Source organism: Pseudonocardia sp. DSM 110487, from assembly GCF_019468565.1.
Classification (GTDB): domain Bacteria; phylum Actinomycetota; class Actinomycetes; order Mycobacteriales; family Pseudonocardiaceae; genus Pseudonocardia.
In genome coordinates, this window is record NZ_CP080521.1 from 9,996,952 (window position 1) to 10,053,715 (window position 56,764).

Sequence of the window (56,764 nt, forward strand, 5' to 3'; positions counted from 1 at the left end):
GCAGTGGACCGATCCCGATGACGTCCGACTCGGTGGTTTCGGCGCAGGCGACGACGCCGGGTACGGCGCAGGCTCGGATCTCCCCGTCGACGACAGCGCATGGGCCACCCCCGAGCCACAGCCGGACCATCGGCCCGACGACCAGATCGGTGTCGACCTCGAGGACTTCGGTCACCTCGTCGACTTCGACGAGTTCACCGGCTTCACCGGCTTCACCGACGTGCCCGACGACATCCCGGACGGCCACGACGGCGGCCCGACGCTGCCCGAAGGGGCCTGAACCCCACCTGAGTACGCCGTACCCCCAATGCCCCTACGGGGCCGGCGCCCGAATCCCCGTACGGGCGCACATCTCGGACTCTGGATGATCCCCGATGGCCCGGATGGCTGATCGCCATACCGTTCGGACCAATGCCGGAAACCCCCGAACCGGCACCTCCCACCCATGGAGTTGAGCCACGATGTCGACGCCGAACCTGCTCGAGTTGCTCCAGAATCTGCTCCGGGACCCGACCGCGTACCGCGAGGACCCGGAGGGCTTTCTCTCCTCGGCCGGCGATGTCTCGCCCGAGGACATCCGCGAGGCGCTGATCCTGCTCCAGGACCGGCAGGACTCCGACCTGGGCCGCGTCAACAACACCGGCGGCAACCACGTCGTCCACGTGCCCCCGCCCGCGGCTGCGCCGGAGCCCGGCGAGAGCAACCAGGAGGCGGCGGTCCGCTACCTGGACACCTACGTCACCAGCAACCACGTCGACGACAGCGACGACAACTCGGTCAGCCAACAGACCGAGCCGGACGAGGGCGACTTCGACCAGGACATCGACGCCGACTCCGACCTGACCTCCGACGACGAACTCGAGGACTCCGACGACGAGGACGATGAGGACGACGACGAGGACGACGACGAGGACGCCACCGGCGACGAGGACGACGAGGACAGCTCGACCGACGACGACAAGGACGACGACGAGGGCGAGGGCGACGAGGGCGACGACGAGCTCGTGGCCGCCGACGACGACAACGTGGGCTTCGGCGACGGGGACACCTCCGCCACCGAGATCGACGGTGGCACATCCGCCGACGACGGCGAGACCAGCACCATCGACAGCTCACCGCATGACTCCGGTGACCCCACGACCGACTTCACCGACAGCTCGGACACCTCGGTGGACGGGACGTACGACGACAACAGCACGTACACCGACGACGACACGGCCGCCACGGACAGCCATCCCAGCACCCAGGAGGCGTACAGCACCGAGGTCGTCTGATCACTGGTCGCAGCTCCGTGTGACCGGCGCTGTAGCCTGCCGGGTGATGCGCCGCCGGCCCCGCCACTCAACGGGAGTACCCGAGGGTGGCGGGGCCGGTGTCGTAGCGGCCGATCCGGTGAGTCAGGATCGGGCGGACGGCCAGCAGGTGTCGACGAGGAGGGAAGGACCGGCGTGGCGGTTCCCGCAGCGGTCGAGTTGGTCGACCTCGCGCTGAAAGCAACCACCGCCTACGAGCGTCCCGACCTCGGTGGGCGACTGCTCCAGACCCGCAAACGGCTCGCCGACCCCGACGTGCGGGTGCTCATCGTCGGTGAGTTCAAGCAGGGCAAGAGCCAGCTCGTCAACGCGCTGGTCAACGCTCCGGTGTGCCCGGTCGACGACGACATCGCCACCGCGGTGCCCACGGTGGTCAAGTACGCCGAGACCACGGGGGCCGCACTGGTGCGCGAGGGGGAGTCGGAGGACTCCACGGAGCGCACCGCGGTGCCGGCCACCCAGCTGGTGCAGCACGTCTCGGAGGCCGGCAACCCGGGCAACAAGGCATTGATCAGCTACGCCGAGGTCGGGCTGCCGCGCAAGCTGTTGTCCGGTGGGCTGGTGCTGGTGGACACCCCTGGTGTCGGCGGGCTCGGGTCGGCCCACGGCGCGGCCACCATGTCGGCGCTGCCCAGCGCCGACGCCGTGCTGCTGGTCTCCGACGCTGCCCAGGAGTACACCGCACCCGAGCTGGAGTTCCTGGACGCGGCGATGAAGCTGTGCCCCAACGTGGCGTGCGTGCTCACCAAGACCGACCTGTACCCGCACTGGCGGCGCATCGAGGAGCTCGACCGCGGCCACCTGCGCAAGGCCGGCGTGAAAGCCGAGATCTTCCCGGTCTCGTCGGTACTGCGGCTGCACGCGGCGAAGGAGCAGGACGCCGAGCTGATGGACGAGTCCGGCTTCAAGCCGCTCGTCGACTACCTGCTGCACAAGGTCGTGGCCCAGTCCGACGATCTCGACCGGCGCTCCACCAGCCACGACGTGCTCTCGGTGGCCGACCAGCTGGCGTCCGGGATGAAGGCAGAGCTCTCGATCCTCGAGGACCCGGAGAAGGTCAACGCCCTCGTCGAGGACCTCACCAAGGCCAAGTCACGGGCCGACGAGCTCAAGCAACGCTCCTCGCGCTGGCAGATCACCCTCAACGACGGGGTGGCCGACCTGCAGTCCGACATCGGCTACGACCTGCGCGACCGGCTGCGCACCATCGGGCGCGAGGCCGACCGGCTCATCGACGAGTCCGACCCGGCCGAGGTGTGGGAGCAGTTCTCCGACTGGTTCCACCAGCAGATCTCCTCCGCGGCGTCGGCCAACTTCGTCTGGGCCGCCGAGCGGGCCCGGTACCTCGCGGTGCAGGTGGCCGAACACTTCGCCGAGGGCGCCGAGATCGCCATGCCCGAACTGCGGTTCGACGACGAGGGCATCGCCGGCAAGGTCGACCAGCTCGAGCAGCCGGAGGCGGAGCGCCTCGGGCGCGGCATGCAGCTCCTGACCGGCATGAAGGGCGGTTACGGCGGCATGCTGATGTTCGGGATGATCGGCACGCTGGCGGGGTTCTCGGTCTTCGCGGGCGCACCGGCCGGCCTGCTGCTGGGCATCAAGGCGGTGCGCGACGAGAAGAAGCGGCTGCTGACGAAGCGCCGGGCCGACGCCAAACAGGGCGTGCGCAAGCACATCGACGAGGTCACATTCCAGGTGGGCAAGGACTCGGGCGACATGCTGCGACGCACCCAGCGCCAGCTGCGCGACCACTTCAGCGCGCTCGCCGAGGAGATGAGCACCTCGATCTCCGCGTCCGTCCAGGCCGCGCAGAACGCCTTGAAGACCAACACGTCGGGTCGCGAGAAGCGGATCCGCGACCTCAAGGCGGAGCTCGCCCGCATCGACGGCATGGCGCAGCGCGCCAAGGCGCTGGTGAACGACAAACGAGCGACCGCGATCTCCGGAGGTGCCGCATGAGTGCGCCCGCGCCCCCGCTCGGCGCCGCAGTACGGATCCTGCTGCGCCAGGCGATCGAGGCCTACCAGGACAGCCCGCAAGCACACGGCTGGCTGACGCACAACCTGCAGCGGTTCGACGAGCCGCTGCGGGTCGCCATCGCCGGAAAGGTGAAGGCGGGCAAGTCGACGCTGCTGAACGCGCTGGTCGGGGAGCAGATCGCCCCCACCGACGCCGGCGAGTGCACCCGCGTCGTCACCTGGTACGTCGACGCCCAGTCCCCACGCGTCCGGATGTACCCGCGCGGCTCGGACCCACAGCAGCTCACGATCAACCGCTCCGGCGGAGGGCTCTCGTTCGACCTGAACGGCTTCCCGGTGGAGAAGGTCGACAAGCTCGAGGTGGAGTGGCCGTCGCAGAGCCTGCGCACGCAGACGCTGATCGACACCCCTGGCATCGCGTCGCTGTCGGCCGACACCTCGTCGCGGGCGGGGGCGTTCCTCGCGCCGGAGGACGCGCCGACCCAGGCCGACGCCGTCATCTACCTGATGCGTCACCTGCACAACACGGACGTCCGGTTCCTCGAGTCGTTCTTCGACCAGGGCGTGGCCCGGGCTACCCCGGTCAACACCATCGGGGTGCTCTCGCGCGCCGACGAGATCGGCGCCGGCCGGCTCAACGCGCTCACCTCGGCGCGGAAGATCGCCCGGCGCTACCGGGCCGACGACAAGATCCGCGGGCTGTGCCAGACCGTGGTCGCCGTGGCGGGGCTACTGGCCCAGACCGGCCGCACGATGCGCCAAGGCGAGTTCACGGCGCTCACCGCGCTCGCCGCGATGCCCCGCGCGGACATCGAGGCGATGCTGCTGTCGGCCGACCGCTTCTCCCGCACCGAGCTCGACTCGCCCGATGCCCCGGACTCGCAGACCCGAGCCCGCTTGATGGAGCGGTTCGGGATGTTCGGAGTGCGGCTGGCCACCACGCTGATCCGCCAGGGCATGACCGACCCGACCGCCATCTCGAACGAGCTCGTCAAGCGCAGCGGTCTCGACGAGCTGCGCAGCGTGCTCTCCACGCAGTTCAGCGAGCGGCGGGATCTGCTCAAGGCGCGGTCGGCGCTGCTGTCCGTCGACCTGGTGCTCACCCGCGAGGAGCCGCGGGCCGCCACCGCCCACCTGGCCGGTGAGGTGGAACGCATCCTCGCGGGAGCGCACGAGTTCGCCGAGCTGCGTCTGCTCTCCGCGCTGCGTGCCGGGGCCATCAAGCTGCCCAAGGAAGTGCTGCAGGAGGCCGAGCGGCTGCTGGGCGGCGACGGCGGGGCGGCCCCCGCCCGGCTCGGGCTGGAGCCGGACGCAAGCCAGCAGGAGATCTGGGATGCCGCCATCGACTCGGCGGGCCGCTGGCGGCGACGGGGCGAAAGCCCGCTGTCGAGCCGAGCTGTTGCCGACGTCGCGCGCCAGGTGGTCCGCAGCTGCGAGGGCATCCTGGCCACCATGCGGAACTGAGGTCAGCGCCGATGCCCAGTGTCCCCCGGCGGGGGACGCTGGGACACGCTAGGCGTCGGTGCCTGGCCCGACGATCTGCCGCAAGTGGGCGAACAGCTCACCGCGGCTGCCCGAACCGAGGCGTTGGCGCATCCGCGCGACGTGGTGCTCCACGGTCTTCGCCGAGATGAACAGGCGCTCGCCGATCTGCCGGTAGGTCAGGCCCTCCAGCACGAGCTCGGCCACTTCCCGCTCGCGGTCGCTCAGCGGGCCGTCTGCACCGTCGGAGGCCAGGTCCGGCACCGCCTCGGTCTCCGTGGCGGTGACCGGGAGCCCGCGTGGGTCGCTGTCGGTGTCGGCCTCCACCGCGACGGGGCGCACGGCCGGGCCCGTGCTCTGCAACGCGCGGGCGCACCCGAGCAGCGCCGTCATCGCCTTGCGGTCGCGGGTGCGGATCGCCGCCTGCCCAGCGAGCTTGCCGCCCTCCCACGCCATCCCGACGGCGTGCAGTCCGCGGGCGGCCGCCTCCACGCCAGCGGCGTCGACCTCGGAGTCCAGCAGCCGTACCCAGTGCTGGGCGGCCGCGGCCATCGCGGCGGCGTACCGGCTGCCGTCCGCGGCGGCCTCCAGGGCGGCCGCGTGCAGCTTCGCGGCATCGCGGCTCTCGGACAGGATCGCGGCCTGCAGGCCCGACCAGTGCAGCGGCGCCGCCCAGAGCGCGGGGTCGCCGAGCCGGGAGAGCAGGTGGGTGGCCTCGTCGAGGTGCGGACGCACCCAACTCGACTCCCGCAGCCGGGTGGCGGCGACCCACAGCTCGCCGAGCTGCTGCAGCACGAACAGGTCCACGGGGTGCCGCACGATCGCCTCCCGGGCCCGGCCCCACGCCGTCATGAGCACGGCGAGGTCGCCCGCCCGCCGGGCGAGCGCGACGTCCAGCGCCGCGGCCAGCAGCTCGTCGCGCGGTTCGAGGACGGCGCCCGGCGGTGACGCCACGGCTAGCGCGGAGCGGGCCGCGCCCGTTGCCCCGCGGAACAGCGCGATCCAGCCGAGCAGGAGGCGGTGGCGGGTGACCGACCCGCGTCCACCCAGCCCGACCCGCAGAGCGCGCTCCAGCACCGACTGCGCGACGTCGAGCTCGCCGCAGTGCACGGCGACGAGCGCCGCGAGCGCGGCCGGGGTGTCGGGCAGCAACGCCGAGCGCTGCGAGGCCTCCAGCAGCGACGCGGCGCGCGTCAGCTGCGACAGCGCCGCGGTGGGCGACCCGGCTACCGAGTCGTACACCCCCTGGGCCATCAGCTCCTCGGCGCCGGCCAGCAGCGTGGGCGGGCGCACCGGGGCGCCGTGCCCCGCCGCGGGCGCGTGCAACATCTTGCCGGCCTCGTCGAGGGCGCCGGTGCCGATGAGCGCGGGCACGGCGAGCACCGCGGTGGCGCCCATCGCGGGCTCCAGTGCCGTGCTCATCCACCGGTACAGCTCCGCGCTGCGACCGAGCAGCCCACGGTGGGCCAGCACCGCGGCCGCAACAGTGCCGGCTCGCACGGCATCCGCGGGCGGCACCAGATCGGGGTCGGACAGCACCTGGTCGGCCTGGGTGAGCGCGAGGTCGAGATCCCCGGTGAGGACCGCGGCCTCGGCCCGGCCGGCGGCGAGGGCGAGCGCGGAGCTCCCCGCACGCACAGCCGCGTCGAACAGCTCACCGGCTTCCGGTGAACCGGTACGCAGCGCCTCCTCGGCCGCCGTGGTGAACACCGCCGCAACCCTCGACCCGCTGGCGCCGGTGCCGAGCAGGCCGCGGGCGGCCGCGAGCACGTTGCCGCCTCGGTCGAGCTCGATCTCGGCGAGGGTGCGCCGCAGCTCGATGCGCGACGCTCGCGGCGTGCGCGCCAGCACGGCCGCCGATACGAGCGGGACCGCCTTCCCGTCGCCCGTGAGCATCCCCGCGGCCCGCGCGGCCTCCAGCAGTTCGTCGAGCTGTACCGCGCCGTCGTCGGGGGAGAGGCCGAGCAGCGGAATGAGCACCTCGGACTCCAGCGGCGCGCCGAGCGCGCGAGCCAGCAGCAGGCCGCCCACCTCGTCGCCGAGCCCGTGCACCAGGTAGCCGAGCTGCACCAGCAGGCCGGCAGGCGGCTCCGCCGGCAGCGGCATGCCTCGGACGCAGTCCGACCCGACCCGTTCCACGAGCGCGCCGAGCAGCCGATCGACCAGCCCCGGCAGGCCCGCGGTCTGCTCGAACACGTGGTCCACCAGCTCCGCTGGCGGACCGTCGCCACCCAGCAGCAACGCGGCCCGTGCGGCGACCCCGGTGCGGTCGAGCGCTTCCAGCACCACCGGCGGGCGGGTGGCCGCGAGGACGCTTCCGAGCGCCGCGGTGCCGGGAGGCCGTGGCCACGGGCGGTGCGCAACCACCAGGTGGCCGCCGGGCGCGGCGGCGAGCAGCGCGAGCCGATCCAGCTCGTCGGGAGGGAGCAGGTGGGCGTCGTCGAGCAGGAGTGCGTCGTCGATGCCCAGCTCCGTCATCCCGGCGATCTCCCGGTGGACGGTGACACCTGCGGCCGTGAACGCCGCGGCGAGCGCGTCGAGCAACACGGTCTTGCCGTGCCCGCCCGGTCCGATCACGTCTACGCGGCGGGTGACCGTGGATCGGGCGGCTGCCTCGTGCACGAGTCGACGCGCCGCGGGCGAGCCCGCGAGCAGCCTTTCCGGGGCCCGCGGCGCCGGCTGGGTTCGCGTCGACACTGATCGGAGATTACCGAGGGCCCTGCAACGATCGACGTCGGGCGGTTGCGGTGTGTGCCCAGCGGTCCCCCTCGATCAGGTGAGTGGCACGATCTCCCGCATGCAGGGGGCCTTGTGGGCGATCGTGCTTGCGGGCGGCGCCTCGCGGCGGTTCGGCGAGCGGGCCAAGCAGTTCGAGCACGTCGGCGGTGTGCCGATGGTGGCCCGCACTGTGGCGGCCGCACGCCGTACGTGCGACGGTGTCGTCGTCGTGCTGCCCCCGGGACGGTCGTGGGCCGGGGAGCCGGTCGACGCCGTCGCCGAAGGCGGCGACCACCAATCGGAGTCGCTGCGCGCGGGGCTCGCGGCGGTACCCGCGGACGCGGCGATCGTCGCGGTGGCCGACCCGGCCCACCCCCTCGCGTCCGACGCGCTGTTCGAGGCCGTGGTCGAGGCCGTGCGCGGTGGCGCGGACGGCGCCGTGCCGGTGATCCCGATACTCGAGGTCGTGCAGCGGGTCCGCGACGGCCAGGTGGTCGAGACCCTGCCGAAGGACGACCTCGTGTTGACCCAGACTCCCCAGGCGTTCCGCGCGGACGTGCTCCGCGCCGTGCACGCGGACCGGCCCCGCCCGGTGGAGAACTCGGGACTACTGGTCGAGCGCGGCCACCGGGTCGTCACCGTTTCGGGTGACGTGGGCAACGTCCATGTCACAACTCAGCAGGAGCATGCGATAGCAGAGCGTCTAGCCTTTCGCGAGATTTGCTCCCCGAGCCCGGGTTGCACTACGACAGAAGATCGAGCGACCGGCCTCCCCGACTACAACGAGTAGCTCCCCACACATCGGAGGGACACGCTTCCTGATGGACTACGACACTCCCGTTGTCATCCTGTGCGGCGGACAGGGCACCCGGATCCGCGAGGTGAGCGAACGGCTGCCGAAGGCCATGGTGGACATCGGCGGACGGCCGATCCTCTGGCACATCATGAAGCTGTACAGCCACTACGGGTACCGGCGCTTCATCCTCTGCCTCGGGTACAAGGGCTGGGAGATCAAGCAGTTCTTCCTCGACTACCGGTCGCACATGTCCGACTTCACGCTCACGCTGTCCGAGGGCGACCACCAGCCGTGGTTCCGCAACGGCGTGGCCGACGAGAACTGGGAGATCACCTTCGCCGAGACCGGCCTCGAAGCCGGCACCGGCGCGCGGCTGCGCCGCATCCGCGACTACATCGACACCCCGCAGTTCATGATGACCTACGGTGACGGCGTCAGCGCGGTGGACATCGCGAACCTCGCGAAGGTCCACGCCGAGGGCGGCCGCATCGGCACCGTCACTGGCGTGCACCCCACCTCGAAGTTCGGCGAGATGAACGTCGACGGCAACGTCGTCGAGGAGTTCAACGAGAAGCCGACCCAGGTCACCGGGTGGGTGAGCGGCGGGTACTTCGTGTTCGAGAAGTCGTTCCTCGACGACTACCTCGACGACGAGGAGGACCTGTTCCTCGAAGCCCAGCCGCTCCAGCGACTGGCCCGCGACAAGCAGCTCACGGTGAACAAGCACGAGGGCTTCTGGGCCGCCATGGACACCTACAAGGACTACCAGGCGCTCAACAGCCTGTGGGCCAACGGCGACGCGCCGTGGAAGGTCTGGGAGGACAAGTCCAGGGTCTGGTGAGCCTGGACGTCACGGGCGGTGGTCGGCGGCGCTCAGCAGGCGCTTCCACTCCTCGACGCCCGGGATGGCAGACGCGCGCACGGCGCCGTCGGGCGTCAGCGCCCGCACCGCGAGCGCGACCTCATCCTGATCGCCGCCCTGCGCGGTCACGAGCAACGGCCACGTCTCGCCACCGATCAGCCCGTTGACCTCCTCGGCGCGATGGGCCTGCTGGTACTGCCGCACGGCCACGGCCGTCCTCTCGTCGAAGCGGCTGTTCGGCTGCACGTCGACGAGGCCTGCCGCGCGCAGGAGGTGCTGGGCCGCCTCCACGGCGGGCCCGGAGCTTTCGGGACGCAGCAGCGGCCACGACGCCCGCCGGGCGGCGCGGTCGTCCAATGGCTCCCCGAGTGAGTCCGCCACCTCGGTGCGCAGCCGCGGCAGCATCGCGTAGAACCTGTCACCGGGGCAGAGCGTGTCTTTGAAGTCGCGGTGCCCGCCGATCTCCGTCGGCGCGATCCCGTACTGCTGGCAGATGTAGGCGCACATGGCCCGCAGTCGCGCCCACACCTTGTCCGGCGGGGTGAGCGTCGAGTAGGTGCCCTCGTTCTCGATCCCGACGGCCTCGACGTTCTGCCCGGTGCAGTGCGCGCCCTCGACGTGCCGGTCGCCCGAGCGCAGCACCTCGAGACTGCCGTGCCTGCCCTCGAGGACGTAACCGCCGCGGCTGATCGTGAAGTTCTGCCCGGTGTCGATCCAGCCCCGCCGGTCCATGTGGAAGTCCTGGATCTTGCGGGCCACGAACTCGCCCGCACCGCGGCTGTAGTCCTCGACGTTCGGGGTCGCGGTGTGGTGCACGATGATCCGCACCGGCCGCTGCTCCCACACGGGGACGACGTCCGACGGCTCCCGCGCCCGCCACGCGTCGCACCCGATGATCGGCGGAGCCTTCACACCCGGTCCCGCCGCCCACGCCTCCTGCGGCCGGATCAGGCCACCGATCGCCCCGGTCAGGACGAGCCCGCCGAGGAGGACTCCGCGGCGGGACACGTTCGGACCCCACACGTCGCCCTCCCATCGCCGGTCCATGCGTTCGATCGCGCTGTTCTTGATCGCGTTGTGTTGATCGCCGAACGATGAGCGATGCAAACGCTCCGTACAACGCTGCGGCTCGAAGGTGTGATCGCCCGGTCGGGCCGCTCTTGCTGGGGTTACCGATGAGTAATACCCTTGTGGTTACTGACGAGTAGGCCGTCCCACCCTGCTGAGGAGCGATGCACGATGGGCCACTTCAGGAGCAACCTGCGGGACCTCGAGTTCAACCTGTTCGAGGTCTTCCGGGTGCAGGACCGGCTCGGCACCGCACCCTTCGACAGCGTCGACACCGACACGGTGCGCGGCGTGCTCACCGAGCTGAACGCCTTGGCCACCGGGCCGCTGGCGGAGTCGTTCGCCGACGGCGACCGCAACCCACCGGTCTTCGACCCGGCCACCCACTCCGTCACGCTGCCGCAGTCGCTGAAGGACAGCTACCGCGCGCTGTGGGACGGCGAGTGGTGGCGCCTGTCCCTGCCGACCGACTTGGGCGGCTACGGCATCCCGGCCACCGTGCAGTGGGCCGCGTCCGAGCTGATCCTCGGATCCAACCCGGCCGCCTTCATGTACATGGCGGGCCCGAACTTCGCGGCCGTGGTGCACCGCAACGGCACCGAGCAGCAGAAGCGCTGGGCCGAGATGATGATCGACCGCGGCTGGGGCGCCACCATGGTGCTCACCGAGCCCGACGCCGGTTCCGACGTCGGCGCGGGCCGCACGAAGGCGGTGCGGCAGGCCGACGGCACCTGGCACCTCGAGGGCGTCAAGCGCTTCATCACCTCCGGCGAGCACGACCTCACCGAGAACATCATGCATCTCGTGCTGGCCCGCCCGGAGGGCGTCGGCATCACCCCGCGGCCGGGCACGAAGGGGCTCTCGCTCTTCCTCGTGCCCAAGTTCCACTTCGACCCCGAGACCGGCGAGCCGGGCGAGCGCAACGGCGCGTTCGTGACGGGCGTCGAGCACAAGATGGGCCTCAAGGCATCCACCACGTGCGAGCTGACGTTCGGCCAGCACGGCGTGCCCGCGGTCGGTTGGCTCCTCGGCGAGGTGCACGACGGGATCGCGCAGATGTTCCAGGTGATCGAGTACGCCCGGATGATGGTGGGTACGAAGGCCATCGGCACGCTCTCGGCGGGCTACCTCGCGGCGCTGGACTACGCCAAGGAGCGCGTACAGGGCGCCGACCTCACGCGGCAGATGGACAAGACCGCCCCGCGCGTGACCATCACCCACCACCCCGACGTGCGCCGCATCCTCATGCTGCAGAAGGCGTACGCCGAGGGTCTGCGCGCGCTCTACACGTACACCGCGACCTTCCAGGACGAGGTCAAGGCCGGCGAGTTCACCGGTGCCGACACCGCACTCGCCGTGCGCGTGAACGACCTGCTGCTGCCGATCGTGAAGGGTGTGGGTTCCGAGCGCGCCAGCGAGCAGCTGCTGCTCTCGCTGCAGACCCTCGGCGGGTCCGGCTACCTGCAGGACTACCCGATCGAGCAGTACATCCGCGACGCGAAGATCGACTCTCTCTACGAGGGCACCACGGCGATCCAGTCCCTCGACTTCCTGTTCCGCAAGATCGTCCGGGACAACGGGCAGGCGATCGGGTACGTGGCGCGCGAGATCCAGTCGTTCCTCGACGCGGAGTCCGGCAACGGGCGGCTCAAGGAGGAGCGGGCGCTGCTCGCCACCGCGCTCGTCGACGTCCAGGGCATGCTGGGCACCCTCACCGGCTTCCTGATGGCATCGACCGAGGACCCGAAGAGCCTCTACAAGGTCGGGCAGAACAGCGTCCGGCTGCTCATGGCCGTGGGCGACCTGCTGATCGGCTGGCTCCTGCTGCGCCAGGCCGACGTGGCACTGACGGCGCTCGGCGGCGAGCACTCGGCTCGCGACGCCGCGTTCTACGAAGGCAAGGTGGGCGCCGCGCGGTTCTTCGCCAAGACGGTGCTACCCCAGCTGACCGCCCAACGCGCGGTGTTGGAGGCAACGGACAACAGCCTGATGGAGCTCCCGGAAGCCGCGTTCTGATCCAAACCCGGTGGTCGAGTAGGGCCGGCGCCCCAGCGCCGGCCCGTATCGAGACCACCACACCGAGAGGAACCCGCGGCTCCGGTCGGTCTCGATACGCTCCGGCGCGGGGCGCCTCCGCTACTCGACCAGCGGGTACGAACGGCCCGCTCGTCGGCACCTATCCGACGAGCGGGCCGTTCGTCGGCCGATCAGCTGCCCTGGACCTGGAAGCCCTGCTCCGTGGCGTAGCCACGCAGCCGCTCACCCCAGGCGTTCAGGCCCGCCTGGAGGTCGGTGCGGTTGACGAGGGCCTGCCCGACGGTGTCGGGGAACACCGACTCGGTGTAGTCCTGGAAGGGCGTGTACTGCCAACCCTCCGAGACCTGCTTCGAGGCCGCGACGTAGACCTGGTTCGCCTGCTGCCCACCGAGGAACGGCATCGGGGCGGCGAGCCACGCCGGGTCCTCGACGAGCGCGCTCGTGGCCGGGTACAGCAGGCTCTCGTCGTTCAGCAGCTTGGCCGCTGCCGGGTCGGCGTTCAGCCACTTCGCGAAGTCGGCCGCGGCGGCAGGGCACTCGCTCTGCGTGGTGACCGCGACGGACGACCCGCCGTTCTCGGGCACGACCGGCTCGCCGTAGTTCGGCATCGGCGCGACCCGCCACTGGCCCTCGGTCTGCGGGATCACGGTCTGCAGGAACGTCGGGGCCCATGCGCCCGCGACCCAGGTGGCGTAGCGGCCATCGGCCAGCCCGCGGTACCACTCGTCGGTGAACGCCGGCTCGGGATAGACGAGCTGCTCGGACACCAGGGTGTTGAACGTCTGCACCCAGCGGGCGGCGCCCTCGTCGGAGAAGTCGATGGTGAGCGACGACTCGCCCTCCAGCCGGAACGGGCGGGCGCCGGCCTGCCACAGCAGGCTCTGGATGCCGCCCGCGTCGTCAGGGCCGATGTTCGAGATGAAGCGGTTCGGGTCGCTCGCGTGGATCCGCCGTCCGGCCTCGATGTACTCGTCCCACGTGGTCGGGACCGGGATGCCGAGGCTGTCGAAGATGTCCGGCCGGTAGAGCATGATCATGGGGCCGGTGTCCTGCGGGATGCCGTAGATCCCGCCGCCGAACTGCACCTGCCGCCACGCCGACGGGAGGAACTGGTTCTCCAGCTCCGCCGCGCCGTACTGGCTCAGGTCGACGAGCGAGTCGGTGAGCGTGAAGCCGGGGATGTTCTTGAACTCCATCTGCACGGCGTCGGGGGCGCCGGTGCCCGCGGTGAGCACGGTGCGCAGCTGGGTGTAGTGCTCGTCACCCTGCCCGACGTTCGTCACCTCGATGTCGGTGCCGGGGTGGGTCTGTTCGTACAGGTCGACGGCCGACTGGATGTTCGGCACCCACGTCCAGAACGCGAGCGGGCCGTCGCAGGTCTCGCCGCCACCGGCCGCGCCGCCTCCACCACCGCCGCCGCTGCACGCGGACAGCGCCATCGCGAGCGCGACGGACGCCGCCGCGAACGTGCTCCGTGATCTGATCATGGGTTTCGGACCTCCCGAAGGTGTGATCACTGCTTGACGCCGCCCATCGCGAGGCCCGACTGCCAGTACCGCTGCAGCACGAGGAAAACGGCGATCAGCGGGATGATCGCCAACAGCGAGCCCGTGATGACGAGGTTCAGGACGGCCACGGAGCCCCCGCCACCGCCGTACGCCTGCTCGTTCCACTGCTTGAGCCCGACCGTGAGCGGGTACCAGGCCGGGTTGTTGAGGACGATCAGCGGAAGGAAGTAGTTGTTCCACACGTGGACGAGCTGGAAGAGCAGCACGGTGACGAACCCGGGGGCCAGCAGCCGCATGGCCACCGACCAGAAGATCCGCAACTCGCTGGCTCCGTCGATGCGGGCCGCCTCGAGCAGCTCGTCGGGGACGGCCGCCGCCGCGTAGATCCACATCAGGTACAGCCCGAACGGGCTCGCCAGCGACGGGATGATCACCGCGAACGGGGTGTCGACCAAGCCCACCGTGCTCAGCAGCAGGTACGTGGGGATCGCCAGCGCGGTGGCCGGCACCATCACGGCGCCCAGCACGCCCGCGAGCAGTAGCCGTCTGCCGGGGAAGTCGAACTTCGCGACCCCGTACCCGCCGAGCGCGGCGAGCAGCGCGGCACCGCCCGCGCCCGCCACCGCGTACAGGACGGTGTTCAGGAACCACCGGCCGTAGATGCCGCCCTGGTAGGTCAGCGTCTCGCGCACGTTCTCGAAGAGGTGGAAGTCGCTGGCGAACCACAGCCCGAAGCTCTGGAACAGCCCGGCTGTGCTCTTCGTCGAGTTGATCACGAGCCAGGCGAGCGGCAGGAGGAAGTAGGCGAGCAGGCCGAGCAGCATCACGGTCAGGACGACGCTGGGCCTTCGGTTGGGCCCCCGGCCGCCCGTGCCCGGTCGGGTCGCCGGTCGGGCCGCACGGGGCGCCGTCTCGACGGCGGTCACAGGATCCGCTCCCGCCGGGCGATGGTCAGCTGCACGACGTAGGCGACGACGATCGTCACCAGCCCGAGCAGCACGGAGAGCGCTGCCGCGTAGTCGACCAGCTGTCCGTTGAAGGCGAGCTCGTAGGCGTAGATGTTGGGCGTGTACGAGGTACCGATCACGGCGGGCGCGAGGTCCGTCATCACCTTCGGCTCGGTGAATAGCTGGAAGCTCCCGATCACCGAGAAGATCGCCGCGAGCAGCAGCGCCGGCCGCAGCGCCGGCAGCTTCACGCTCCACACCTTCCGGAGCTCGCCCGCACCGTCCACCTCCGCGGCGTCGTAGAGGTCCTGCGGTATGGCCCGCAGCGCCGCGTAGAGGATCAGCATGTTGTAGCCGACGAACTGCCAGGTGACGATGTTGGCGAGCGACGGGAGCATGAGCGTCGACCCGAGCAGGTCGGGCGGGTCCATTCCGAACGCCCTCGCCACCTGCCCGATCAGGCCGAACTGGGCGCCGTACATGAAGCCCCACATCAGCGTGCCCACCACCGCGGGCACCGCGTAGGGCACGAAGACTCCCAGCCGGAACAGCTTCGGCCACCACACGCGCTTGCTGTCGATGGCCAGCGCCACGAACAGCGCCAGCAGCAGCATCACCGGCACCTGGACGACCAGGAACAGCCCGACGCGCCCGAGCCCGGCGAGGAACTGCGGGTCGGTGGCGGCGCGCAGGTAGTTGTCCAGCCCGACGAACGTGGTGCCGCCGATCAGCCGCCGCCGGAAGAGGCTCAGGCCCATCGCGTACAGCAGCGGCGCGACGATCGCGGCGACGAAGACGAGCAGGAAGGGCGCGAAGAACAAGAACCCGGTGAGGGCCCGCCGCCGGGAAGGGTGCACCTGCTCCCGTACGGCCATGCCATGGCTCACAACCGCCATCGGCGATCCTCCTCGATCGTCGTCGCCACGCCGCGGCCGCAAGTGTGAGCGCTCACACACGGGCGGTCAAGAGGGTGCCCGGAAGACGTTGCTTGCCTGAGACCCGCGTACCGGCCTTATCGTGTGAGCGTTCACAGTCGATGCGAGGAGGCGGCGATGACCGACAGCGGTGCCCGCCGCGCCACCGGGCGGCACGGCACGCCGGTCATGATGGACGTCGCCGCGCTCGCGGGCGTCTCGTACCAGACCGTCTCGCGTGTGATCAACGACCAGCCGGGGGTCCGCGCCTCCACCCGCGAACGGGTGCTCGCCGCGATGCGCGAGCTCGGCTACCGGCCCAGCCCGGCCGCCCGCTCACTCGCATCGGGGCGGTCACGCACGATCGGGATCGTCACGATCGGCACCGACCTGTACGGGCCGACCACCACGCTGCGGGGCGTCGAAGCGGCGATCCGCGGCGCGGGGTACACGGTGAGCACCGAGAGCCTCTCGCGCTTCGACCGCGCCTCGGCGCTCGCCGCCGTCGAGCGCATGACCGCGCAGCGCGTCGAGGGCATCCTGGCGATCGACCCCGAGGTGGACGCAGCCGCCGCGCTTCGCGTGCTGCCGCCGACCGTCCCGCTGATGGTCCTGCGCGGCGGCCTCGACGCCGTCGCGGCCGGCGTCCAGTTCGACTCGACCGCCGGTGCCCACAACGCCGTCCGCCACCTCCTCGACCTCGGCCATCCCACCGTCCGGCACCTCGCGGGGCCGCTGCGGTTCGAGGCGGCGCGCTCACGGGTGCGGGGCTGGCGCGCGGCCCTCGAGGAGGCAGGAGCGCCGATCCACGAGCCGCTGCAGGGCGACTGGAGCGCGCGCTCCGGCTACGCCACCGGGCAGGTGCTCGCGGCCGATCCGGACGTGAGCGCCGTGTTCGCCGCCAACGACCAGATGGCGGTCGGGTTGATACGCGCGCTGTACGAGGCAGGCCGCACCGTGCCGGGAGACGTCAGCGTGATCGGCTTCGACGACATCCCCGAGGCGGCCTACCTCGTCCCCCCGCTCACGACCTTGCGCCAGGACTTCATCGACGAGGGACGTCGCGCCGTCGCGATGCTGCTCGCCCAGATCGAGCACCCCGGCGCCGCCGAACCCATTCCGGTGCGGATGGTCCCCGACCTGATCGTGCGCTCCAGCACCGGCCGCTACACCCCACGCCCCGCCCCAGGAGGAAGCCCGCAGTGACCCCGCCGTACCTCGAGGACCCGCGCCCGGACGCCCGGATGCTCCCGCCGCGCGCGGCGGTGCGATCGAACGCGCCCCGGCTCAGCCTCAACGGGCAGTGGCGGTTCGACATGGCCGGAACGGTCGCGGACGCACCTGCGGGATTCGCCGACCCCGGCTTCGACGACAGCGGATGGGCGGAGCTGCCGGTGCCCGCACACTGGCAGCTGCACGGGTACGGCGAGCCCGCGTACACCAACACGCGCTACCCCTTCCCGATCGACCCGCCCCGCGTGCCCACGGAGAATCCGACGGGGAGCTACCGCCGCACCGTCGCGGTACCTGCCGAGTGGGCAGGCGGCCGCGTCGTGCTGCGGTTCGAAGGCGTCGATTCCTGCTTCGCGCTGTGGGTGAACGGCCACGAGGTCGGCACGGCGCAGGGCAGCAGGCTCCCGTCCGAGTTCGACGTCACCGAGTTCGTGCGCCCGGGCGCCGACAACCTCGTGGCGGTGCGGGTGCACCAGTGGTCGGCGGGGAGCTACCTCGAGGACCAGGACATGTGGTGGATGTCCGGGATCTTCCGGGACGTCACGCTGCTCAACCGGCCGGCGAGCGGCGTCGACGACGTGTTCGTGCACGCAGGCTACGAGGACGGCGCAGGCACCCTCCGCGTCGACGTCGCGGGGGATCCGGCCGCCCGGATCCTCGTGCCGGAGCTCGGCGTCGACATCGCCCCCGGCGAGGAGGTGCGCCTTCCGGACGCGCAGCCGTGGAGCGCCGAGGTGCCGCGGCTGTACGGCCTCCACGTGGTGACCGACGCGGAGCGCGTCGACCTGCGGATCGGGTTCCGCACCGTACGGATCGCCGACGGTCTGCTCACCGTCAACGGGAGGCGGGTGCTGCTGCGCGGCGTGAACCGGCACGAGTTCCACCCCGACCGCGGCCGCGCCGTCACCGAGCAGGACATGCTCGACGACGTGCTGCTGATGAAGCGGCACAACATCAACGCGGTACGCGCGAGCCATTACCCGCCGCACCCCCGGTTCCTCGAGCTGTGCGACGAGTACGGCCTCTACGTCATGGACGAGTGCGACCTCGAGACCCACGGCTTCGTGCACGTCGGCTGGCGCGGCAACCCCACCGACGACCTGGCATGGGGGGACGCGTTCGAGGACCGGATGCGCCGGATGGTCGAGCGCGACAAGAACCACGCCAGCGTGATCATGTGGTCGCTCGGCAACGAGTCCTGGACCGGCCGCAACCTCGAGCGGATGTACCGCTACGCGAAGGACCGCGACCCCGGCCGCCCGGTGCACTACGAGCACTGCCCCGACGGGCGCTGGTCCGACGTCTACAGCCGGATGTACGCCTCGCAGGCCGAGACCGACCTCATCGGTCGCCGGGAGGAGCCAGCCCGTGGTGTCGACCCGGTGCAGGACGCGGCGCGGCGCGCCGCGCCGTTCGTGCTCTGCGAGTACGCCCACGCGATGGGCAACGGGCCGGGCGGGCTCACCGAGTACCAGGAGCTGTTCGAGGCGCACCCCCGCTGTCAGGGCGGGTTCGTGTGGGAGTGGATCGACCACGGCCTCCGCACCCGCGACGCGCACGGCCGCGAGTTCTTCGGCTACGGCGGCGATTTCGGCGAGGAGTTGCACGACGGCAACTTCGTGGCCGACGGGCTGCTCTTCCCGGACCGCACGCCGTCGCCCGGGTTGCACGAGTTCGCCAAGGTGATCGAGCCGGTGCGGATCACCGGTACCCCGGACGGGCGCCTGCGCGTCACCAACCTGCACGAGGTGCTCGATCTGGGCCACCTGCGGTTCCCGTGGACCGTCGAGGAGGACGGCGTCGAGGTCGAGGCGGGTGAGCTGGACGTGCCCCACGTCGCGCCCGGTGAGAGCGTCGAGCTCGACCTGCCGGCCAAGGCGGGCGGCGACGCCGAGACCTGGCTGACCGTGCGAGCCGTCCTCGCCCTCGATGCGCCGTGGGCCGCCGCGGGCCACGAGATCGCATGGGGCCAGACGCGGCTCGTGGGACGCCCGCGCACGGCGGCCGTTCCGGGCGGCGGCGCCGTGGCGCTGGACCGCGTGCGCGGGGTGCTGAGCGAGCTCGCCGGCATCGCGGTCGACGGGCCGCGCCTCGACGCGTGGCGCGCCCCCACCGACAACGACCGGATCCCGCGCGACTCGGCAGCCGATGCCTGGCGCGCGATCGGCCTGCACCGCCTGCGGCACCGGGTGCTCGACGTGCGCGACGAGGACGGTCCAGGAAACGGTGCGGTCGTCGTGCGCACCCGCACGGCCCCTGCCGCCCTCGACGCAGGGTTCCTCTCCACCATGCGCTGGGCCCCGCTGGCCGGAGGCGGGGTGCTCCTCGACGTCTCCGTGCAGCCGGAGGGTGAGTGGACAGGGCCGATCCCGCGGCTGGGCCTGGTCTGGTCCCTGCCTGCCGAGCTGGACGGAGTCACCTGGTTCGGCGGTGGACCCGGCGAGGCCTACCCCGACACCCGGCAGGCGGCCCGCGTCGGCCGGTTCACGAGCTCGGTGGACGCGCTGCAGACGCCCTACGTCATGCCGCAGGAGAACGGGAGGCGGACGGACGTGCGCTGGGCCGAGCTCACGGGCGGGGGTGCGGGCCTGCGGATCGAGGCGCTTCCCTCCGGCGACGGGGATGCCGACACCTTCGGGCTCACCGTGCGGCGCTGGACCAGCGCCGACCTCGACGCAGCCCAGCACCCCGTCGACCTCGTGCCGGGCGATCGGGTCCAGCTCACCGTCGACATGGCCCACCGGGGTGTCGGCACGGCGAGCTGCGGACCCGATGTGCTGCCGCAGCACGAACTGCAAGCGGCGCCGGTGTCCCTCCGCCTCGCGCTGACCCCGCTGCTGGGGTGAGGGATGAGCCCTGTTCCGACGAACGCCTACGAGCCTGCGATGTAGTTCTGGAGCTGGGCGCGCTCGGACTCCAACAGGTCGATGCGCGCCTTCACCAGGTCACCGATGCTGACGATGCCGGTCAGCGTGCCGTCCACGACTACGGGGAGGTGCCGGAAGCGCCGGGAGGTCATCACAGCGGCGAGGTCGCCGACGTCGTCACCGGGGCTGCATGTGGTGACCTCGGTGATCATGATGTCGGACACCTTGGCCTGGAGCAGCGCCGCACCGCCCACGTGCAGCCGCCGTACGACGTCACGCTCGGAGACGATGCCGATGAGCTTGCCGCCCGCGACGACGGGCAGGGCACCCACGTTGTGGGCGGCGAGCTCGCCGAGGAGCTCGGTGACACTGGCATCGGGCCCAACCGTCGCCACGGTAGAGCCCTTTCTGCGCAGTACGTCCGCTACCCGCATCACCCGTACCCCCGATCTCGTCGCCGCTGACGAACCGAGGGTACGAACTCGGGTCCCGCTTTCGGAACCCCCGGCGCAGGTGAGCTGCTAGTGGTTCCGACCGGAGGTCCGGTCGGAACCACCGGGATCAATCCTCGCAAACCACCCGGGGGGCCGGGTTGTAGCGCGTCGTGATGGTCTCCCTGGCGACCTCGCCCGTGTCGACGTTGCGGCGCGTGCGGGTGTCGGTGATCGTGAAACCGGGTGACCCGTTGCTGGCGTGGCAGTCCTCGCCTGCCGGGATCGTGACCTCGTTGGGCTGGGTCGGGTTGGTGCGCGGCCCGAACTCGCCCGTGACCTCGAACTGGCGCTGCCCGTAGATCTGCACGGTGACCGACGTCGGCGTCCACCGGGTCCGGATCAGGATCGGCGTCTTGTTGTCGTTGCGGAACTTGTTGTCGATGGCGCCGGTGGCGATCGTCGCCTCCCGGCCCGCGGGGTAGCGGCTGATGTAGAAGCTGTGCGCCTTGTGCTCCAGCAGCGTCATGCCCGCGAAGTAGGAGGCGTTGTAGAGCGTGGTGGACACCTGCGAAGCCCCGCCCGCGATACCCCGCGACGCCCGCCCGTTGTCGATCACACCGGCCTCGACGTACCCGTTCGCCGCGGTGCGTGGCCCGGTGACCGCGTCGAGGCTGAACACCTCTCCGGGCCCCACGACCGTGCCGTTGACGAGCTCGGCGGCCCGGCGGATGTTCAGGCCCGAATCGGGGGCGAAACCGCCCGTCGTGAACTCGCCGATGATCTCCGGGTTGCCGACCGCGCGCAGCTCCTCGGTGGTGACCTCGGCGGGCTTCTCGGCGTAGACCGCGGTGACCTCGCGCGGCTGCGGGCTGCTCAGCACGCCGACCAGCGCCTTGACGGTTGCCTCGTAGTCGACGCCGCGCCCGTCCTGGGACGGCACGAGGGTGGGGCGGCCGCCCGTGAACTCGAACGTGGCGTCCCGGCCCGGCTTCTCCGACGCCGCCATCTGGGACGCGAGCGCGTCCTGGATCGCCTGCTGGTTCAGCTCCGGCACCAGGCCGCCGTTCTCGGCCTCGAAGCTGAGCGACGCCGCGATGACCTCGGGGGTGACCGTGCCCTGCACCCCGTTCTCGCCGATGACCGTGATCGGTGCGGCCACCGCGGGCCGCGCCACCTCCTGGATCGCGGTGGCGACGTCCTCCGCCGTAGTGGTCGGCGGCAGCTCGGTGATGGGCAGCACGACCGCGCCCCCGTTCGCCCAGTCCCGCTGCACGACGTCGACGGCCGCGGCCACGTTCAGCTGCTGGCCGGGCTGCGGGTCCACCGGCTGGGGTTGGGTGCCCTCGAACCGCACGGAGCCCTCGACCGGCTCCCGGTCGACGACCGGCCCGAGCTGCTCCAGCGCCCCGTTGAGGGCGGTGGGATCGGCGCTCGTCACCACGCCCACCTCGCGGCCGGAGAAGAACGAGGTGATTCGGGTGATCGGGTTCAGCGGCTGGGAGCCGGCCCGGCCCAGGGTGCCTTCCCAGTCGATGGACAGCCCCGCCGCGGCCGGGTCGATCTCCCCGCGCGCGTCGCCGACGGTGACCGGGATCGGACCGCTGGTGCGGGCGCCGATCTCCGACCGCAGCTGCGTCTCGGCGTCGGCCAGCGACATGCCACCGACGCCGATGCCGGCCACGGTGACCCCGCGGGGCATCGATCCGGAGCTCAGCAGCAGGTCACCGCCGTAGAGCAGGCCGAGCGCGCCGACGACCGCCGAGAGCACCAGCACGCGCCTGCGGCCGCGGCCGGGCCGGGGTCCGCCATCGGTGCGATCGCCCCGTCCTCCGTCGTCGATGTCGCCGGGGCCGCCGAGACCGACCCTGGTCGGAGCGTCGGCGGGTGGCATCGGCGGGCGGGGACCCATGGCCGGGACCCTTTCGATGCGCTCGGTGACCGGGTCGTCCGCCGCGAACGGCGACCGCGGCAGCATCTGGGTGGCCTCGCCGTCGGCGGGCGACCGGGCTGCTCCTGGCACGGCCACCGGGACGACGACCGTGGCCGCCTCACCGGAGCGCTGCTCGGGTCGGCTCTCACCGGGCCGGTGCGGCGGCCCGGACGGTCGCGGATCGGCGAGCGGGTGCGGAGTCGCCGGGGGACGCTCGCTCTGGGGACGCGGCGCGGCCGGGCGGGCATCGGCGGGCGGGTGCGGCGCAGGGGACGGGCGCGGGTCGGCGGGCGGACGTGCCCCCGCGGGCGGCCGCGGGTCGGCGAGCGGGTGCGGTTCGGCGGGACGTGCCGCCGGGGAAGGGCGCTGGGCCGACGCGCGGATCGTCGGCGCCTCGCCGTTGACCGGCTGTCCGTTCGCCGACTGTCCGTTGGCCTGGCCGTTGCCGGCCTGCCCGTTCCCCGCGTGACCGTTCCCCGGGTGGCCGTTCGGGTGCTCGCCGTTCCCGGGCCGGGGTGTCGGCGCGCGCCCGGCAGGCGTGCGCACCGTGGGGCTCTCGTCGCCTTCAGGTTGCGGCGCGGCCGGGGCGGGGCGGGGCGTCGGACGCGGTGCGGGTGTGGGTGCGGGCGTGCTCTCGCTGCCCGCGCGCTCGGCCGTCCGGACCGGGGAAGGTGCCCGCGCCGCGTCCGGCGCGTCCCCCGACGCCGTCTGCTCGGTTCCCCCGGTGTCGCGCGCGTGTTCGGTGATCTCCGGCTCCGGAGAAGCCGTCGCCTCCCCAGGCGATGACTGCCGCTCGGGCATGAAGTCCGTTTCCCCTCAACCATCGAACCGGGCGGAAGCCCGGTCCGTCACAGGTACAGCCCAGTACCGTGCTCGGTGCGCTCCGTCGCGACGGCGTGCACTTCCCGTTCCCGCAGGACCAGGTAGGTGGCGCCCTGCACGTCCACCTCGTACTGGTCGTCACGGGCGAACAGCACCCGGTCACCCACCTTGACCGTGCGGCAGTGCGCTCCCGTGCCGAGCACCTCCCCCCATACAAGACGCCTGGCGACCTCAGCGGTTGCCGGGATGACGATTCCCGCGCCGCTACGCCGCTCCCCCGCCGAGTCCGGCTTCACGAGGACCCGGTCGTGCAGCATCTGGATCTCGAGCTTGGCGTCCTGCATCGGACCGATGCTACGAGGGGGCGCCGACAGGCCCCTGACCGGCCCGAAGATGCGGAGAACCCCGCGGTGCTGTCAGGTCGGGGGTCCGACAGCGCCGCGGGGCTGTACCTGGAATCGGACATCGGACCCCGACCGTTACCTCTGGTCGCGAGAACGCCAGGTTTCACTCGTTCGGAGTAGCAATGTCAGGGCTGCGTGAGCAGGTATCGGCCGAAGTGGGGCACGGTGAACGCGATCTGCCCCCGTTGAGCCGAGAAGACGAGGCCCTTCTTCAACAGGCTGTCACGGGCAGGGGAGAGGGAGGAGGCCTTTCGGGCCAGGTGGTCGGCGATCCCGGAGGTGCCGACGGGCTCGTCCCTCCCCTCGGAGAGCTCGGCCATCGCGCGCAGGTACTCCCGCTCCGCGGGCGTCGCCCGCTCGTACCGGGACCCGAAGAACCCGACGGCGAGCTCGCTCTCGGCCTCCGGCGCCGCCAGCTTGACGTCAGGCGCCGTGATCGGGCTGCGGGGCGCGGCGTCCCACGCCGCCTTCCCATAGGCCTGCACGAAGTACGGATAGCCGCCGGAGGCCTCGTACAGCGCGTCGAGTGCGTCGACGTCGAAGGTGGCGTCCTCCCGCTCGGCAGGCGCGAGCAGGGCGAAGTCGGCGTCGGACCGGTCGAGCTTGTCGATGCGCGCGTACTTGAACAGCCGTTCCGAGTAGGACTTGGACGCCGAGAGCACCGCGGGCAGGTGCGGCAGCCCGGCCCCGACCACCACGAGCGGGGCCCGCGACTGCGACAGCTCGTGGCACGCCGCGCAGAGCGCCGACACGTCGTCGGGGCGCAGGTCCTGCATCTCGTCGATGAGCACCGCCACCCCGGACTCGACCTCGTGGGCGAGCCCCGCCACCTCGGTGAACAGCTCGACGAGGTCGATCTCGATGTCGCCGGAGTCGGCCCTGCCGTGGGTGGCGGCCACGTCGATGCCCGGCTGCCAGCGATCGCGCAGCTTGGCGTTGTCGGGTGCCGAGCGCATCGCGAACGCCTTCAGCACGCCGAGCACCTCGTCGACGCGGTCCGGGTCGACCGGCTGGACGTCCGAACGCTCCGGGTCCCGGTGGCGCACCGCGAGGTCGCGGATCGCGCGGTGCAGGGCCGCGGCGAGCGGGCGGCGCAGGTCGGCGTCCGGCCGGGCCTCGACCTTGCCGGCACCCCACCCGGCCCGCATGGCCATCGACCGCAGCTCCCCGAGCAACACGGTCTTGCCGACCCCGCGCAGGCCGGTGAGCACGAGGCTGCGTTCCGGCCGGCCGCGGGCCACCCGCTCGAGCACGATCTCGAACGCGTCGAGCTCCTTGTCGCGGCCGGCGAGCTCGGGGGGCCGCTGGCCCGCACCGGGCGCGAACGGATTGCGCACGGGGTCCACGGATCGGACGGTATCGGCGAATCTTGCCCGGACCGTAGAAGCGGCTATCGGACACGATGGCGTGTCGCCGATCGCTCGCTCTACCGCTTTCTCGAATGACCGCTAGACACCGTGATACTCCGGAATCGAGGCGTCGACGAAGGAGGCACCGAGCTCCGTCAGCCGCTCCACCGCGTACGCCGGGTCGATCAACGACTCCGGGGTGTGGATACCGGGAGCCACGGGCTCGCCACGCAAGCCGATCAGCCGTTCGACGCCGAGTGCGACGCCGAGCGAGGTGAGCGGGACCTGCCCGCCCGGATGGACGAGGTACCGGCTGACGCTCTTCGCCACTCCCTCGACGTCGATCCGGATCTCGATCGACGGGGCTCCGCCGTGGCGCCGGCCCGTCGACTCGCCGAGGGCGTAGTCGAAGCGGACGTTCGGCGCGCCCGTCGCGTGGGCGAGGCTCGGCACGTCGAGGATGGGGATGCTCTGGCCCGGCACGACCGTGCCGTCCATCATGCGCACCTCCGCCTGCGCGTCGGAGGCGGCGAGCCAGGTGAAGACGCCGTCCCGGCGCCGCAGTCCCGCGGAAGAGGCCGTGAACAACCGCTCGAGGTCCGCCAACCCCGCGGGTCCACCGGCATCCAGCTCGTCGAGCACGGCGCCGATGCTGATGCTGTCGACCCGGTCGAACTCCCTGGCCACGTGCAGTGCCCCGAGCACGCCGATACCGGCGCAGAAGTGGCTGGCGAGCAGGATCGGTGCACTCGGCAGCTGGGCGCCCGCGACGACCTCGGGTGCGATGTCGACCAGGCCGCTGGAGATGCTGAGGTACGGCACTCCGCGTTGCTGCGCGTGGCGCAGGCCGTTCAGGTGGTTGTCCCAGATCGCGGCGACCACCATCGAGTGGGCACCGTCGGCCGGGAGCCCGAGATCGCCGCGCCCCAGGTCGACGGTGACGGCCGTAGCGGCGCCCAGCTCGTCGGCCACTCGCTGCGCACGCTCGATGTTCCGGCCCGCGATCATCAGCGGCAGCGTCGGGTACCACTGCCGCAGCAGGGCGGCGGTCCCCGTGCCCGCCTGCCCCGAACCGCCCAAGATCAGTACTGGATCCATGCCGACCACTCCTCACCGATAGCTACATTTTGTAACTTACACTTTGTAGCTAAACTGGCGGCGGACCGCAAGGAGGCTCATGGCCACACCACCGATGCGCCTGTCCAAGGAGGCCAGGCGGGAGCAGCTGCTCGACGCGGCCCTCCGGCTCGTGCGGGAGCAAGGCGCCGATGGCTTGACCCTCGTGACACTCGCAGAGGCCGCCGGCGTGAGCAGGCCGATCGCGTACGGCCACTTCGGCACCCGCACCGGCCTGCTGCTCGCGCTCTACCGGCGGCTCGAGGAACGCCACCGGGACGCGGTGACCGAGGCACTGCGCAGCGCCGAACCCCACGCCGGTGTGATCGCCCACGTCATGAGCGCCGCGTACTTCGCCTGCGCCACGGACATGCCGGAGTTCACCGCCGTCTCCGCCGCTCTGAAGGGCAACCCGGAGGCGGAGGCGCTCCAGCACGAACTGCTCGACGACTACACGGAGGTGATGGTCGCCGCGATGGCGCCGCACTCCGCCCTCCCCGCCGAGGCGCTCCGGCTGCGCTGCATCGGCGTGCTGGGTGCGGCCGAGGCGATCGCCGTCGAACTGAACCGGGGGCGCACCACCGCCCTGGACGCCGTCAACGCGCTGGCTGATCTGATCGTGGGCAGCCTCGCCGCCGGCCGGTAGCTTCAGGCCCGGCGGGTCGCGGCGTCGGCGAAGCAGAACAGGCCGAAGGCCGCGAAGCCCGCCGCCACAACGGCGAGCAGCCACGCACCCGCGACGGTGCTCCCCAGCGCACGCAGCGCCGTGTCGAGGCCACCGGCCCACGCCGGGTCGGCGAACAGCGCGGCCGCACCGGCGAGACCAGCCACCACACCGATCGCGAGCGCGCGGGCGAGGTGCCCGGCAGCCCCCGCCACCTCGATCGCGTTCCGGACACCGGGCGCAAGCCTGCGGACGTCGAGATCACCCATGAACGTACGGCGTACGCCGGTGTAGGTCATCGCACCCGCGATCCCGATCAGCGCGACGGCGCCGAGTCCCAGCAGCACCCGCCCGGCGGGGAGCTCCAATACGCGCGCCGCGAACTGCTGCACGGTGCCGTCGGCTGACCCCAGTCCCATGAGGTAGTCGATGACGATCCCCGCGAGCGCGCTCACCGCGATCGACTTCGCGACCGCGCCCACCCGTTTGCGCATCCGCTCGTTGCCGTGCGCCCACCTGAACCCCATCGCGGCGGCCGTGAGCTGCCACAGCGCGAACGCGAACAGGCCGATCACCGCCACGACGAGCGCGAACACGCCGCCCGGCGTGCGGGCGATGGTCCCGACCGCGCCCACGGCATCCGGCGGGGCGTCCGGCACGCCGAAGGCGACCTGGAGCGCGAGCCATGCGACGACGAGATGCACCACCCCGTATCCGACGAGCCCGATGCGGCCGAGCCCGTCGACCACGCGTCCGGGTGCGTCGGAACGCCCCTCACTCACGAGCCGCCGCAGGCGCGCGAGGGACCGAGGCATTCCATCACTCCGTATGTGGCTGTATCGGCAGCGTTCTAGAGAACTTGATACTGCGCGATCCGGAACACTTGGATTGTGACGGAGATCGTGACCGAGGGAAGTGGCTGGTACGAGCAGCTGGGCGACCGGGCCGAGCTCGACGTGAGCTTCACGGCGGTGGCCCGCACGCGCTCCGACGCCGTGCGCGACCTCGGCCGCCGGATGGCGGCCGCCGAGCCTGCGCTGACCCGGCCGGGCCTGCAGGTCCGGCACCGCCGGATGCGGGTGCACAACGAGTGGCGGGGCAACAAGGTGATCGGCTGCCGGGCCGCGGAGGACCTCGCGCTCCTCGTCACCGACGTCGGCGAGCTCGACGCGGTGCTGTCGACGCTGGTGGGGGCCGAGCCGACCGACCTGCACGGGCCGAGGTGGGTGCTCGATGATCCGGCCGCGGCGCTCCGCGAGGCGCAGAAGCGCGCGGTGGCCGACGCGAGGACCCGTGCCGAGGGGTACGCCGTCGCGCTCGACGCGACGCTCGGGCCGTTGCTGAGGCTGTCCGAGGCGGCCGAGCACGCCGCCCCGATGGCCTACCGGATGGCGGCGGCCGAGGCGGCAGGCCCCGACGTGCGCGCGCTCGGCCTGGAGCCGGAACCGGTCCGGGTGACCGCCCGGTGCACGACGACGTGGGTTCTGGAGCCCTGAACGAGGCACTTCACACACCCAGGCCCGGCTTCACACAGGGCGGGCCTTGTGTGAAGCCGGGGGACGGTGTGTGAAGTCGGTCGGTTCGGTCAGCGCGGGTCGCCCGGCACGACCGTGCCCTCGATCACCAGCCGCTCGGGGCGGGGCGCGTCGGGCTCGACCACCTCGCCGTCGACCACCGGCGCCTGGGCCCGGATCCGCGCGGAGCGCAGTTCGGGGGAGCGCTCCTCGGCGGCACGCACCAGCCTTCGGCGCACCAGCGCGCGGGTGGGCGGCAACACGAGCAGCAGGCCCGCGAGGTCGGTGACGAGGCCGGGCACGAACAGCAGCACGCCGCCCGCGGCCACGAGCATGCCGTCGGTGACCTCGTTGGTGGGCACCCGCCGGCTGTTCACCGCCTCGGCGAGGGCCTGCGCGGCCCGCACGCCCTCGCGACGGGCGAGCCACAGACCGAGCACCGATCCGGCGAGGAGCACGAGCAGCGTCCAGCCCAACCCGATCGCCGATCCGAGCGCGACCAGCGCGATGATCTCGATCACCAGGTACAGGAGCACGAACGCCATGCTCTTAGTAACGCACGAGATGCCGTCCGTGCTCCCGGCGCTCAGTCACGGATCGGTCACCACGTGAGCGCGAGCCCCGGATCCGTGAGCAGCGCGCCGACGTCGGCGAGGAAACGGGAGCCCTGCTCGCCGTCGACGAGCCGGTGGTCGAACGACAGCGCGAGCTGGCACACGGTGCGCACCGCCAGCTCGCCGTCCACCACCCATGGCATCGGCTTGATCGCACCGACCGCGAGGATCCCTGCCTCGCCCGGGTTGATGATCGGCGTGCCGCTGTCCACGCCGAACACACCGACGTTGGTGATGGTGAACGTGCCGCCGACGAGGTCGGCGGGCGGGGTCTTACCGGACCGGGCGGTGTCGGTGAGGTCGGCCAGCGCGCCGGCCAGCTCCCGCAGCGAGAGCGTGTCGGCGTCGCGGATCTTCGGCACGATCAGGCCGCGCGGGGTGGCCGCGGCGATCCCGAGCTGCACCCGGTCGTAGTAGACGATCTCGCCCGCCGGCTCGTCCCACGAGGCGTTGATGTCCGGTGTGCGCTTCGCGGCCATGCACACCGCCTTCGCCACGAACGCCAGCGGCGTGAGCTTCACGTCGGCGTACTGGCGGGTTGCCCGCAACCGATCCCGCAGCGCCATCGTCTCCGTGACGTCGACGGCGAGGAACTCGGTGACGTGCGGCGCGGTGAACGCGCTGCCCGACACGGCCGCAGCGGTGGCCTTGCGCACCCCGCGGATCGGTTCCCGACGCACCCCGCCCACGCTCCGGGCAGGCGCAGTCGGGGCGGGGGCGGCCGCGGCCTCGACATCGGAGCGGGTGATCACGCCACCGTCGCCGCTGCCGTCGAGGCTCCCCAGGTCGACCCCAAGATCCTTCGCGAGCTTGCGCACGGGCGGCTTTGCGAGTGGGACGGCCACGCCGCCGCGCGCGGGCGCCGGTTCCGACGCCGGTTCCGGTTCCGGTTCCGGCTGCGGTTCGACGGCCGGGACGGGAGCCGCCGTCGACCTGCGAGCGCGCCGGGTCGCCGAGGCCTGGCGCGGGCCGTAGCCCACCAGGTTGGGGACCGCCTCGTCGTCGCCGGCCTTCCCTGCAGGTGCCCCGCCGCCCGTGTCGATCGTGATGATCGGGGTGCCGACCTCGATCGACTCGCCGGGCTGCACGAGCAGCTCGCCAACGGTGCCCGCCCACGGGCACGGCAGCTCGACGGCGGCCTTCGCCGTCTCGATCTCGCAGATGACCTGGTTGACCGTGACGGTGTCCCCCGGCTTGACCTGCCAGGTGACGATCTCGGCCTCGGTGAGCCCTTCACCGACGTCGGGCATCGTGAACTCGCGGAGCGCCACCGACGTCACCAGGCCAGCGAGCGGTCGACGGCGTCGAGGACGCGGTCGAGGTCGGGGAGGTAGTCCTCCTCGCACTTCGACGGCGGGTAGGGCGCGTCGAACCCGGTGACCCGCAGCACCGGGGCCTCCAGCGAGTAGAAGGCCTCCTGCTGGACGCGCGCGGCGATCTCGGACGTGATCGACGATTCCGACGGGGCCTCGGACACCACGACGAGGTGGCCGGTGCGCCGCACCGACTCCACCACAGGGTCGAGGTCGAGCGGGGACAGCGTGCGCAGGTCGATCACCTCGAGGTCGTGGCCGTCGGCCTCGGCCGCGGTGGCGGCACCGAGACAGGTCTTCAGCATCGGCCCGTACGTGGCCACCGTCAGCGTGCTGCCCGGGCGCACCACGCGGGACGCGAAAAGCGGGGGCGGCTCGGCGTCCGGGTCGACCTCACCCTTCTCCCAGTACCGCCGCTTCGGCTCGAAGAAGATCACCGGGTCGTCGCACGCGATGGCCTGCTGGATCATCCAGTAGGCGTCGGCCGGGTTCGAGCACGCCACCACCTTCAGCCCGGCGGCGTGCGCGAAGTACGACTCGGGCGACTCACTGTGGTGCTCGACGGCGCCGATGCCCCCGCCGAACGGGATGCGCACGACCACCGGGACCGTGACCTTGCCCTGCGATCGGTAGTGCAGCTTGGCCAGCTGGGAGACGATCTGGTCGAAGCCGGGGAAGACGAACCCGTCGAACTGGATCTCGCAGACCGGCCGGAAGCCGCGGATCGCGAGGCCGATGGCGGTGCCGATGATGCCCGACTCGGACAGTGGTGTGTCGAGCACCCGCTGCTCGCCGAAGTCCTTCTGCAGCCCGTCGGTGACCCGGTAGACGCCGCCGAGCTTGCCGACGTCCTCGCCCATCACGAGGACCTTCTGGTCGCGCTCCATCGCCGCCCTGAGGCCGTTGTTGAGCGCCTTTGCCAGTGTCGTCTGTGCCATCTCGGTCAGACCCCCTCGAAGGAGGCGTGGTACTCCAGGTAGGCGGCGCGCTGCGCCTCGAGCACCGGCGAAGGTTCCGCGTAGACCTGCGAGAACATCCGGTCCGGGGCGGGCTGGGGCATGTTCTCGCAGAACTCGCGGAACCGGGCGGCCAGCTCGTCGGACTCGGCCTGCACCTCGTCGAAGAACTCCTGCGCGACGTGGTGCTCGCGCACGAGATTGACGCGCACCCGCTCGATCGGGTCCTTGAGCTTCCACAGCTCCAGCTCGTCGGCGAGGCGGTAGCGCGACGGGTCGTCGGACGTGGTGTGCGCGTCCATGCGGTACGTGAACGCCTCGATCAGGACGGGTCCGTTGCCGGAGCGGCACTCCTCGAGCGCCCATCGCGTGACGGCGAGGCAGGCCAGCACGTCGTTGCCGTCGACCCGGATACCGGGGAACCCGTACCCGGTGGCGCGCTTGTAGAGCGGTACCCGGCTCTGCCGCTCGGTGGGCTCCGAGATGGCCCACTGGTTGTTCTGGCAGTAGAAGACGACGGGCGCGTCGTACACCGCTGCCCACACGAAGCCCTCGTGCACGTCGCCCTGGCTGGTGGCGCCGTCGCCGAAGAAGCAGATCGTTGCCTCGCTGTCCGGGCCCTCGCCGACCTTGCCCTCGAACTTCTGGCCCATCGCGTAGCCGGCGGCGTTCAGCACCTGGTTACCGATGACGATCGTGTAGAGGTGGAAGCGGGTGGCCTTCGGGTCCCAGCTGCCGTGGTCGGTGCCGCGGAAGATCCCGAGCAGCTCCGTGGGGTCGATCCCGCGGGCCCACGCCACCCCGTGCTCCCGGTACGACGGGAACGCCATGTCCTGGGGTGCCATGGCCCGCCCCGCCCCGATCTGCGCGGCCTCCTGGCCGAGCAGCGGCACCCAGATGCCGAGCTGGCCCTGGCGCTGCAGCGCGTTGCCCTCCCGGTCGAACCGGCGCACAAGCACCAGGTCCCGGTAGAGGCTGCGCAGGGCGTCGACGTCGAGGTCAGTGGCGTACTTGTCGAAGCGGGGATCGGACACCCGCTCGCCCTCCGGCGTGAGGAGCTGCACGAGCTCCGGATCGCCCTCGTCGGTGGCCTTCAGGCCGGCGACCACGTGCTCACGGCTCGGCCGCGACTCATGAACGCCCGCCTTGGGTGGGATCCAGTCCTGCGGAACGGACACGGTGCCTCCTCGTGACATCGACCTGCTCCCGTTCGTGGCGGGACGCAGGACGGGGCGCGTCCGGTCGGGGACACCCCGGTAGGGGTCCCCGACCGGCTCAGGGCGCAATCCTGACACGGCGCAGGCCCGCGGGGGAGGTTGCCACGGGCATGGCGAACGGCACGTCCCGGGCGTCGGGACGTGCCGTTGGCAACCGTTGCCTGCGGCCTACCGCCCCTGCTCGGTGGGGCCTGCCTGGCCGGGCTGGGGCTGCGGCGGGGTCGAGGGCGGCGGGGTCGGCGCCGAGTAGTCCGCCGTCTTGCCGAAGCCCGCGTTCTGCTCGTAACCCTGCGTGTACCCGTTGCCGGTGGCGCCGTAGCCGGGCGTCTGCCGGATCCCGGCGATCCCCTTCGCCTTGTCGGCGGCACCGCGGATCTGGCCCGAGTACTTGCCCTTGGTCTGCTTGTCGACGAACGCCGCGGCCTGGTCCAGGTACTTGGCCGCCTTGTCCGGATTGCTCTTCGCGTAGCGGCGGGCTGCCTCGGCCGCGGTGGCCAGCAGTGCGAGGCGTTTGATCAGGGCCATCGGGTCCTCCGTAAGGGATGATCTCACCGCGGACAACGCGCACACGGTGTCTGCAGGTTCCGGGAGTACCCAACCTAGCGCTGCTCCTCACTGGACATTCCAACCGAATCACTCTGGGTGATGTCACACAACAGTGACCACCGCCGAGGTGTCCTAAGGGCATACGAGTGGCAGCATCCCCGCGTACTCACCGCCCACAAGGAGGTCATCGTGCCCGCCATCCGCCGTTCGTTCCCGGTCGTGCTCGGCGCAGCCGCGCTCGCCGCCCTGCTCGCAGGGTGCGGTGCAGGCGGCGACGGCAGCGGCGGCGCGCCACCGGCGGGCGCCCCTGGTGGCGCCGCCCCGACAGAGGCCGTCCCCACGGTGGCCCGCGACGACGCACTCGCCGCGATGGTGCCGCAGCAGGTCGCGTCCGACGGCGTGCTCCAGTTCGGGGTCGACGCCTCGTACGCGCCGAACGAGTTCACCGCCCCGGACGGCACGACGATCATCGGCATGGACGTCGACCTCGGCACCGCGATCGCCCAGAAGTTCGGGCTCAAGCCCCAGTTCGAGAACACGCAGTTCTCCGGGATCATCGCCGGCGTCGAGGCAGGGCGCTACGAGATAGCGATGTCGTCGTTCTCGATCACCCCGGAGCGCACCCCGGTCGTCGACATGGTCAGCTACTTCGTCGCAGGCACCAGCATCGCCGTGGCACAGGGCAACCCGCAGAACGTCAACCCGGACGACCTCTGCGGCCTGAACGTCGGTGTGCAGGCCGGCACGGTGCAGGTCGAGGATCTCGCCGCCCGCAACGAGAAGTGCGCGGCGGAGGGCAAGCCCGCGATCCAGGTGACGGAGCTGCAGGCGCAGTCCGACGTGAACCTCGCGCTCGCGGCCAACCGGATCGTCGCCATGCTCGCCGACTCCCCCGTCGTCGCCTATGCGGCGGACACGACGGACGGTGCGATCGAGGAGCTCGGCGACGCCTACGACACCGCTCCGTACGGCGCCGCCCTCCCGAAGGGCCAGGGCCAGTACGCCGAGGCGGTGCGCGGCGCGATCCAGGCCCTGATCGACGACGGCACCTACGCGGCGATCCTCGAGAAGTGGAACGTGTCCGACGGCGCGATCCCGACCTCGGAGATCCGGAGCTGACGACGTGACAGGCGTGTCTCCGCCGGTCGAGAAGGCAGGGCGACCGGAGCCGATCAAGGCGGTGCCCGTGCGCCACCCCGGCCGGTGGCTCGCCGTCGCGGTGATGGCCGTGCTGGCGGCGATGTTCGTCAACACGGTGCTGACGAACGACGGCTTCCGCTGGCGGATCGTCGGGCAGTACCTGTTCTCCCCGCCGATCCTCAACGGCCTGCAGAACACACTGGTCCTTACCGTGCTGTCGATGATCATCGGGATCGTCGGCGGGATCGCGCTCGCGGTCATGCGGCTGTCGCCGAACCCGGTCCTGTCCGTGGTCTCCGCGGTCTACATCTGGCTGTTCCGCGGCACCCCGGTGATCGCACAGCTGCTGTTCTGGAACTTCCTGGCCGCGCTCTACCCGATGCTGTCGCTCGGCGTCCCGTTCGGGCCGGGGCTCGTCTTCTTCGACACCAACCAGCTGATCAACCAGTTCGCCGCGTGCCTGCTCGGCCTCGGCCTCAACGAGGCCGCCTACATGGCGGAGATCGTGCGTGGCGGGCTGCAGTCGGTGGATCAGGGGCAGAGCGAGGCGGCCGGCGCGCTCGGCATGTCGCGGGCGCAGACACTGCGCCGGATCGTGCTCCCGCAGGCCATGCGGGTGATCATCCCGCCCACGGGGAACGAGACCATCTCGATGCTCAAGACCACCTCTCTCGTGGTGGTCATCGGGTACTTCGAGCTGATGACCTCGGCACAGCGGATCTATGCGGTCAACTTCCAGACGATCCCACTGCTCATCGTGGTGGCCATCTGGTACCTGGCACTGACGTCGCTCCTGTCGGTCGGGCAGTACTACATCGAGCGCTACTACGGGCGTGGCACCAGCCGCGGGCAGACCGGCGCGCGGCTCTTCCCTCGACGCAAGCCGGAGCAGCAGTCATGACCGTCCCCATGGTCGAGGCGGCCGACGTCCACAAGCGCTTCGGGCGGGTCGAGGTGCTGCGCGGCATCGACCTCACCGTCCAGCCGGGGGAGGTGGCCTGCATCATCGGGCCGTCCGGCTCCGGCAAGTCCACGTTCCTGCGCTGCATCAACCACCTCGAGCGCATCGACGCAGGGCAGATGCGGGTGAACGGCGAGCTGGTCGGCTACCGGGAGGCCGGCGGCAAGCTCTACGAGCTGCGCGAGTCCGAGGTCGCCCGGCAGCGGCGCGACATCGGCATGGTGTTCCAGCGGTTCAACCTCTTCCCGCACATGACGGCGGCCGAGAACGTCATGGAAGCGCCGCGAACCGTTCGCCGGGAACCGCGACAGGCCGCCCGCAAGCGTTCCGTCGAACTGCTCGACCGCGTGGGGCTCGTCGAGAAGTGCGACTCCTACCCCGCGCAGCTCTCCGGTGGGCAGCAGCAGCGGGTGGCGATCGCGCGGGCGCTGGCGATGGAGCCGCGGCTCATGCTGTTCGACGAGCCCACCTCGGCGCTCGACCCGGAGCTCGTCGGCGAGGTCCTCGACGTCATGCGCGGCCTCGCGCGCGACGGCATGACGATGGTGGTGGTCACGCACGAGATGGGATTCGCGCGCGAGGTCGGCGACTCCCTCGTGTTCATGGACGAGGGCCGGGTCGTGGAGGCGGGCGACCCGCGCGAGGTGCTGACCAACCCGCAGCAGGAGCGCACGAAGCTGTTCCTGTCGAAGGTGCTCTGAGCAGGACCGTCATCGGGCGCCATCCACGTCAGCTCCCCAGCAGTTCGACGATCGTGGCGTTGGCCTGCCCGCCGCCCTCGCACATGGTCTGCAGGCCGTAGCGGATCCCGTCCTCGCGCATGCGGTGCACGAGCGTTGTCATGAGGCGGGCGCCGGAAGCACCCAGCGGGTGGCCGAGCGCGATGGCACCGCCGTCCCGGTTCAGCAGGGCGGGGTCGGCCCCGGTGTCCGCGAGCCACGCGAGCGGCACGGGCGCGAACGCCTCGTTGACCTCGAACGCGTCGATCTCGTCGAGCCGCAGCCCCGACCGGGCGAGTGCCTTCCGCGTGGCCGGTATCGGCGCGGTCAGCATGATCACCGGGTCTGCTGCGGCCAGCACGGCCGTGTGCACGCGGGCAATGGGCACGAGCCCGAGCCGGCGCGCCTGCTCCGAGGTGGTCATGAGCAGCGCCGCGGCACCGTCGGAGATCTGGGACGCGTTGCCTGCGGTGATCACCCCGTCGCCCGCGCGGAACACCGGGGCGAGCGCGGCGAGGGCCCGAGGGGTCGACCCGCGGCGCACCCCCTCGTCGCGGACGGCATCGCCGAGCTCGGCAAGGCCGTCGGCCTCGGCCGCGGCGCCCGCTACCACTACATCGAGAGCAAGGAAGCCCCAGCCGACTTCACACACCCAGCACCCACTTCACACAAAGCCCGCCCTGTGTGAAGTGACCACTGGGTATGTGAGGTGGCCGTCCACCGAGCGGAGCGCGGTCGCGGCGCCCTCTCCGAGAAATCGCCCCCTTGACCGCTGCAAACCACACCTGATTCGGCAACACCCTCCGCCACAGCATTGGACAACCTCTACTGCGGTTCATGGGAGGTCAGCGCTTCGGCCAGTGCCACGAGGGCCGATCCAGCATGCCCTGGCCCGCCAGGACGGTGGCACCGACTTCCTTCTCCAGCTCCAGCAGGGCCGCCGCGTCGTCGACGGATTCGAGCGCGCGCACGAGCGGCCGCGCGTGCGTGACGACCACGACCTGGGTGCGGGCGGCGGCGACGGAGATCAGCGCGGCGAGGGCGGGGACCAGGTCGGGGTGCAGGCTGGTTTCCGGCTCGTTGAGCACCAGCAGCTCGGGTGGGCGCGGGGTCAGCAGCGCCGCCACCCACAGCAGGTAGCGCAGTGTTCCGTCGGACAGCTCCGCTGCCGACAGCGGGCGCAGCAGACCGTCCTGGCGGAACCTCAGCTCGAACCGGCCGTCATCGCCCGCCTCGATCTGCAGGCGGGAGCCCGGGAACGCGTTGTCGACGGCCGCGTGCAGGCCGTCGACGTCGCCGACCTCCTGGATGGTCTGCAGTGCTGCTGCCAGGTCGGCGCCGTCGTGGTCGAGCACGGGGGTGCGGGTGCCCACCCTGGCCTGGCGAGCCGGGGCGTCGGCGTCGGTGCGGAAGTGGTCGTAGAACCGCCACGAGCGGATGCGCTCGCGCACGAGCAACACCTCGGGCGAGATCCGCGGGTCGGCGAACGCGGTGAGCATGCTGTCGCCGAGCCCGATCCGATGCGGCTCCCCACCCCACGCCCCGCTCTCGATGCGCGTACGCACCACCGGTCCGGCGCGGTCGGCGAGCAGGGCGGCGGGCTTCAGCACCGGGCCCCGCCAGATGCACTCCCGCTTGAACTCGGGATCGCGGTAGAAGGCCGTCTCCGTGGGTATCGGCATGCCGAGGTCGAGGGCGTAACCGAACTCGTCGCCCGCGAAGCCGAGCCGCAGCCCGACCGGCTTGGTGCGTCGCGTCCCCTGGACCGGCGCCCTGCCCTCCCGGAACCCGCGGCCCCCCGACTCCGGGCCGGCCCACAGCGCGGACGGCAGCCCGCCCTCCCGCGCCAGCGCGGCGACCGCCCCGTTACGCGCGGCGTCGGCCAGCAGGCGCAGCGCCCGGTAGAGGCTGGACTTCCCGCTCCCGTTCGCCCCGGTGACGACGGTGAGCCGGGACAGCGGCAGCACGAGATCGCGAAGCGAGCGGTAGTTCTCGACAGCCAGCGTGGTGAGCACGGCGCAGACGCTAGAACGCGGTGCTGACAGACTCGTCGGGTGGCCGTCACCGACGAGGCGATCCTCAAGATCAAGGCGATGATCCGGTCCGGCGAGCTGCGTCCCGGGGACCGGCTGCCGCCGGAGAAGGAGCTGTCCGAGGCGCTCGGGCTCTCCCGCAGCTCGCTGCGCGAGGCAGTGAAGGCCCTCGAGGTGATCCGCGTGCTCGACGTCCGGCGCGGCGACGGCACGTACGTCACGAGCCTGACGCCCGACATCCTGCTCGACGCGATGTCGTTCGTCGTCGACATCCACCAGGACTCGTCGGTGCTGGAGCTGTTCGAGGTGCGCCGGATCCTGGAGCCGGCCGCGGCCACGCTCGCCGCCCCCCGCGCCACGGCCGCCGACGTCGCGCACCTGCACGACCTGCTCGCCCAGGTGCACAGCACCACGTCGGTGGACGACCTCGTGGCCCACGACCAGGTGTTCCACCGCTACATCGCCGAGCTGGCCGGCAACGCCTACCTGACCAGCCTGCTCGAGACGCTCTCCAGCAGCACCCTGCGCGCGCGGATCTGGCGTGGGCTCTCGGAGGAGGGGGCGGTGGAGCGCACGCTGACCGAGCACCGCGCCATCGTCGATGCACTGGCACGAGGCGACGCGACGCTCGCGGCGGCGCACGCGACGGTGCACATCAACGGCGTCGCGGAGTGGCTGCGCCAAGCGATGGGCTGAAGGGCTTCCCGAAGTGCAGGAAAGCCACATCCAGGAACCGCAAGGGCCCTGAATGTGGCTTTCCTGAACCAGCCGGCGGCTTACTGGTAGAGCAGCGGCTTGATCTCCGAGCTGTCGATGTTGCTCTTGTCGTACCAGAAGAACCCGGTGTCGATCACGGGCTGCAGCTGCTCACCCTTGATGGCCTTCGCCGCGGCCTTGACGACCTCCTCGCCGATGCCGATGGGGTTCTGGGTGACCGCGCCGAGCATCGTGCCGTTGCGGATGGCCTCGATCTGCGCGGTGCCCGAGTCGAAGCCGATGATGGCGAGCCCGGTCTTGCCGCTCTCCGCGACCCCACGCAGCACGCCGATCGCCGTACCCTCGTTGGCGGCGTAGATCCCCTTCAGGTCCGGGTTGGCGGCGATGATCGCCTTGGTGATGTCCGCCGACTTGGCCTGGTCGCCCGCGCCGTACTGCGGGTCGAGGACCTGGATGCCGGGGGCGTTGGCCTTCATCCACTCGAGGAATCCGTCGCGGCGGTCCTGCCCGGTGATGCTGGTCTGGTCGTGCACGATCAGACCGACCTTGCCGGTGCCGCCCACTGCCTCGGCCATGTGCTTCGCGACCTCGCCCGCGGCGGCCTTGTTGTCGGTGGAGGCCGTGGTGAGCGGGATGGGGCTGTCGACGCCCGAGTCGAACGCGATCACCGGGATGTCGCTGGTTCGCGCCTGCTGCAGCATCGGTGCCACGGCGCGCGAGTCGAGTGCGGCGATACCCAGCGCATTGGGCTGGCGGCCGAGCGCGTTCTGGACCATGGTCACCTGGGCTTCGACCTCGGCCTCGGTGGCCGGGCCCTCGAAGCTGATGCGCACGCCCTGCTTGGCCGCTTCCTGCTCAGCGCCCTGCTTCACGGCCTGCCAGAACTGGTGCTGGAAGCCCTTGGAGACGATGGCGATGTAGGGCTGCTCGGGGGCGCCCCCGCCCGCGGCGGACTCGCCGCCGCCGCACGCCGCGGCCGTGAAGACGAAAGCGGCTGCCGCGATGGCCGCTCCTATCCGATGGATCCGCATGTCGATCGAACTCCTTTGGTCGAGCGTGGGTGGGTAGGAGTCAGGTGGTGGTGCGCTTGCGCGCGCGGTCGGCGTACACGGCGAGCAGGATGACGCAGCCGAGGATGACGTTCTGCCACTCCTGCGGGATGGACATGATCTGCAACCCGTTGTTCAGCACCGAGATGATCAGGGCACCGATGACCGTACCGACAATGGAGCCCTTGCCCCCCGACAGGGATGTGCCGCCGATCACGACGGCGGCGATCGCCTGCAGCTCGTAGCCCATGCCGGTGGCGGGCTGCGCCGAGCCGAGCCGAGCCGAGATCATCACGCCCGCGAGGCCGGTGAACAGGCCTGCGAGGGTGTAGATGACGATCTTCCAGCGGCGCACGTCGATCCCGGAGAGCGCCGTGGCCTCCTCGTTGCTGCCGATCGAGTAGGTGTAGCGCCCCAGCACCGTGTTGTTGAGCAGCACGCCGGCGAGCACCGCGGCAACCGCCAGGATGATCACCGCGTTGGGGAAGTTGGCGCCGGGGATGATGCTGCCGATCGAGATGTCGATGTAGGCCGGGGTCTGGTCGAAGTAGATCGGCGAGCTGTCGGACAAGACGAGCGCCAGCCCCTGCGCCACCAGCATCATCGCCAGCGTCGCGATGAACGGCGGCAACCCGAGCACGGCCACGTTCAGGCCGTTGACCAGCCCGATCAGCCCGCCGAAGAGGATCGCGCCGAGCACGCCGACCGGCAGCGGGAGCCCGGCGTTCACGATCAGGACCCCGGACATCACGGCGCACAGCGCCATCCCGGTGCCGACCGACAGGTCGATGCCACCCGTGATGATCACGAACGTGGTGCCGAGCGCGAGCGTCCCGATCACGACGGTCGAGAACAGGATGTTCGTGACGTTGCCATAGGTGAAGAAGTTCGGGCTGACGATCGAGAAGAACGCGAAGATCACGAGCAGGCTCGCGAACGCGAGGAACTGCTGCAGTCCGGCCCGCAGCGTGTGGAGCACCGCGGAAGGTGCGGAGCCCTGCTGCTTCTCCTCCGTTGCAGTGGGGGTGGTCAACTGACGGCCTCCGTCTCCGGACGCAAGGTGGCGTAGTGCATGACGCTCTCCTGGGTGGCTTCGGCCGCATCGAGCTGCCCGGTGACCCGGCCCTCGCTCATCACGACGATGCGGTGCGACATCCGCAGCACCTCCGGCAGCTCGGAGGAGATCATGATGATCGACTTACCCTGGGCGGCGAGTTCGTTGAGCAGCCGGTAGATCTCTTCCTTGGCGCCGACGTCGATCCCGCGCGTCGGCTCGTCGAAGATCAGGACGTCGCAGTCCTTGACCAGCCACTTCGCGATGACGACCTTCTGCTGGTTGCCGCCGGAGAGGAACTTGGCCGTCTGGTTGATCGACGGGGTCCGGATGCGCAGCCCGTCCACGATCTCGCGCGATCGGGCACGCATCGCCCTGTCCTTGACGAACCCCCACGACTGGAACTTCTCGCGGATCGAGCTGAGCCCGATGTTCGCGTTGACGTCCTGATCGAGCAGCAGCCCGAGGTGCTTGCGGTCCTCGGACAGGTATCCGATGCGGTGCCTGGCGGCCTCGGCGGGGTTCGTGATCCGCACCGGCTTCCCACGCAGCTCTACAGTGCCCGACTCGATGGGATCGGCACCGACGAGCGCGCGGGCCACCTCGGTGCGCCCGGCTCCCATCAGCCCGGCGAAGCCGAGGATCTCGCCCTCCCGCAGGTCGAACGAGACGTCCTTCAGCAGCTCCTTGGTGGTGAGCCCGCGCACCGAGAGCACGACGGGCCGGTCCTTCCGCACGCCCTCGGGGCGGAGCCCACCTACGATCTCGCGCCCCACCATCCGCGAGATGACCTCGGGCATTGTCGTGGTGGCCGTGTCGAGCGTGTCGATGTAGCGGCCGTCGCGGATCACGGTGATCCGGTCGGTGATGGCCTTCAGCTCGTCCATCCGGTGCGAGATGTAGATGACCCCGGTGTCCGGGCGGCGGAACCGCCGGATGAGGTCGTGCAGCACCCGCACCTCGGCGTCGTTGAGCGCCGCTGTGGGCTCGTCCATGATCAGGATGCGGGGCTCGTAGGACAGCGCCTTGGCGATCTCGACCATCTGCTGCTTCGCCACGGTCAGGTCGCCCACGCGCTGCCGGGGCTTCAACGGCAGGTGCAGCCGGTCGAGCAGCTCGGCCGTCTTCGCCTCGAGGGCACGCTCGCCGAGGAACACCCGGCCCGTACGCGGCTCGCGGCCGATGAAGATGTTCTGCGCGACCGTGAGGTCGGGCATCAGGTTGAACTCCTGATGGATGATGCTGATGCCCTGCTCCAGCGCGTCCCGCGGGCCGGAGACCTGCAGCGGCTTCCCCTCGAGGAAGAACTCACCCTCGTCGGGGGTGTAGATGCCCGACAGCAGCTTCATCAGCGTCGACTTGCCCGCGCCGTTCTCCCCGACGAGCGCGAGCACCTCGCCGCGGCGCAGCTCGATGTGCATGTCCTGCAGCGCCCGCACGCCCGGGAAGCTCTTCCCGACGCCCTTCGCCTGGAGGAGCAACGTCTCGGTCATGTGACGACGCCCTTCCGCAGGATCGCGTTGCCGTACACGCGGGTCTCGCCGGTGCGCACGACCAGGTACGCGGGCACCGCGGCGTCGTAGAAGGCGAATCGGTCGAGGAAGCGCACGTCGGTGGTGCCTGCGGCGGCGATGAGGTCCTCCTGCACGGGGAGCTGTTCACCGTCCGGCGTCGCCATGAGATCGACGGCAGGCGCGTCGTCCAGCGGCACGACCGTGCGGATCGCAGCCATCAGATCCGGTGTCGCGACGCCGGGTAGGTCGAGCACGCGAGACCCGAGCCGGTGGGCCGGGAAGTGCGCGTCGGCGAGGACGACGGCGTCCGAATGCCCCATGGCGTCGAGGTGGGCGAGCAACGGCCCGGTCAGGAGCGGGTGGATGCCGGAGAGCACGGCTCCTCCTTGGAGATCGGCGTCGCGGTGAGCCCGTAGACGCGCTGCGCGTTACCCGTCAGGATCTTGCCCTGCTCGTCATCCGTCAGCTCGCCCAGTAGCTCGGACACGACCTCCCATGTGCCGCCGTAGCCCGCGGTCAGCAGCGTCATCGGCCAGTCGCTTCCCCACAGCAGCCGGTCGGGGCCGTAGAGCTCCAGCGCCGTCTCCCACGACGGGCGGATACCCGCGACCGTGAACGACTCCCCGCGCACCTGCAGCCCCGACACCTTCGCCACGGTGTTCCGCCGGGCGGCCACCGCGGCGAACGCGTCGCGCCATTCGGGGAAGTCAGGCTTTCCGTGGGGTGGCTTGCCGAGGTGGTCGAGCACGACCGTGAGCTCGGGGAGAGCCCCTGCCAGCTCCGCGGTGGCGGTGAGGTGGCGGGGCCACGCGTCCGGCACGTCGTAGGGCAGGCCGCGCTCGGCGAGCAGCCCGAGCGAGGTGCGCACGGCGGGCAGTGCGAGGAATTCGTCGCGGGGGTCGTCGTGCACGAGGTGGCGAACCCCGCGGAACGCGGGGTCGGCGGCGAAACGGTCGAGCTGGGCGGCGGCGACGGCGGGGTCGTCCAGCCGCACCCACCCGACGACGCCTGCCACCCAGTCGTGCTCCGCCGCGACCTCGAGCATGAACTCGGTGTCGGCCACCGAGTCCTCGGCCTGCACGAGCACCGCCCGATCCACGCCGACCGCGGCCAGCTCGGCGTGTGCCCGCTCGGCGGTGATCGTGGTGTGCAGCGGGCCGAGCTCTGGGGTGATCCACGAGTACGCGCTTCGCCGCAGGTCCCAGAGGTGCAGGTGGGCGTCTATCACGGCAGGAACCCCTCGGCCGCGAGCTGCTCCCACAGCGCCTCGGGGATCTGCTCGGCGATCCGGGCGACGTTCTGCTCGATGTGCGCAGGCTCGGTGGCACCGAGCACGACCGAGCGGATCACCGGCTCGCGCAGCGGGAACTGCAGCGCGGCGGCCGGGAGCTCGACGCCGAACTTCCCGCACACCATCGCCAGGCGCTGCGCCTTCTCGACGACCTCGGCCGGGGCGTCGCCGTACTCGTAGCGGGCGCCCGGTCCGGGTGTCGACGTCGCGAGCAGCCCGGAGTTGAACGCACCCGCGACGACGATGCCGATCCCGCGCTCCCGGCACTCCGGGATCAGCTCGGGAGCGGCGGGCTGCTCGAGCAGCGTGTACCGGCCGGCGACCATCAGCAGGTCGAGGTCGCCCGTGCGCACGCCTGCCAGGTGGGCGGGCACCGACTTGGACCCGATCCCCACCGCGCGCACGAGACCCTCCTCGCGCAGCGCGACGAGTGCGGGCACAGCGCTCGCGACGGATGCCTCCATGTCGTCGTACTCGTCGGGGTCGTGCAGGAACAGCACGTCGACGCGGTCCAGCCCGAGCCGCTCCAGTGACTCGTCGAGGCTGCTGCGCACGCCGCCGGCCGACGGATCCCACACGCGGCGCACGTCGGCGGGCACGACGAACCCGCCTTCATCGTCCAACTCATCTGATGTTTCGGGGCTGTGAACGAGCCTCCGCCCGACCTTCGTGGAGACGACGAACTCGTCGCGCGGCTTGCTGGTGAGGAACGCGCCGAGCCGGCGCTCGGCGAGCCCGAGCCCGTAGTGCGGCGCCGTGTCGAAGTAGCGGATGCCGGCGTCCCAGGCCGCCTCCAGCACGGCGGTCGCCTCTTCGTCGGACATCGCGGTGAAGAGGTTGCCGAGGTTGGCGCCGCCGAAGCCCGCTCGCCCCAGGGGAGGCACGCGGTCAACCATCGCGCGACACCGTGTGCCCGGCGAGCGAGGCGGCGTGCATCTCGGTGCCCGCGCCGGGCTCGGTCGGCGTCCGGTAACGACCCCCGGTCACCTGGACCGGCGTGACGAAGTGCTCGTGGAGGTGGTCCACGAACTCGATCTTGCGCCCGTCGAGCCGCCCTGACACGGCGACGTAGTCGAACATCGCAAGGTGCTGCACCGCCTCGCAGAGCCCCACACCACCGGCGTGCGGGCAGACCGGCACGCCGAACTTCGCCGCGAGCAGCAGCATCGCGACGTTCTCGTTCACGCCCGCCACGCGCGTGGCGTCGATCTGGAGCACCTGCAGCGCGTCGGCCGCGAGGAACTGCTTGGCCATCACGCGGTTGGCCATGTGCTCCCCGGTCGCCACCGGGATCGGCGCGATGCCGCGGGCGATGGCGGCGTGGCCGAGCACGTCGTCCGGGCTGGTGGGCTCCTCCACCCACGCGAGGTCGAAGCTCGCCAACTCCTTGATCCACCCGATCGCGTCGGCGACGTCCCACCGCTGGTTGGCGTCCACCGCGATCCGGATGTCCGGCCCGACGACCTCGCGGGCGATCCGCAGCCTGCGCACGTCGTCGGCGAGGTCGCCGCCGACCTTGAGCTTGATCTGGTCGAACCCCTCATCGACCGCCTCCTGGCACAGGCGAGCGAGCTTCTCGTCGTCGTAACCGAGCCAGCCCGGCGTGGTGGTGTAGGCCGGGTAACCCTCGCGCAGCAACCGCTCCTGCCGCTCGGCCCTGCCCGGCTCGGCGGCACGCAGGATCTGCAGCGCCTCCTCGGGGGTGAGCGCGTCGGTGAGGTAGCGGAAGTCGACGAGGTCGACCAGCTGCTCCGGCGTCATCGCGGCCAGGACCTGCCACAGCGGCCTGCCCTCCCGCTTGGCCCGCATGTCCCACAGCGCGTTGACGACCGCGCCGATCGCCATGTGCATGACGCCCTTCTCGGGGCCGAGCCAGCGCAGCTGCGAGTCGTGCACCAGTTCGCGCCACGTCGCTCCCATGTCGGCGAGGAGCGGCTCGACCTCCCTGCCGACCAGGTGTCCCGCGAGGGCCTCGATCGCGGCCACCTGCACGTCGTTGCCGCGGCCGATGGTGAAGACGAAGCCGTGGCCCGAGTCGCCCGCGTCCGTCACGATGTGGACGTACGCCGCGGAGTAGTCGGGATCGGGGTTCATCGCGTCCGACCCGTCGAGCTGTAGCGAGGTCGGGAACCGCACGTCCGCGGTCTCCAGAGCGGTGATGCGGCTCACGCGCAGTCCTTTCTGCCGATGCGCGGCCCACCGTAGACATCCGATGTCTGTCGGTCAAGAAGTGCCGCCCACCACACGGGTGAGCAAATCCTGCCGCGAGCACGAACGCGGCGGCGAGCGGGCCGATCCACACTCCACCCCACCCATCGACGGCGAGTGCCCCGACCGCAGGCCAGCAGCTCGCGCACCCTCCCGTCGGCCAGCGGCGCGAAGCGGGAGCCGCCGGCGGTCGCATCCCGGCGCAGCAGCGGGAGGCGGACCGCGATCACGACGGCTGCGAGCACGCCGAGCGCGGTGACCAGCCACAGCGTGGCCCGCCAGTCGAGCAGCGCTCCGAGAACGGTGCTCAGCGGCGTTCCCAGCACGAGCGACGAGGTGATCCCCAGCATCACGATCGCGATGGCGCGGCCACGAGGCGCCGGGCCGGCGAGTGTTGCCGCGGCCGACGTCGCGCTCGCTGTGTAGAGCGACGCCCCGACGGCGGTGACGACCCGGGTGAGGAGCACGGTCGCATAGATCGGCGCGAGTGCGGTCAAGGCGTTCCCCACGCTGAAGCAGCAGTGCCGCGGTCGCCACCGTGCGCTGCGGCCGGCCGGCCGCGAGCGCGCCCACCAGCGGCGCGGAGATCGCGTACGCGAGCGCGAGGACGGTGGCCGGCCGGCCCGCCTCTCCCGGCGTCCGCGCGGTCGGCGTCGAACGCCTGCTGGCGGAGTCGGGGTCGGCCGGGCGTCGTTCTGCGCCTCCATCCGGACCATGATCGAGTTCGTGGAGGCGGACGATCCGCTGCATCGTGCCGCCGCGGCCCACAAGCACGGCGTCCTCGCCGATCTCGACGCGTGGCTCGCCGCAGCGGGACGAGCCGACCACGCCACGCTCGCCGAACAGTTCCTGCTACTCATCGACGGTGCCATCGTCAGCACCCTCCGCGAGCCCGGTCCTGCCGCCGCACTGCGGGCGAAGCGGATCGCCGCCGCGCTGCTCGTGACCCCGTGACGTGCGTCCGGTCGATCTCGGGCCATGCGACAGGTAGGTTCCCTCCCGGACATCAGATCTTTCGCTCGACGCTCTAGGAGCCGCGATGAAGCTCGCTCGCCTCGGACCAGCCGGAGCCGAGATCCCGGCGCTCGTCACCGACACCGCCACCTACGACCTGCGCGGGCTCGCCCGCGACATCGACGGCGGTTTCCTCGCCAGAGGTGCGGTTGCCGATGTGCGCGCGGCCGCAGAGGCGGGATCGCTCCCGGTGCTGGAGGGCGCCGCGGACCTGCGGACCGGCTCACCGATCGCCCGTCCCGGCGCCGTGATCTGCATCGGGATGAACTACGCCGCGCACGCTGCCGAGTCCGGGGCCGCGCCGCCGGAGAACCCGGTGATCTTCTTCAAGACGCCGAACACGGTCGGCGGACCGAACGACGACGTCGCCATGCCGCGCAGCGAGCAGGCCAAGGTCGACTGGGAGGTCGAGCTCGGCCTCGTGATCGGCAGCACCGCCGCCTACCTCGAGTCGCCCGAGCAGAGCCTCGCCCACGTGGCCGGCTTCGTGCTGGCCGACGACCTGTCCGAGCGTCACGCCCAGATCGAGATCTCGGGCGGTCAGTGGAGCAAGGGCAAGTGCGCCCCCGGGTTCTGCCCGACCGGGCCGTGGCTCGTGACGCCCGACGAGGTGGATCACGGCAACCTGCGCCTGCGCAGCTGGGTGAACGGCGAGCCGCGCCAGGACTCCACCACGAAGGACATGATCTTCGACGTCGAGTTCCTCGTCTGGCACCTCTCGCAGTACATGACGCTCGAGCCGGGCGACCTGGTGATCACCGGCACCCCGCAGGGCGTCGCCCTCTCAGGGCGCTTCCCGTTCCTGACCGCGGGTGACGTGGTGGAGATCGAGATCGAGGGCCTCGGCCGGCAGCGCCACACCCTGGTCGAGGGCCGCTGATGGCGGGCGAGTTCGACGGGCTGGTCGCGGCCGTCACGGGCGGCGCGTCCGGGATCGGGGCGGCGATCGCGCGCCGCCTGATGGCCGACGGCGCCCGCGTCGCCGTGCTCGACCGGGACGTGAGCAACCCACCCGATGGCGCGCTCGCCGTGCAGGCCGACGTCACCGACGACGCCTCGGTGCGGGCCGCCGTGGATCGCGTGCTGCAGGAGTGGGGCCGGCTCGACGTCCTGGTGAACAACGCCGGAATCGGGGCGCAGGGCACCGTCGCGGACAACCCCGACGACGAGTGGCACCGGGTGCTGGACGTCAACCTGCTCGGAATGGTCCGGGCAACGCGGGCCGCCCTGCCGGCGCTGCGCCGGTCCCCGTCCGCCGCGATCGTCAACACCGGCTCGATCGCCGCGACGGCCGGCATCCCACAGCGTGCGGTGTACAGCGCCAGCAAGGGCGCCGTGCACGCCCTCACCAGGGCGATGGCGGCCGATCACCTCGCCGAGGGGATCCGGGTCTGCGCCGTCGCACCAGGCACCGCCGACACCCCGTGGGTCGGGCGGCTTCTGGAGCGCGCCGACGACCCGGCCGCCGAACGCGCCGCGCTGGAGGCACGCCAGCCCCACGGGCGGCTCGTGTCGGCCGACGAGGTGGCAGGCGCGGTTGCCTACCTGGCCGGCCCGCGCTCGACCTCGACCACCGGCATCGTGCTCGCCGTGGACGGCGGGATGCAGGAGCTGCGGCTGCGCCCGAAGTCGTAACCGCTCACACGCGGACCACCCCTCCTCCGGTGGTCGAGTAGCGCCGGCCCTGGGGCGCCGGCCCTACTCGACCACCGGAAGCAATTGTCATGCGGTGGCGGCGTCCAGGTCTCCCTCCACGATCTCGGCAGGGTGGAGGTCGGGCGCCCCGGTCAGCAGCCGCTCGAGGCGCTCGGCGAGGGCGTCGATGCCGAAGTGCTCCTGGGCGATCTTCTGGTTGTGGTCGAGGAGGGCCGGGTCCGGACCGGCCAGCCACGCGTCGAGCTGCGCGGGGTCGTCGACGGGGAACCAGCGGAAGCCGAACGCGCGGAGCTCCGCCGCCACCGGGAAATCGGCCACGACCGTGGGCTTGCGGTGCAGTGCGGCCTCGATCAGCGGGAGCCCGAAACCCTCCCACGACGACGGCAGCACCACCGCGTCGCATGCCGCGTACGCGGCCGCCATGGCCATGCCGTCCGGGAGCCTGCGGCGCACCGGCACCCGCGCGCGTTCCAGCAGCCGGGCCAGATCGTCGGCGTAGCCGTCCTCCGCGGGGCCGGTGAGCCAGAAGGTGGCCCCCAGCGCCTCCGCGATCGCGAGGCCGACGTGGACGTTCTTGCGCGGGATGGCCCGCGTCGGCTGCAGGATCAGCACCTCGGAGCCCACGCCGAGCGCGGCACGGGCGGGGCCTCGTGCCTCCGGACGGGGCAACTCGGAGAAGCCGTGGTAGATCGTGTTGGCCGCGATCCCGCGGCGGGCAGCGAGCTCGGAGCGAGCGAGCTCGTTGACCGTGACGTGCCGCCATTCGGGGTCGTCCGGCGGCCACGTGGTGATGTCGGCGTACCGCTCGCGTTCCCACGGCAGGTCGTGGTGGCGCAGCACGGCGGGACGTCCGCGCAGGTACTCCGCCACCGCCTGGCCTGCGGCGATGTTCATCGGCAGCGAGCAGATGTTGTCGGCGATCACGACGTCGGCATCGTCCAGTGCGGCGCCGAGCGCGTGCCGCGACGGCGGGAGCGGCGCGTCGAGGGCGAGGCCGGGGACCGTCACGTCCGGATCGCCGTCGCCGGCGACGGTCCGCACCCGCATACCGAGGCGTTGCAGCGCGGTGGCCCACTGGGCCGCCGTGACCGACACTCCGTCGGCCATACCCAGGCGGTAGGAGACGATTGCCGCCCTTTTCCCGAACAGGTTCGCCATCACCTGATCGTCTCCGTTCTCGGTCACAACCACGTGTACTGGCGGTTGCGCGCACGTGCGCGCGGGGCGATCTCAGCCCCGGGGCAGCCTTCCCATCAGGTAGAACTCCGGGTTCGGGCGCAGCGCCGTGAGGTGGGCCAGTCGGTTGGACATCGCGAACAGCGCCGTGATGGCTCCGACGTCCCAGATCTCCTCGTCGCTGAGCCCTGCCGCCCGCGCGTCGTCGAGCTCGGCATCGGTGAGGGCCGCGGAGTCGGTGGCGACCAGCAGCGCGAGGTCGACGATCGCCCGCTCACGCCTGCTCAGCTCGACACCCCACGGGTTGCTCGCCACCCGGTCGGCTATCTCCGGGTCCTTCGTGCGGACGCGCAGGATCGCCCCGTGGGCCACGATGCAATAGGTGCAGTGGTTCGCGCCGGACGTCGCGACGACAACCAGCTCCCGCTCGGCCTTGCTCAATCCGTCGTCGGAGTCCATCAGCGCGTCGTGGTAATCCAGGAATGCGCGCAGCTCCGCGGGCCTGCGCGCCAGAGCACGGAACACGTTCGGCACGAAGCCCGCCTTCTCGGCTACAGCGCCCACCCGCGCACGCAGGTCTTCTGGCATGTCCTCCAGCTCGACGTGGCCGAACCGGCTCACCGGGACCGCTTCTGCTGTCATACCCCGAAGCTAACGCTCCTGCCTTTCCCCTCATAGCGCTCGACTCGGGCCCGTCCAACCGGGACGATGCGGGCATGGCCGTGCCCGAGGAGATCCGCATGCGGCTGTCGCACTGGTGCGCCGCGCGTGTCCCCGCTGGGGAGCGCGACCACCGCCAGATCGCCTACACGATCCACGGTGACGCGATCACGATCTTCGAGCGCAGGCCGCCCGCGTACCCGGAGCTCGGCCCCGCATGGTCGGCCACCCCCGTGGCTCGGCTGCTCCGCAGGACCGACGGGTGGCAGCTGGAGCGCCCGGCCGGCCGCGGCGGGTGGCGGCGCGACGCGACCGGGAGCGATCCGATCACGCTGCTGGACAGCGTGAGCGCCTGAGCCCGGTGGTCGCTTAGGCGCCTGCCTGCCCCACTGGTGTCGCGGCCCTTGCCGAGCCACCGTTGAAGGGGACGACCCGGCCGCCTGCCGGGCGGCCGCGGATCACCAGAGCCGAGGCGCGCTGCAGCACGCTCAGCAGCGTGGGGCTGTCGCCGCTGGCATCACCCGGCCCGGTCACGGCGACGATCCGGGGCGCCACGGCGCTGAGCAGCAACCGCTCCACGCCGAGGCCGCTCGCACCCAGCACCAGCACGACGTCGGCGCTGTCGGTCGGGGGGAGTGTGGAGAGCAGCGGCTCCACCGGCACGAACGACACGAATCCGAGCGCGGCGGGCGCGGTCTCGGCGAGTGCCGTCCATGCGGCCGCGAGACGCGGGGCGCCCTCCTCGAGGCGCTGCAGCAACAGCACGCGCAGCTGGTCGTCGCGCTGCTCCCGGCGGGCGGCGCCGAGCGCGTCGACGGCGGCCGCGTAGCCGCGCACGTCGCGCTCGCGCAACGCCGTGACCGCACGCTCGTGCTCGGGCGCCGTGGCGGTGACAGGGCTCAACCCGGCCAGCGCATCGGCCATCCCGTCGAGCCGCCGGGCGGCGTCGACCCCCGAACCGTGCACCGCGAACTCGAGTACACCGGTCGCGATCTGCCTGGCGGCGTCGACGTCGGGTACCGCCAGCGGCGAGTCGGCCGCGAGGAACAACACGTCGTGGCGGAGGGCGCCCACCGAGCGGGCGGCGGTGGCCACCCTGCGCAACCCGTCGGTGATCTCGGCCAGCTCGTTCTCGTCGGCCGGGATGGGCACGCCGAGCTCGGCGCATGCGGCGTCGACGCGCGCCTGGCGCTCGACGAGCTCGAGGTACTCGAGCACCCGGTCGATGTCCTCCACGCTCTCGGGCAGCCGCATCCCGATCCGCACGGCGTCGAGCACCGGCTGCACGTCGCGCTGGGCGGCCGACCTGAAGTACGAGCGCGAGCGGCCACCCATGGCGAGGAACTCGCGGTAGCGGGCGAGGGTCTGCAGCGCACCCGGCGGAGGCGCCGCCGTGAACGACACGGGCGGGGCGGAGCGGGTGCGGTCGAGAACCGTGCTCACCTCCGCCGTGTCCTCGATCATCCTGTCGAACACCGCGCGCTGGCGGCCGTAGATCAGCTCGGAGAGCAGTCGCCACGCCCACTCGTGCTCGCCGCGCGGCGGCATGGCGGCGAGCGAGCGGTCGACGCATTGCGCCACTGACGTGACGGCGGCGCGGCGATCCTCGTCGAGGTTGGCGAGGAGCGTGGGCAGCATCCACTCACCGTCGCCCGCGGCCTCCGAGCCCGCGGCGAGCGCGCACAGCTGTGCGACCTCGCCGGCGTCCGGCAGAGCCGTCTCGGGCGGGAGGAGCTGGTCACCACGCGCTCGGCGCTCCGGCGTCGAGGTGGCGAGGAGGCGCCTCAGCTCACGCAGCTCCGCGGGCGGGAGACCGGGCAGGTGGGGCAGGGCACGGTCAGCGGCGTCGGGTGGCAGCGCGGCGCGGACGGCGGCGAGCTCGGCAGGCACGGCGCCCGTGACGACCACGCGCCGCCCGTCGGCGAGCAACGCGGCCACGGCACGGGCGGTGGCCGGCATGTCGAAGTCCTCGAGGACGACCAGCGTGTTGTCCCGGACCGCCGAGACCAGCGACGCCGCGTCCTCCACCGGTCTGCGGGGTGGTGGGGGGAGCTCGGCGACCGAGGCGGCAAGGGCCTCGGCGAGCCTGCGAACCCCCGGTGGCGAGTTGCCCACCGCGATCGCGTGGTGGATCTGCGTCTGCGCGTCGGTGGTGGACTGGTCCGATCCCGCCGCCGCGAGACGGTCCACGAAGACGGCGAGGTCGTCGTCCTCGCCGTTGTGGTTCGCCGGTCCGGCTTCGAGCACGTGGTCACCTCCGCTGCCACCGCCCGGGCAGTGGTCACCCTCGTATCGTGGGCGCCGTCCGAATGTTGCACTCGTGGAACACGGACGACAGCGGTCGGCCATCACGGAGCGCCGGAACGGCCGCTCGCGGCGGCGTCCGGCCACCCGATCAGGGCGCAGGCGCCGGATCCGTCGCCGTCGTGGCGACCAAAACGATTAAGACACATGAACGGTCGCTTATCACTCGATGAACGGCGCCTTTGATGCGGTGAACGGTCAGTTGCGTCCAGGTGGCTCACTATCCCGCCGCCGCGTACGGAGATGGACGACGCCGAGACACGCGACCGTGACCGGGATCCAGGCGAACTGCACCCAGTAGAAGAACGGCACCCCCGCGAGGCGTGGCTCCACGGAGTTGAACCACGGCGTCACGAGCGTGAGGAACGGCACGAGCAGAAGCAGGTGCCATCGAGTCACGCGGGGATCGTACGAGCCACCGCGCGAGAACGGCCCGTTCGTCCGACAGCTCCGGACGAACGGGCCGATCGCGGGAGCGAGCTAGGCGCCGAGGCGGAGCTTCAGCGCCTCCAGCTCGTCACGCATCGACGTGGGCAGGCGGTCGCCGATCTTCTCGAACCACTCCTCGATGAGCGGGATCTCCGCCTTCCACTCCTCGGTGTCGACCACGAGCGCCGCGTCGACGTCGGCAGCGGGCACGTCGAGGCCTTCGAGGTCCAGCGCGTCAGGGGTGGGGACGTACCCGATGGCGGTCTCGGTGGCGGTCCCCGTGCCCTCGATGCGCTCGATCGCCCACTTCAGCACGCGCGAGTTCTCACCGAAGCCCGGCCACAGGAAGCGGCCGTCCTCACCACGGCGGAACCAGTTGACGTAGAAGATCCGGGGCAGCTTGCCGGCGTCCGCCCCCTTGCCGACGTTCACCCAGTGCTGGAAGTAGTCGCCCGCGCTGTAGCCGAGGAAGGGCAGCATCGCCATCGGGTCGCGGCGCACCTGGCCCTTCCCTCCCTTGGCGGCGGCCGTCATCTCGCTCGACATCGTGGCGCCCATGAAGGTGCCGTGCTGCCAGTCCCGCGACTCCGTGATCAGCGGGACCGTGGTCTTGCGGCGGCCGCCGAAGAAGATGGCCGAGATCGGCACGCCCTTCGGGTCGTCCCACTCCGGCGCCACGACGGGGCACTGGGAGATCGGAGTTGTGTAGCGGGAGTTGGGGTGGGCGGCCGGTTTGCCCGAGTCCGGGGTCCAGTCCTCGCCGAGCCACGACGTCAGGTGCTCCGGATCACCTTCGAGGCCCTCCCACCACACGTCGCCATCGTCGGTGAGAGCGACGTTCGTGAAGAGCGAGTTACCTTTTTCGATCGTTCGCATTGCATTCGGATTGGTCTTCCAGTTCGTGCCCGGCGCGACGCCGAAGAAGCCGAACTCGGGGTTCACCGCGTAGAGCCGGCCGTCCTCTCCGAAACGCATCCACGCGATGTCGTCACCGATCGTCTCGGCGCGCCAACCGGGCACCGTCGGTTGCAACATCGCGAGGTTGGTCTTGCCGCATGCCGACGGGAACGCCGCCGCCACGTAGTACGCCTTCTCCTCCGGCGAGATCAGTTTGAGGATCAGCATGTGCTCGGCGAGCCAGCCCTCGTCGTGGGCGATCGCGGACGCGATCCGCAGCGCGTAGCACTTCTTCCCCAGCAGCGCGTTGCCGCCGTAACCGGAGCCGAAGCTCCAGATCTCCCGGGTCTCGGGGAAGTGGCTGATGTACTTCGTGTCGTTGCACGGCCACGGCACGTCCTCGTCGCCGGGCTCGAGCGGGGCGCCCACGGAGTGCAGGCCCTTCACGAACGATCCGCCCCGGTCGGCAAAGAGCGGCAGGATCGACGCGCCCATCCGGGTCATGATCTTCATCGACACGACCACGTACTCGGAGTCGGTGATCTCGACGCCCAGCATCGGGATCTCGGCCTCGGCCGGGCCCATGCAGAACGGGATGACGTACATGGTCCGACCGCGCATACACCCGCGGTAGAGCTCCGTCATCGTGCTCTTCATCTCGGCCGGGTCCATCCAGTGGTTGGTTGGGCCCGCGCCGTCCCGCTCCGCGCTGCAGATGAAGGTGCGCTCCTCGACACGCGCGACGTCGTCCGGGTCGGAGGCAGCCCAGAACGAATTCGGTTTCTTCGACTCGTTGAGCTTCACGAACGTGCCCGCCTCGACGAGCTGCGTCGTCATGCGGTCCCACTCCTCGTCGGACCCGTCACACCACACGACGCGGTCCGGCGTGGTGAGGTCCGCGACCTCACGCACCCAGGACAGCAGCTCAGCGTTCGCGGTGGGCGCTCCGTCGATCCCCGACACGGTCATCGCAGTCATATCGTCCTCGCTCCTCGCCGGCTTCCCCGGGCCTGGAAATGCTGCGCACACCCGACCCTGATTCGGGTGGGTGTGCTGTGAAGAGATGGGTGTCGACGGTACCTGTGAACAGCTATTCCATGCACGACGAGTGGCTGTCGGCTCACTCACAGGACCGATCAGGTAATCGATTCAGAAGAATCGAAAGCGCTTTCCCCTACATTCTGCTCCCGAGCACCAGGTCGACGGGTAGTTCATGGCGTCGCGGGTACCCGTCGGTGTGAGCGCCCACACCTGACGCACGGCCCACGACCAGTGGACCGCGCCGCATGGGCCGCGTAGTGTCTTGAACACGTTCAAAAATCCCGGGAGGGCCCGATGGAATCCGAGATGACCCAGTACATCGTGTTGCTCGCAGTGTCGGTCGGGCTGACCTTCCTCGTGGGCCGCCTCCTCGTCAGGGCAGGCGAGCCGTTCCTCCTGGAGGTCTTCCACGAGGAGAAGGTCACCCGGTCGGTCAACCTGCTGCTGTCGGTGCTGTTCCACCTGGTCACGCTGGGTGTCTTGGCGATCATCTCGGTCACCGACGTCGCCGCCGACAACGCCCTGCAGGAGTTCGTCGTCAAGCTCGGCGTGGTGCTGCTGACGCTCGGCATCGCCTACGGCATCTCGATGCTCGTGCTCATCCGGGTGCGCGAGCGCAGGCGCGCCTCCGAGATCTCCGAGCACGTCCAGGAGCGCCTCGCCGACCGCGGGATCAGCACCGTGCAGACCCACCCCGCGGGTGAGCAGGGCCATCTGTGACGACAGCTCGCGGGAGCACCCGCGACGCGATCGTGAGCGCCGCGCTCGAGCTGTTCCGCGAGCGCGGTTTCGAGGGCACGACGATGCGTGCGGTCGCCGAGCGCGCCGGCGTGTCCGTCGGCAACGCCTACTACTACTTCTCCTCGAAGGACGAGCTGGTCCAGGGCTTCTACGACCAGCTCGTCGCCGAGCACCGCGCGCTCGCGCTGCCGGGGCTCGCCGGGCACGCCGACCTCGCCGACCGGCTCGGCGCCACGCTCCATGCCTGGATCACGGTGGCGGAGCCGTACCGGGAGTTCGCGGGCCGCTTCTTCGCGGTGGCCGCCCAGCCCGGCAACCCGCTGTCACCGTTCAGCCAGGAGAGCGGTCCCGCGCGCGCGGCCGCGGTGGACCTCTACCGGGAGGTGCTCGCCGGAGCCAGGGTCGACCCCGACCCCGAGCTGGCGCGCGAGCTCCCCGAACTGATGTGGCTGCAGCACCTGGGGATCGTGCTGTTCTGGGTGCACGACCGCTCCGAAGGCGCCTCTCGCACTCGCATGCTCGTGGATCGCACGGTCCCGATGGTCGCGCGGCTCGTGCGGCTCTCGCGGCTGCCGGTGCTGCGCCCGCTCGGCCGCCAGGTCGTCGACCTGGTGCGGTTGCTGCGGAGCTAGGGGCACTAGGTGCGGCTGCCGTCGCCCTGCATGGTCGTGCTGGCTGGGCCTGTCGCATCCGGCAAGTCGACGTGGGCCGCGGAGCAGTTCCCGCCGGACGCGGTGGTGTCGAGCGACCGGCTCCGCGCGCTGGTCGGAGCGGGGGAGGATGACATCGCGGCCAGCGCCGACGCGCTCGCCCTGCTCGACGAGATCGTCGCCAGGCGCGCGGCACGCCGGTTGACCACGGTCGTCGACACCACCGGGCTCGACGCCGGGAAACGCGCGACCTGGCTGCGCCTCGCCCGCGAGCACGGCATGGCGTGTGTCGCCGTCGCGTTCGACACCCCGGCCGGTGTCTGCCGAGCACGCAACCGCGCCCGCCAGCGGCCGGTACCAGCCGCCGTGCTGACCGCGCAGCTCAAGGCGTGGCCCGCGGTGCGCGACGCGCTGGCCGGCGAGGGGTTCGACGAGGTGCTCGCGCCCGAGCCGGTCCGGGTGGTGCCGCAGACCTTCCTCGAGTCCGACGCGGCGGCGCACCGCCAGCAGGACGACCCCGTCGGGCTCCGGTTCGCGCTGCACATCGGGGAGTTCCGCGGCGGCGCCTCCGGGATGCGGCACCGGCTGCGCGAGATCGCGGGCGCCGCTGAGGCAGCAGGCTTCGACGCGATCTACGTGATGGACCACTTCCGGCAGATCCCGCAGCTGGGCCGGGCGTGGGAGGACTTCCCCGAGAGCTTCACCACCCTCGCGTGGCTCGCCGCGTGCACCGAGCGGGTCCGGCTGGGCACCCTCGTCACCGCCGTGACGCACCGCAACGTCGGGCACCTCGCCAAGATCGTCGCCACGCTCGACGTGCTCAGCGGCGGCCGCGCCGTCTGCGGCATCGGGCTCGGCTGGTTCGAGACCGAACACAAGGCGTACGGGTTCGGCTTCCCACCGCTCG

Annotated in this window: 52 protein-coding genes and 1 pseudogene (2 of these 53 running past the window's edge); 22 read left to right on the forward strand and 31 right to left on the reverse strand. The window is 71.3% G+C overall.

Features of this window, described 5'->3' with window-relative positions:
* The 4 genes from K1T35_RS46725 to K1T35_RS46740 form a co-directional block, all read left to right on the forward strand.
* Positions 1–280: the 3' portion of an IniB N-terminal domain-containing protein gene (locus K1T35_RS46725; RefSeq protein ID WP_220258042.1), read on the forward strand. Its footprint begins 299 nt before the window's first position; 280 of the gene's 579 nt are visible here — the last part of the coding sequence; its start codon lies beyond the left edge, outside the window; it ends in the stop codon at positions 278–280.
* Positions 281–461: 181 nt separating this feature from the next.
* The gene (locus K1T35_RS46730) at positions 462–1,274 is read left to right on the forward strand and encodes a hypothetical protein (RefSeq protein ID WP_220258043.1); all 813 of its coding nucleotides are present in this window, start codon (positions 462–464) and stop codon (positions 1,272–1,274) included.
* Positions 1,275–1,448: 174 nt separating this feature from the next.
* Positions 1,449–3,272 (forward strand): dynamin family protein, encoded by a 1,824-nt coding sequence (locus K1T35_RS46735; protein ID WP_220258044.1) that lies wholly within the window; start codon positions 1,449–1,451, stop codon positions 3,270–3,272.
* The gene (locus K1T35_RS46740) at positions 3,269–4,756 is read left to right on the forward strand and encodes a dynamin family protein (RefSeq protein WP_220258045.1); all 1,488 of its coding nucleotides are present in this window, start codon (positions 3,269–3,271) and stop codon (positions 4,754–4,756) included. The genes K1T35_RS46735 and K1T35_RS46740 overlap by 4 nt, the downstream gene beginning before the upstream one ends.
* 48 nt (positions 4,757–4,804) lie before the next feature.
* Here the strand turns inward: K1T35_RS46740 and K1T35_RS49555 are convergent, their stop codons facing one another.
* A complete protein-coding gene (locus K1T35_RS49555) occupies positions 4,805–7,471 on the reverse strand; it encodes a LuxR C-terminal-related transcriptional regulator (RefSeq protein WP_255621398.1) in 2,667 nt (888 codons plus the stop codon).
* 100 nt (positions 7,472–7,571) lie between these two features.
* Here K1T35_RS49555 and K1T35_RS46750 point away from each other — a divergent pair, with 100 nt between their 5' ends.
* Complete coding sequence (locus K1T35_RS46750; protein WP_220258046.1) at positions 7,572–8,282, forward strand: 2-C-methyl-D-erythritol 4-phosphate cytidylyltransferase; 711 nt, start codon at positions 7,572–7,574, stop codon at positions 8,280–8,282.
* Between the two features lie 31 nt (positions 8,283–8,313).
* On the forward strand, positions 8,314–9,129 hold the full coding sequence (locus tag K1T35_RS46755) for a glucose-1-phosphate cytidylyltransferase (protein ID WP_220258047.1): 816 nt from the start codon (positions 8,314–8,316) through the stop codon (positions 9,127–9,129).
* Between the two features lie 9 nt (positions 9,130–9,138).
* On the opposite strand, the gene K1T35_RS46760 is transcribed toward K1T35_RS46755, so the two are convergent.
* Complete coding sequence (locus K1T35_RS46760; protein ID WP_220258048.1) at positions 9,139–10,197, reverse strand: N-acetylmuramoyl-L-alanine amidase; 1,059 nt, start codon at positions 10,195–10,197, stop codon at positions 9,139–9,141.
* 192 nt (positions 10,198–10,389) lie between these two features.
* Between K1T35_RS46760 and K1T35_RS46765 the strand changes: the two genes are divergently transcribed.
* Positions 10,390–12,234 (forward strand): acyl-CoA dehydrogenase, encoded by a 1,845-nt coding sequence (locus tag K1T35_RS46765; RefSeq protein WP_220258049.1) that lies wholly within the window; start codon positions 10,390–10,392, stop codon positions 12,232–12,234.
* Positions 12,235–12,425: 191 nt separating this feature from the next.
* Here the strand turns inward: K1T35_RS46765 and K1T35_RS46770 are convergent, their stop codons facing one another.
* The 3 genes from K1T35_RS46770 to K1T35_RS46780 form a co-directional block, all read right to left on the reverse strand.
* On the reverse strand, positions 12,426–13,742 hold the full coding sequence (locus tag K1T35_RS46770) for an ABC transporter substrate-binding protein (protein WP_220258050.1): 1,317 nt from the start codon (positions 13,740–13,742) through the stop codon (positions 12,426–12,428).
* A gap of 26 nt (positions 13,743–13,768) precedes the next feature.
* Positions 13,769–14,587, reverse strand: coding sequence for a carbohydrate ABC transporter permease (locus K1T35_RS46775; RefSeq protein WP_220263295.1), 819 nt, complete (start codon positions 14,585–14,587; stop codon positions 13,769–13,771).
* Between the two features lie 98 nt (positions 14,588–14,685).
* On the reverse strand, positions 14,686–15,606 hold the full coding sequence (locus K1T35_RS46780; RefSeq protein WP_255621399.1) for a carbohydrate ABC transporter permease: 921 nt from the start codon (positions 15,604–15,606) through the stop codon (positions 14,686–14,688).
* A gap of 156 nt (positions 15,607–15,762) precedes the next feature.
* On the opposite strand from K1T35_RS46780, the gene K1T35_RS46785 reads away from it, so the two are divergent.
* Positions 15,763–16,830 (forward strand): LacI family DNA-binding transcriptional regulator, encoded by a 1,068-nt coding sequence (locus K1T35_RS46785; RefSeq protein WP_220258051.1) that lies wholly within the window; start codon positions 15,763–15,765, stop codon positions 16,828–16,830.
* Positions 16,827–19,703: a glycoside hydrolase family 2 TIM barrel-domain containing protein gene (locus K1T35_RS46790; RefSeq protein WP_255621400.1), complete on the forward strand. Its 2,877-nt coding sequence runs from the start codon at positions 16,827–16,829 to the stop codon at positions 19,701–19,703. Before K1T35_RS46785 ends, K1T35_RS46790 begins: the two co-directional genes overlap by 4 nt.
* Positions 19,704–19,729: 26 nt before the next feature.
* On the opposite strand, the gene K1T35_RS46795 is transcribed toward K1T35_RS46790, so the two are convergent.
* The 5 genes from K1T35_RS46795 to K1T35_RS46815 all read right to left on the reverse strand — a co-directional run bounded on the left by K1T35_RS46795 (position 19,730) and on the right by K1T35_RS46815 (position 25,761).
* Positions 19,730–20,158 carry a CBS domain-containing protein gene (locus K1T35_RS46795; protein WP_220258052.1) on the reverse strand — a complete coding sequence of 143 codons (429 nt, stop codon included), beginning with the start codon at positions 20,156–20,158 and terminating at the stop codon, positions 19,730–19,732.
* A gap of 127 nt (positions 20,159–20,285) precedes the next feature.
* Positions 20,286–22,889 carry a VanW family protein gene (locus tag K1T35_RS46800; protein ID WP_220258053.1) on the reverse strand — a complete coding sequence of 868 codons (2,604 nt, stop codon included), beginning with the start codon at positions 22,887–22,889 and terminating at the stop codon, positions 20,286–20,288.
* 47 nt (positions 22,890–22,936) lie between these two features.
* Positions 22,937–23,254 carry a co-chaperone GroES gene (locus K1T35_RS46805; RefSeq protein WP_142107190.1) on the reverse strand — a complete coding sequence of 106 codons (318 nt, stop codon included), beginning with the start codon at positions 23,252–23,254 and terminating at the stop codon, positions 22,937–22,939.
* Positions 23,255–23,439: 185 nt separating this feature from the next.
* On the reverse strand, positions 23,440–24,660 hold the full coding sequence (locus K1T35_RS46810; RefSeq protein WP_220258054.1) for an ATP-binding protein: 1,221 nt from the start codon (positions 24,658–24,660) through the stop codon (positions 23,440–23,442).
* Between the two features lie 102 nt (positions 24,661–24,762).
* Positions 24,763–25,761, reverse strand: coding sequence for a saccharopine dehydrogenase (locus tag K1T35_RS46815; RefSeq protein WP_220258055.1), 999 nt, complete (start codon positions 25,759–25,761; stop codon positions 24,763–24,765).
* 79 nt (positions 25,762–25,840) lie between these two features.
* On the opposite strand from K1T35_RS46815, the gene K1T35_RS46820 reads away from it, so the two are divergent.
* Positions 25,841–26,425, forward strand: coding sequence for a TetR/AcrR family transcriptional regulator (locus K1T35_RS46820; RefSeq protein ID WP_220258056.1), 585 nt, complete (start codon positions 25,841–25,843; stop codon positions 26,423–26,425).
* 2 nt (positions 26,426–26,427) lie between these two features.
* Here K1T35_RS46820 and K1T35_RS46825 read toward each other — a convergent pair whose 3' ends face one another.
* The gene (locus K1T35_RS46825; protein WP_220258057.1) at positions 26,428–27,258 is read right to left on the reverse strand and encodes a DUF1206 domain-containing protein; all 831 of its coding nucleotides are present in this window, start codon (positions 27,256–27,258) and stop codon (positions 26,428–26,430) included.
* 75 nt (positions 27,259–27,333) lie between these two features.
* Here K1T35_RS46825 and K1T35_RS46830 point away from each other — a divergent pair, with 75 nt between their 5' ends.
* Positions 27,334–27,939, forward strand: coding sequence for an SIMPL domain-containing protein (locus K1T35_RS46830; protein ID WP_220258058.1), 606 nt, complete (start codon positions 27,334–27,336; stop codon positions 27,937–27,939).
* 89 nt (positions 27,940–28,028) lie between these two features.
* On the opposite strand, the gene K1T35_RS46835 is transcribed toward K1T35_RS46830, so the two are convergent.
* The 5 genes from K1T35_RS46835 to K1T35_RS46855 all read right to left on the reverse strand — a co-directional run bounded on the left by K1T35_RS46835 (position 28,029) and on the right by K1T35_RS46855 (position 32,582).
* A complete protein-coding gene (locus K1T35_RS46835) occupies positions 28,029–28,502 on the reverse strand; it encodes an FxsA family protein (RefSeq protein ID WP_220258059.1) in 474 nt (157 codons plus the stop codon).
* Positions 28,503–28,558: 56 nt separating this feature from the next.
* Positions 28,559–29,821: a dihydrolipoamide acetyltransferase family protein gene (locus tag K1T35_RS46840; protein ID WP_220263298.1), complete on the reverse strand. Its 1,263-nt coding sequence runs from the start codon at positions 29,819–29,821 to the stop codon at positions 28,559–28,561.
* Between the two features lie 26 nt (positions 29,822–29,847).
* Positions 29,848–30,822 (reverse strand): alpha-ketoacid dehydrogenase subunit beta, encoded by a 975-nt coding sequence (locus K1T35_RS46845; protein ID WP_220258060.1) that lies wholly within the window; start codon positions 30,820–30,822, stop codon positions 29,848–29,850.
* Between the two features lie 5 nt (positions 30,823–30,827).
* The gene (gene pdhA, locus K1T35_RS46850; protein WP_255621401.1) at positions 30,828–32,018 is read right to left on the reverse strand and encodes a pyruvate dehydrogenase (acetyl-transferring) E1 component subunit alpha; all 1,191 of its coding nucleotides are present in this window, start codon (positions 32,016–32,018) and stop codon (positions 30,828–30,830) included.
* 207 nt (positions 32,019–32,225) lie between these two features.
* On the reverse strand, positions 32,226–32,582 hold the full coding sequence (locus K1T35_RS46855; RefSeq protein WP_220258062.1) for an antitoxin: 357 nt from the start codon (positions 32,580–32,582) through the stop codon (positions 32,226–32,228).
* Between the two features lie 210 nt (positions 32,583–32,792).
* On the opposite strand from K1T35_RS46855, the gene K1T35_RS46860 reads away from it, so the two are divergent.
* From K1T35_RS46860 to K1T35_RS46870, 3 genes are read left to right on the forward strand one after another with little or no spacing between them, the layout of a single operon-like run.
* Complete coding sequence (locus tag K1T35_RS46860; RefSeq protein ID WP_255621402.1) at positions 32,793–33,722, forward strand: ABC transporter substrate-binding protein; 930 nt, start codon at positions 32,793–32,795, stop codon at positions 33,720–33,722.
* Between the two features lie 4 nt (positions 33,723–33,726).
* Positions 33,727–34,644 carry an amino acid ABC transporter permease gene (locus K1T35_RS46865; RefSeq protein WP_255621403.1) on the forward strand — a complete coding sequence of 306 codons (918 nt, stop codon included), beginning with the start codon at positions 33,727–33,729 and terminating at the stop codon, positions 34,642–34,644.
* Positions 34,641–35,405 (forward strand): amino acid ABC transporter ATP-binding protein, encoded by a 765-nt coding sequence (locus K1T35_RS46870; protein WP_304940840.1) that lies wholly within the window; start codon positions 34,641–34,643, stop codon positions 35,403–35,405. Before K1T35_RS46865 ends, K1T35_RS46870 begins: the two co-directional genes overlap by 4 nt.
* Positions 35,406–35,433: 28 nt before the next feature.
* Here the strand turns inward: K1T35_RS46870 and K1T35_RS46875 are convergent.
* Positions 35,434–36,042, reverse strand: a pseudogene (locus K1T35_RS46875) (acetyl-CoA C-acetyltransferase); the annotation flags it as partial.
* Between the two features lie 226 nt (positions 36,043–36,268).
* A complete protein-coding gene (locus K1T35_RS46880) occupies positions 36,269–37,438 on the reverse strand; it encodes an AAA family ATPase (RefSeq protein WP_220258064.1) in 1,170 nt (389 codons plus the stop codon).
* A 39-nt stretch (positions 37,439–37,477) separates the two neighbouring features.
* Here K1T35_RS46880 and K1T35_RS46885 point away from each other — a divergent pair, with 39 nt between their 5' ends.
* Positions 37,478–38,152: a FadR/GntR family transcriptional regulator gene (locus K1T35_RS46885; protein WP_220258065.1), complete on the forward strand. Its 675-nt coding sequence runs from the start codon at positions 37,478–37,480 to the stop codon at positions 38,150–38,152.
* Positions 38,153–38,232: 80 nt separating this feature from the next.
* On the opposite strand, the gene K1T35_RS46890 is transcribed toward K1T35_RS46885, so the two are convergent.
* Genes K1T35_RS46890 through K1T35_RS46925 form a run of 8 tightly spaced genes read right to left on the reverse strand, consistent with a single transcriptional unit; the run spans position 38,233 to position 46,005 of the window.
* Positions 38,233–39,204: an ABC transporter substrate-binding protein gene (locus K1T35_RS46890; protein WP_220258066.1), complete on the reverse strand. Its 972-nt coding sequence runs from the start codon at positions 39,202–39,204 to the stop codon at positions 38,233–38,235.
* Positions 39,205–39,244: 40 nt separating this feature from the next.
* Entirely contained in the window at positions 39,245–40,255 is a 1,011-nt protein-coding gene (locus K1T35_RS46895) for an ABC transporter permease (protein WP_220258067.1), read from the reverse strand.
* Positions 40,252–41,769 carry a sugar ABC transporter ATP-binding protein gene (locus tag K1T35_RS46900; protein WP_220258068.1) on the reverse strand — a complete coding sequence of 506 codons (1,518 nt, stop codon included), beginning with the start codon at positions 41,767–41,769 and terminating at the stop codon, positions 40,252–40,254. The genes K1T35_RS46895 and K1T35_RS46900 overlap by 4 nt, the downstream gene beginning before the upstream one ends.
* A complete protein-coding gene (locus tag K1T35_RS46905) occupies positions 41,766–42,167 on the reverse strand; it encodes an RbsD/FucU family protein (protein ID WP_220258069.1) in 402 nt (133 codons plus the stop codon). The genes K1T35_RS46900 and K1T35_RS46905 overlap by 4 nt, the downstream gene beginning before the upstream one ends.
* A complete protein-coding gene (locus K1T35_RS46910; RefSeq protein ID WP_255621404.1) occupies positions 42,140–43,018 on the reverse strand; it encodes an amidohydrolase in 879 nt (292 codons plus the stop codon). Before K1T35_RS46910 ends, K1T35_RS46905 begins: the two co-directional genes overlap by 28 nt.
* A complete protein-coding gene (locus K1T35_RS46915) occupies positions 43,015–43,965 on the reverse strand; it encodes an aldo/keto reductase (protein ID WP_370645282.1) in 951 nt (316 codons plus the stop codon). The genes K1T35_RS46910 and K1T35_RS46915 overlap by 4 nt, the downstream gene beginning before the upstream one ends.
* Positions 43,966–43,969: 4 nt before the next feature.
* Entirely contained in the window at positions 43,970–45,250 is a 1,281-nt protein-coding gene (locus K1T35_RS46920; protein ID WP_220258072.1) for an L-fuconate dehydratase, read from the reverse strand.
* On the reverse strand, positions 45,247–46,005 hold the full coding sequence (locus K1T35_RS46925) for an MFS transporter (RefSeq protein ID WP_370645283.1): 759 nt from the start codon (positions 46,003–46,005) through the stop codon (positions 45,247–45,249). Before K1T35_RS46925 ends, K1T35_RS46920 begins: the two co-directional genes overlap by 4 nt.
* Here K1T35_RS46925 and K1T35_RS46930 point away from each other — a divergent pair.
* The 3 genes from K1T35_RS46930 to K1T35_RS46940 all read left to right on the forward strand — a co-directional run bounded on the left by K1T35_RS46930 (position 46,004) and on the right by K1T35_RS46940 (position 47,938).
* Positions 46,004–46,243 carry a hypothetical protein gene (locus K1T35_RS46930; RefSeq protein ID WP_220258074.1) on the forward strand — a complete coding sequence of 80 codons (240 nt, stop codon included), beginning with the start codon at positions 46,004–46,006 and terminating at the stop codon, positions 46,241–46,243. The genes K1T35_RS46925 and K1T35_RS46930 overlap by 2 nt on opposite strands.
* An 85-nt stretch (positions 46,244–46,328) precedes the next feature.
* The gene (locus K1T35_RS46935) at positions 46,329–47,183 is read left to right on the forward strand and encodes a fumarylacetoacetate hydrolase family protein (RefSeq protein WP_220258075.1); all 855 of its coding nucleotides are present in this window, start codon (positions 46,329–46,331) and stop codon (positions 47,181–47,183) included.
* The gene (locus tag K1T35_RS46940) at positions 47,183–47,938 is read left to right on the forward strand and encodes an SDR family NAD(P)-dependent oxidoreductase (protein ID WP_220258076.1); all 756 of its coding nucleotides are present in this window, start codon (positions 47,183–47,185) and stop codon (positions 47,936–47,938) included. The genes K1T35_RS46935 and K1T35_RS46940 overlap by 1 nt, the downstream gene beginning before the upstream one ends.
* An 87-nt stretch (positions 47,939–48,025) precedes the next feature.
* Here the strand turns inward: K1T35_RS46940 and K1T35_RS46945 are convergent, their stop codons facing one another.
* Positions 48,026–49,117, reverse strand: a complete 1,092-nt coding sequence (locus K1T35_RS46945) for a glycosyltransferase (RefSeq protein WP_220258077.1) — start codon at positions 49,115–49,117, stop codon at positions 48,026–48,028.
* 72 nt (positions 49,118–49,189) lie between these two features.
* Positions 49,190–49,777 carry a peroxidase-related enzyme gene (locus tag K1T35_RS46950; protein WP_220258078.1) on the reverse strand — a complete coding sequence of 196 codons (588 nt, stop codon included), beginning with the start codon at positions 49,775–49,777 and terminating at the stop codon, positions 49,190–49,192.
* Positions 49,778–49,851: 74 nt separating this feature from the next.
* On the opposite strand from K1T35_RS46950, the gene K1T35_RS46955 reads away from it, so the two are divergent.
* Positions 49,852–50,151, forward strand: coding sequence for a hypothetical protein (locus tag K1T35_RS46955; protein ID WP_220258079.1), 300 nt, complete (start codon positions 49,852–49,854; stop codon positions 50,149–50,151).
* 13 nt (positions 50,152–50,164) lie between these two features.
* On the opposite strand, the gene K1T35_RS46960 is transcribed toward K1T35_RS46955, so the two are convergent.
* From K1T35_RS46960 to K1T35_RS46970, 3 genes are all read right to left on the reverse strand, one after another.
* Positions 50,165–52,042 (reverse strand): hypothetical protein, encoded by a 1,878-nt coding sequence (locus tag K1T35_RS46960; RefSeq protein ID WP_220258080.1) that lies wholly within the window; start codon positions 52,040–52,042, stop codon positions 50,165–50,167.
* A gap of 255 nt (positions 52,043–52,297) precedes the next feature.
* Entirely contained in the window at positions 52,298–52,498 is a 201-nt protein-coding gene (locus K1T35_RS46965; protein WP_255621406.1) for a DUF3311 domain-containing protein, read from the reverse strand.
* Between the two features lie 81 nt (positions 52,499–52,579).
* A complete protein-coding gene (locus tag K1T35_RS46970) occupies positions 52,580–54,403 on the reverse strand; it encodes a phosphoenolpyruvate carboxykinase (GTP) (RefSeq protein WP_220258081.1) in 1,824 nt (607 codons plus the stop codon).
* Between the two features lie 357 nt (positions 54,404–54,760).
* Between K1T35_RS46970 and K1T35_RS46975 the strand changes: the two genes are divergently transcribed.
* The 3 genes in view from K1T35_RS46975 to K1T35_RS46985 are tightly spaced (at most 30 nt apart) and all read left to right on the forward strand, a layout consistent with a single transcriptional unit that may run on beyond the window.
* Positions 54,761–55,186 carry a hypothetical protein gene (locus tag K1T35_RS46975; protein ID WP_220258082.1) on the forward strand — a complete coding sequence of 142 codons (426 nt, stop codon included), beginning with the start codon at positions 54,761–54,763 and terminating at the stop codon, positions 55,184–55,186.
* The gene (locus K1T35_RS46980; RefSeq protein WP_255621407.1) at positions 55,183–55,839 is read left to right on the forward strand and encodes a TetR/AcrR family transcriptional regulator; all 657 of its coding nucleotides are present in this window, start codon (positions 55,183–55,185) and stop codon (positions 55,837–55,839) included. Before K1T35_RS46975 ends, K1T35_RS46980 begins: the two co-directional genes overlap by 4 nt.
* Before the next feature lie 30 nt (positions 55,840–55,869).
* A protein-coding gene (locus K1T35_RS46985; protein ID WP_220258083.1) for a TIGR03560 family F420-dependent LLM class oxidoreductase crosses the window boundary here: on the forward strand, positions 55,870–56,764 show its 5' portion. Its footprint extends 548 nt past the window's final position; the window shows 895 of its 1,443 coding nt (coding positions 1–895); the start codon lies at positions 55,870–55,872; its stop codon lies beyond the right edge, outside the window.

Coding starts and splice junctions, on each gene's coding strand:
- K1T35_RS46730 (WP_220258043.1), top strand. CDS start 462: ATGTCGACGCCGAACCTGCTCGAGTTGCTCCAGAATCTGCTCCGGGAC.
- K1T35_RS46740 (WP_220258045.1), top strand. CDS start 3,269: ATGAGTGCGCCCGCGCCCCCGCTCGGCGCCGCAGTACGGATCCTGCTG.
- K1T35_RS46750 (WP_220258046.1), top strand. CDS start 7,572: ATGCAGGGGGCCTTGTGGGCGATCGTGCTTGCGGGCGGCGCCTCGCGG.
- K1T35_RS46755 (WP_220258047.1), top strand. CDS start 8,314: ATGGACTACGACACTCCCGTTGTCATCCTGTGCGGCGGACAGGGCACC.
- K1T35_RS46760 (WP_220258048.1), bottom strand. CDS start 10,197: ATGGACCGGCGATGGGAGGGCGACGTGTGGGGTCCGAACGTGTCCCGC.
- K1T35_RS46765 (WP_220258049.1), top strand. CDS start 10,390: ATGGGCCACTTCAGGAGCAACCTGCGGGACCTCGAGTTCAACCTGTTC.
- K1T35_RS46770 (WP_220258050.1), bottom strand. CDS start 13,742: ATGATCAGATCACGGAGCACGTTCGCGGCGGCGTCCGTCGCGCTCGCG.
- K1T35_RS46775 (WP_220263295.1), bottom strand. CDS start 14,587: ATGCTGCTCGGCCTGCTCGCCTACTTCCTCCTGCCGCTCGCCTGGCTC.
- K1T35_RS46780 (WP_255621399.1), bottom strand. CDS start 15,606: ATGGCGGTTGTGAGCCATGGCATGGCCGTACGGGAGCAGGTGCACCCT.
- K1T35_RS46785 (WP_220258051.1), top strand. CDS start 15,763: ATGACCGACAGCGGTGCCCGCCGCGCCACCGGGCGGCACGGCACGCCG.
- K1T35_RS46795 (WP_220258052.1), bottom strand. CDS start 20,158: ATGCGGGTAGCGGACGTACTGCGCAGAAAGGGCTCTACCGTGGCGACG.
- K1T35_RS46800 (WP_220258053.1), bottom strand. CDS start 22,889: ATGCCCGAGCGGCAGTCATCGCCTGGGGAGGCGACGGCTTCTCCGGAG.
- K1T35_RS46805 (WP_142107190.1), bottom strand. CDS start 23,254: ATGCAGGACGCCAAGCTCGAGATCCAGATGCTGCACGACCGGGTCCTC.
- K1T35_RS46815 (WP_220258055.1), bottom strand. CDS start 25,761: ATGGATCCAGTACTGATCTTGGGCGGTTCGGGGCAGGCGGGCACGGGG.
- K1T35_RS46820 (WP_220258056.1), top strand. CDS start 25,841: ATGGCCACACCACCGATGCGCCTGTCCAAGGAGGCCAGGCGGGAGCAG.
- K1T35_RS46825 (WP_220258057.1), bottom strand. CDS start 27,258: ATGCCTCGGTCCCTCGCGCGCCTGCGGCGGCTCGTGAGTGAGGGGCGT.
- K1T35_RS46835 (WP_220258059.1), bottom strand. CDS start 28,502: ATGGCGTTCGTGCTCCTGTACCTGGTGATCGAGATCATCGCGCTGGTC.
- K1T35_RS46840 (WP_220263298.1), bottom strand. CDS start 29,821: ATGCCCGACGTCGGTGAAGGGCTCACCGAGGCCGAGATCGTCACCTGG.
- K1T35_RS46845 (WP_220258060.1), bottom strand. CDS start 30,822: ATGGCACAGACGACACTGGCAAAGGCGCTCAACAACGGCCTCAGGGCG.
- K1T35_RS46855 (WP_220258062.1), bottom strand. CDS start 32,582: ATGGCCCTGATCAAACGCCTCGCACTGCTGGCCACCGCGGCCGAGGCA.
- K1T35_RS46870 (WP_304940840.1), top strand. CDS start 34,641: ATGACCGTCCCCATGGTCGAGGCGGCCGACGTCCACAAGCGCTTCGGG.
- K1T35_RS46890 (WP_220258066.1), bottom strand. CDS start 39,204: ATGCGGATCCATCGGATAGGAGCGGCCATCGCGGCAGCCGCTTTCGTC.
- K1T35_RS46900 (WP_220258068.1), bottom strand. CDS start 41,769: ATGACCGAGACGTTGCTCCTCCAGGCGAAGGGCGTCGGGAAGAGCTTC.
- K1T35_RS46930 (WP_220258074.1), top strand. CDS start 46,004: ATGATCGAGTTCGTGGAGGCGGACGATCCGCTGCATCGTGCCGCCGCG.
- K1T35_RS46925 (WP_370645283.1), bottom strand. CDS start 46,005: ATGGTCCGGATGGAGGCGCAGAACGACGCCCGGCCGACCCCGACTCCG.
- K1T35_RS46935 (WP_220258075.1), top strand. CDS start 46,329: ATGAAGCTCGCTCGCCTCGGACCAGCCGGAGCCGAGATCCCGGCGCTC.
- K1T35_RS46940 (WP_220258076.1), top strand. CDS start 47,183: ATGGCGGGCGAGTTCGACGGGCTGGTCGCGGCCGTCACGGGCGGCGCG.
- K1T35_RS46945 (WP_220258077.1), bottom strand. CDS start 49,117: ATGGCGAACCTGTTCGGGAAAAGGGCGGCAATCGTCTCCTACCGCCTG.
- K1T35_RS46950 (WP_220258078.1), bottom strand. CDS start 49,777: ATGACAGCAGAAGCGGTCCCGGTGAGCCGGTTCGGCCACGTCGAGCTG.
- K1T35_RS46955 (WP_220258079.1), top strand. CDS start 49,852: ATGGCCGTGCCCGAGGAGATCCGCATGCGGCTGTCGCACTGGTGCGCC.
- K1T35_RS46970 (WP_220258081.1), bottom strand. CDS start 54,403: ATGACTGCGATGACCGTGTCGGGGATCGACGGAGCGCCCACCGCGAAC.
- K1T35_RS46975 (WP_220258082.1), top strand. CDS start 54,761: ATGGAATCCGAGATGACCCAGTACATCGTGTTGCTCGCAGTGTCGGTC.